This window comes from Bacillus cereus group sp. BfR-BA-01309 (assembly GCF_022664315.1).
In the GTDB taxonomy this organism is placed as follows: Bacteria; Bacillota; Bacilli; order Bacillales; family Bacillaceae_G; genus Bacillus_A; species Bacillus_A mobilis.
In genome coordinates, this window is sequence record NZ_JAKUHE010000006.1 from 115343 (window position 1) to 173013 (window position 57671).

Sequence of the window (57671 nt, forward strand, 5' to 3'; positions counted from 1 at the left end):
TGTAAGAGTCTCTCATTGTAGAGACTCTTTTTTAAAAAATACAAATAACCAAAAATTACCATGTATTTAAATTAAAATTTAACACAATTTATATATAAATAAGGAGGTGATTGGTAATGGCTAGAAATCGTAATTCTAATCAATTAGCATCACATGGAGCACAAGCAGCTTTAGATCAAATGAAATATGAAATTGCACAAGAGTTTGGTGTACAACTTGGAGCTGACACTTCTTCACGTGCAAACGGTTCTGTAGGCGGTGAAATTACAAAACGTCTAGTAGCGATGGCAGAACAACAACTTGGTGGCGGATATACTCGCTAATTGTAGAAGGTTATAGGAGAAAGGAAGGATTCTTCCTTTCTTTTTTTTTCAATTAATTGGTATGGATATATTGCGAACTGGATTCAAAGAATAGGAATAATACTATATTTTCCCCAATTTCTTTTGTTGTGAATGGGAAGTAGTAAAGATGTAATAGCCCTGGTGGAATGAAAAATTACGTTCCAGCAGGGCTATTATATGGTAAGAAATATACGATGAAAGGATTCCGAAGCCAACATGTTAAAAAAAGAAAACTGTTGTTTAATTGCGCTTGCATCAGTTCCACTTGTTATGACATTAGGGAATTCAATGCTCATTCCAATCCTACCGACTATCGAAAAGAAGTTACATATTTCATCATTTCAAGTATCCATGATTATTACAATTTACTCTATTGTAGCCATTTTACTTATACCGATTGCTGGTTATTTATCAGATAGATGGGGACGAAAGATGGTAATGGTTCCGAGTTTGCTGATTGCGGCTATAGGAGGAGCGATAACTGGTTGGGTATCTTGGAAAGTTGATAATCCCTACACTTGGATATTGATTGGTAGAGCGATTCAAGGTATTGGTGCTGCTGGTGCAATGCCAGTTGTTATACCGTGTGTTGGTGATTTATACAAAGATGAAAAACAAGTTAGTACAGGTTTAGGAATCATTGAAACATCCAATACATTTGGAAAAGTGCTGAGCCCTATTTTAGGATCTGCTCTTGCTGCCATTGTATGGTTCTTACCATTCTGGGCGATTCCAGTTCTATGTGTATTATCAATTGTTTTATTACTTGTTCTAGTAAAGGCAAAGAAACAAGAAGGAGAAGTACCACCACTTAAAGAGTTTATAAAATCTATTCTCTCTACGTTTCGAGAAAAGGGAAGATGGTTGATTGCCATTTTTGTATTAGGTGCAATTATTATGCTTATTTTATTCGGAATTCTCTTTTATTTGTCGACTATACTGGAATCAAAGTATGACATTCATGGTATATGGAAAGGGTGTGTACTCGCTATCCCGTTACTTGTACTCTCACTTAGTTCATATATGGCCGGTAAAAAAATTGGAGATAATCAAAATGTGATGAAGAAGTGTATTTATATTGGATTTTTAATGGCTTCTGCTTCAGTCATTATTCCTTTATTTGTAAAAGGAATCTATTTACTAATTCTTTGTCTCGTTGTTATGGGAATCGGAATTGGTATGGCACTCCCATGTTTAGATGCTTTAATTACACAAGGGATTGAAAAGGAGCAAAGGGGGACAGTTACGTCATTTTATAGTTCCATGCGATTTATCGGTGTAGCAGCTGGACCACCTCTATACTCTTTTTTCATGAAAGGTGCTGACCATGAAGTGTTTTATTTAACCAGTATATTCGCTGGTATTGGTGCTGTTATAGCGATCATTTGGATTAAACCAGCAAAAGATGCAAAGAACGTAAAACAGGAACCGGAACCTACTTCATAATTTGTAAGAGAATTGCACGATGTTTTATAGATCATGCAATTCTCTTTCGTTCATTAAGAATAAATCACTTGCGTTAACATATAAAGTGCGACACCCCATATGATGAGACCCGAAAACTTATTTAATAATACGATTGTATTTCCAGTTGAGTCTATCCTTTTTAGAAATTTCCCCGCTAAAGCTAAGCTTATAAACCAAATCCAAGAAACGATAATAGTTGCCAGTGTGAAAGCCCATTTCTCACTTCCTATGTATTGAATAGAATTTGTTCCAATTACACCGATTGTATCTAAAATTGCATGTGGATTTAATAACGAAACCGATGCAGCGAAAAGGATTTGCTTTTTTAATGGCATACTGTTTTCTTGTTTTATATCGTTGGAAGGGTTACTTCTCCAAATAACAAAGCCCATATATAGGAGAAAGAAAAATCCAATTATATATAACGTGTTAGTTAGCCAAGAAAAAGTAAGGAGTACAAGGGAGACACCCTGCACCGCAATTAATATGAGTAACGTATCACATATAGAGGCAGTTAATACTACAGGAGCTGCTCTCCAAATGTTTGGTTGGCTCGCACCTTGGTTAAAGACGAAAACATTTTGGACACCTAATGGAATGATAAGGCCAAATGCAAGAATGATACCATGAATAATTGCTTCACTCATCATATTACCTCCTATTTTAATTTATTATGATAGTGTATATTGTATAGAAGAAATGAAAATTTGTATCCATCCATATGGTTGGGGAGGTTACCAACCAAAAAGAATATAAGGTGATATGATGGAAAGATTCGTTTGGAAACCGAATATATCTATAGCGACACCTCTGTATAAACAAATAGAAACGTATATAAAAGAAAGAATCGTTAATGGAGAATGGACTGTGGGAACGAAATTACCTTCACAAAGAGATTTGGCACATACATTTGGTGTGAACCGGAGTACAATTGTAATGGCTTTTGATGAGCTAGTGGCAAAGGGATACATTGAAGGGAATGGCAGGAAAGGAACAATTGTTGTAAATAATAATGTAAATACCTTAGCTTACGCCCCGCCGCCTAATTGGCAGTCTTACGTAGAAACAGGACTTCATTATCCGAACCTTCCTGCTATTCAAGAGATTAATCAAGCTGAATTTTATCCGCATGTAATTCGTTTAGGAACAGGTGAGCTCGCGCCAAGTCTTTTACCTGAAAAAAAGATGAAAGATATTATGAATAAGCTTTTAAAATCGAGCATGATACTTGGGTATGAAGAACCGAAAGGGAATTTCTATTTAAGGAAGAAAATTGCGGACTATTTAAAAGGACATGGTGTATATGTAACTCCTGATTCTATATTAATTGTTTCAGGAGCAATTCAAGCTTTGCAACTTATTTCTATGGGGCTTCTTCCAAAAGGGGCATCTATTTTATTAGAAAAACCATCTTATTTATATTCTCTTAATGTTTTTCAATCAGCAGGAATGCGCTTAATTGGTATACCGATGGATGAGAATGGTTTACATACATCATATATTACGAAATATAAGAAGCAATTTAATGCATCTATTTTATATACAATCCCGTCTTTTCATAATCCGACGAACTTTAGTATGAACGAAAAGAAACGAATAGAGGTTATGGAAATATGTAACGAAATTGGATTGCCTATTATAGAGGACGCGGTGTATCAAGACTTATGGTTTGATGAGCCTGTTTCAAAGCCTTTAAAAGCATATGATAAAAACGGAATTGTACTACATATCGGGAGTATGTCTAAAGTCATTAGTCCAGGATTAAGAATTGGATGGATTGTTGGATCTGAGCCAGTCATTCAAAGATTGGCAGACATAAAAATGCAAACAGATTATGGTTCAAGTTCTATATCCCAACAAATTGCAGCGGAATGGTTTGCAGATGGATTGTATGATGAACATTTACAGTTTGTAAGAACTAAGTTGAAAAAGCGCAGAGATTTTATGATACAAATGTTAGAGAAATATTGTCGTGATATAGCAACTTGGTATGAACCGTCAGGTGGTTTTTACATTTGGTTACATATGAATGTACCCGTTTCGAACCGTAGCTTATTTGACAAAGCATTGAAAGAAAAGATTTTATTAAATCCAGGTACTTTGTATGATAGAAGTGCAAACCAATTTTTGCGTCTATCCTATTCATACGCAACGTTAGAAGAAATTGAAATAGGTATAAAAAAACTTGCACAATTAATGAAAAAGTAAGAGGAGAAAGTAATGAAACAATATGTAATTTGCCAAATTATTAATGGAGAAAAATATTTAGCTGCTTATGCAGAAACGATGCAGGATGCAATTGAAAAAGCAGAATTGTTAGGATTGCGAACAGGAAATCGATACACTGTTATTACTGCGGAGGAAGCGGAAGGGTTAACGTATCCTTAAACAACGTATAATAATTATGTAGGAAGTAAATAAGCCTAGTAATATATGATATTACTAGGCTTATTTTTTTTGAAAGTGTTACGTGTTCTCATATGAAAATAATAGTATTATGAGTCAAGTTGACGGAAATACCGATTTGTTGCTCGGTCCTGATTTCCATTTCTATATGCATCAATATATTGTCTGAAGTTCCAAGATTGTAAAAACTTATTTGCGGCGTTATAACCAGAATTGTAAAGCCACTCTTTTTCTTCCTTTGTTAAATCGAAGTTTGTACTTGTAATGGACCCAGTCGGAATTGTAATTGTTCTTGCTTTTGATTCCTTATCTAGATGACGTAAATCATGGGCTTGCATCATTGTTTTAAATAGCCCTTTAAACATGGAGATAGGCTCGTTATAGTGGGCAGGATCAGCTTGAATCTCATCTTTTACGAAATGAAACCCAAAAGTTGGCCAGCGAGGAGAGGTAGGTGAGTCGAAAATCCAAATAGGATAATTACTTAAAATCCCTCCATCAACCATATAACAAGGTTGTTTCCATTTTGGGGTTCTCCATTTTACCGGTTCAAAGAAGAAGGGGATTGTACTACTCATTCTTACAGCTTTAGCAATAGAGAAGCGATAATTTAAAAATCCGTAGTTTGGCAAATCATCGGGGAAGACAACCATTTTACCATTACTTATATCAGAAGCGATAATTTTAAGTTTATTTAAATCAGGTAAATCAGTAAATAAGTGAACTCCTTTTTTTCGAAGTAATTCTTCAATCCATTCTTCTATAAAAACATTAGAGTAAATACCAAGAGTAGTCCATGCACTTAATCCTTTGCCGATAAACGGGATTCTGTCAATAAAGGTTTTTTTCGTAAATTTATTATAATCAATATCAGTTATAATTGTTTTTAACTCTGAACAAGAATATCCTGCTGCTAGGAGCGCTGCGATAATGGAACCAGCTGATGTTCCAGCTACACGCTCCCATTCATAGCCTTTTTCAGCTAACGCACAAATTGCCCCTACATGCGCAATTCCGCGTACACCGCCTCCTTCAAAAACACCATCAATTTTCATTAAACATACTTCCTTTCGAATAAAAGATTTAGAAATGGCAAAAAAGCACGTATTGTACGTGCTTTTTTACAATAGTTTTTAAATTTACTAGCAGCCTACAAAGCCGCCCCAACAGCTAGCTCCGATGATGATTAGAAGGATAAATAAAACGATTAATAAAGCGAAACCTCCATAACCACATCCACCACAACTACCGCCGTAACCGTAACCGCCGCAACTATATCCGTAACCCATGTGGAATTCCTCCTTAAATTAAAAATAAAAATGAGCGAGGGGAAAATGTACTGGAAGAAATAATGAACTATCGTGTTTGTAGGAACAATGTATACTATGCTTTTTTAAACTTGTTCGCGTATGATGGAAGAGCCCGTTTTTTGAAGGCTTGTCGTTTTTACAAAGAATGGAGTATAATCTTTGTGCGATGATACAAATAAGTATGTAAATGTAAGGAGAATTTATGAAAAATAAAATTGAAGTATTAATTGATAAATATGGGCTGACACATTTGAAAGAGGAACTTATTCATACTGTATTTTCTTGTGTGAAAGTTGTGCCAAAGCAGGCGGAAACAGTAGCGATAGGTAGTTCGAAAATGGGCGGTGTTCCTGATTTGCCAGATTCATTTGAATACCCAGTGCACAAAGGAAATCCATTACAATTTATCGCTCAATTTAATTTAAATGATTTACAAAATGTTGGTATGGATCATAATCTTCCTAAGACGGGGATGTTATATTTCTTTAGCATTGAAAATTACTTTGAAGAAGATGTGAACCCAACTGAAGCGGGACGTGTACTTTATTATGATGTTCCTGTAGAGCAATTACAAAGAGCAGATGGATTCCAAACGAATTATAGCCAGTGTGCAACTACTTTTGAACTGACATATAAATTGCCAGAGCTGTTCATTGAAGATGAGGCTGATTCAGATCGATTCTTACAATTGCTTGAAGAACTAATTCCAGACAACTACGATAACCATCAAATGTTTGGTGAGCCATTCTCTGTACAAGATGAAGTATTATATGGGACAGGAGAATATTTGGGAATAGACCCGCAGCAAATGACGCTTTTATTCCAAGTTGATTCAGATACTAAAAATTGTAATATGATGTGGGGAGATTTAGGGATGCTTTATTTCTGCATTGGAAATGAAGACTTGAAAAATCGACGTTTTGAAAATGCATGTTGTGTATTACAAACTTGTTAATGAAAAAGGTTGTTCTTGTAAAAAGAACAGCCTTTTTACAATGTTAAATATGCATAATCTCATATGACCTATACGAAAAAGTATTGTATACTCTGAAACTATACGATACTTTTTTCGTATAGTAATAGAATGTAAGGAGTGACGAGATGGGAAAGAGAAGTAAGTATGTGACAGCTACCCTGCTTTGTTCAACTATAGTAATGGGAGGCTTACACGCGTCAACGGTATCTTATGCAGCTACGAATCCGACTGTAGCGACAACGCAATCAGATACAAAGCTATTAAATGATTTTAGAAAAGAATTAAAAAAACAGGTTGATAATCGAGAAGAAAATATTACAATCATATATAAAACGAAAGATAGAAATGCTAGAAATGTTATGGATCAATTGTATGGCGAGTTTAATAAAATTGTAGATGCAGATGAGTATGTAAAATATAATGTAGCCTCTACTAAATATTCTATTAAAGGGTTACCAGGAAATTATACGTTTACACTGCAAGTGAAATACCGTGAATCAAAAGAGCAAACACAATATGTAAAATCTCAGGCAAAAGCAATTATCGGTTCAATTGTAAAACCTGGAATGGATGAGCATGAGAAAGTAAAAGCGATTCATGATTACGTTGTAAAACATGTATCTTATGATACGTCTTATAAAGCGTATACAGCATATGAAGCATTAGCGAATCGTTCTGCCGTTTGCCAAGGATATACGTTATTAACATATGAATTGCTAAAAGAAGCGGGTATCCAAAACCATATTGTAACAGGTACAGGAAATGGACAAGCTCACGCATGGAATATAGTGAACATTGAAAACAAATGGTATCATATTGATACGACATTCGATGATCCAGTACCGGATAAAGCTGGGCGCGTAACATATTCATATTTTAATATGTCTGATGAGCAATTAAGTAAAGATCACGAATGGGATCGTAGTAAATATCCAGCAGCAACTACAAGTTACTTTGGTGAATTAACAAACAAAATAAAAGCGGGTAGCTCAAAGACTGCTGCATATGAACAAATGTTAAAAGAAACAAACTTAAAATACTTATCTGCACAATACGGGGCAGACAATTACAGTGAATTTAAGCAAAAATTACAGCAACAATTCGCTTCTAAGCCAGAGAAGGTAGAAGTACGATATAAGCAATCTATGGATGGAACAATGCAAGATATAAAGAAAGTGTTAAATGAAATAAATTGGCCAAAAGGTGCAAAGCGTGTATCTTATCAAGTAGCACCTTATAGTGCGATGGCAGATTATTCATTAGCGACAATTATATTTACCTATTAATCAATGAAAAAGAGCATCTGTAAAAGGTGCTCTATTTATTATGTATTACTTCAAAAAACAGAATTGTGGGATAAAATATAAAAAGGAAGGATGTGGAATCTGAATGGATTTGTCCGAAAATAATATTTTTAAATTGATATATATACTTATTTAATAATTGGACTTATCGTTTTGTTTTTCTTATCATTTACTTTGTTTGTTAGAAGGTTATTGCAAAACAGCGCTGCAAAAAAACAACATATAATTCATATGAATAAGAAGCTAGAGCGAATTATTGAATTGCTTGAAAAAGATAAGAAATAATGATAGAAGATGTATGAAAAGGGGAAGATGATGGCTAATTATATAAAAGAATTACGTGAAAAAGTAGGACACGATTGTGTTCTCATAAACTTTGCGGGTGGTTGTGTGTTGAATGAATATGGAGAAGTTTTACTGCAAAAAAGAGGTGACTTTAATGCTTGGGGATTTCCTGGCGGTGCAATGGAAATCGGGGAATCTGCCGCAGAAACTGCGATTCGAGAAATAAAAGAAGAAACAGGCTATGATGTAAAAATAAATGAGCTTATCGGGGGGTATACAAAATATTTTCAAGCGTATCCAAATGGAGACAAAGCCCAGTCCATTTTAATATTCTTTTCATTTTCAATTACCGGAGGAGAGAAAAAAATAGACGGTGATGAAACGTTAGATTTGAAGTTTTTCCCGCTAAATAAAATGCCACCATTGTTTAATCAACAACATGAGGATTGTTTACAGGACTTACTAGAGAAAAGAGTAGGGGTGTATCGTTAACATAAAAAAGAAGCTAATGAGATTAGCTTCTTTTTTATGTTTTATTTCCACCAATCATCAAACATTGATGCTGGAACTTGTCTTTTATGTTCGCTTACTGCGTAACGTTTTTCAATTTTTTCTGCTACGTCAGCTGGAACTGCTTTACCTTCTAAATAATCATCTAGTTGATCATATGTAATACCTAACTCTGTTTCATCAGCTTGACCTGGTTTTTCATCTAATAAATCAGCTGTTGGCATTTTTAAATATAGTCGCTCGTCTGCACCTAATTCTTGTAATAGAGCGCGTCCTTGGCGTTTTGTTAATCCTGTTAATGGTAATAGGTCTGCACCACCATCTCCGAATTTTGTAAAGAATCCTGTAACAGCTTCTGCCGCGTGATCAGTTCCAATTACAAGTAGCCCTTGTTGCCCACCAATTGCGTACTGCGTAACCATACGGATACGTGCTTTCACGTTACCTTTATTGAAATCTGTTAATGATTCACCTAATACGTTTTCGTATTGATTTGAGAAAGTATCAACTGTTGACGCGATATCAAATGCAACAGATTGATCAGCTTGAATAAATTGTAATGCTAATTGCGCATCATCTTCGTCTTTTTGTACTTTATAAGGAAGGCGCACGGCGATAAACGTTGCGTTACCACCTTCATTACGAATTTCCTCCACTGCAAGCTGTGCTAAACGTCCAGCTAATGTAGAGTCTTGTCCGCCACTAATGCCAAGTACAAATCCTTTTGCACCTGTTTTTTTTACATAATCTTTTAAGAAATCTACACGTTTACGGATTTCTGCTTTCGGATCAATTACAGGCTGAACATGTAATGCTTTCATAATCTGTTCTTGTAATGTCATTATGTTTTCCTCCTATTCATATTAAAACGGTAATTAAGTTTATATGTATATTGGTACATACTTCTATCCTTTATTATTTCGCAAAACTAACGAATATACAATAGGATGCGTGTATGAATATGAATGTAGTCATTATAATGAAAGTGTTTCATTTAAGCAATTTTTTTGAAACCTTTCAATAATGTAAGGTTTTTGTCATTTGAATCGATGGAAGCTATTTCCGCATTTTACTAATATAAGAACATAGTTAGCAGAAGGGCGGAGAAGTAATATGAACATTAGAGAACTCGCATACCGGAATGTAACGCGAAATAGACGAACATACTCAGCATATTTTTTAAGTAGTGCATTTGCAATTATGGCCTTTTTTGTGTACTCATTTTTTGCGTTTCATCCGGCATTAAGCGCTGGAGAATTGGGACAGTATGTATTCGTAAGTATGTCTTTTGCACAGTCCATTATTTACTTATTTACGTTTTTCTTTATTTTATATTCGATGGGAATGTTTTTAAAAACGAGAAAGCGTGAATTAGGAATTTTAATGATGTTAGGTATGACGAAATATCAATTAAAGCGTCTTATCTTCTTTGAAAATATTATGATTGGGATAGGGGCAATTATTTTTGGAATACTTGCAGGAATGCTATTTTCCGGAATATTACTATTTGTAGCTCCGATGATATTAAAATTAGATATTACTTTAGCGTATTACATACCAATGAAAGCTATTGTTGTAACGAGTATTATGTTTTTCATATTATTTATGATTATTTCATTATTTAGTGCAGGAATGGTTCGTAAAAATAAAATTATGAAATTTTTTAGAGGATCAGCAGAAGCGAAGCCAGAACCGAAAGCATCTATTATTTCTTCTATATTAGCAGTCATATTGCTTAGTGCGGGATATGCAGGAGCGCTTCTGTCACATGGTGCAATGGTATTTGTCATGATGATTCCTGTTACAACGGTAGTCATTATTGGTACGTATTTGCTGTACAAGCAGTTAAGTGTCTTTACTATTAGACTATGTAAAAAAAGTAAACGTTTCTATTGGACACAGACAAATATTATTACGTTATCAGATTTAGCTTACCGCATGAGAGACAACGCAAGAATGTTCTTTATTGTAACTATTATTTCAACCGTAGCATTTTCAGCAATCGGCACATTAGTTGGTTTCGCATCAATGACGAAAGGAATTATGGAGAGACCAATTGCGTTTCAGTATCATTCTAAGCAAGGAAATAGTAATGAATCACAGCATTTGAAGATGATAGACGAAGGATTAAAGAAACATAATATAGCAGCTTCTAAAACAAACATTTCAACGAAAAAGACGGAGGAGCATTCGTTAAGAAGTGCTATTTTCATAAAAGAATCAGATTATGAGAAATATGCGAAGTTAACAGGCGAACCATTTCAAACTGTAGCAAATAAAGAAGCTTTATTTTTGGCGGTCGATATACCAGGACCACCGATGAAAGAAAGAAAAGAAATTACTTTACCACAATTGAATGAATCTTTAAAAGTGAGAAAAATTAATACTTCTTCGTTAAGTAAAATACTACGAGGTAACGTGTATGTAATCTCTAAAAATCAGTATGATACATTACAAGATGGCTTTAAAGAGGAAAAAGATTATGTGTATAAAACAGAAGGAATGAAAGATGAAATTGAAGTTGGTAAAGAACTTTCACATCAGATGAAGACTTATGAAGAACATGCAACGTTTAGTGCAGAAGAGTACGAACAAAACCAAAGTTTACAAATCGCAGGACCAATTTTATTTGTAGGCTTCTTCATTGGTATAGTATTTTTCGTATGTGCAGGAAGTTTCCTTTACTTCCGTTTGTTTTCAGATTTGGAGGATGATACTCGTTTGTTTGAAATGATTCGAAAAGTAGGCTTAACGAGCAGGGAATTATCGAAAGTAGTTACAATCAGATTGGCACTTTTATTCTTCGTTCCAATAGGTGTTGCAACATTACATGGGGCAGTAGCGTTAACGGCACTGGGACAGATGTTTGAGTACTCTTTATTTAAAGAAAATGCGATTGTATTAAGTATTTTCTTAGGAATTCAAGTTGTATATTTCTTACTGATACGATCTCGTTATTTAAAACAATTGAAAGAGAGATTACGTATTCGTTAATTGTGTTATTTTAACTTGAGTACAAAATTTTCTAAAAAGAGACAAGTATTACCAAAAAGTGATAAAATGGAAAGAGCGAGGTGGAAAAAATAATAGAAAGTAAGGGGGGAGTAATATGAAAGCAACAGGAATTATTCGAAAAGTAGACGAATTAGGACGAATTGTTATTCCTAAAGAGTTACGAGAAGTATTAGGAATACAAATCAAATCACCACTTGAAATTTTCGTAGAAGAAGAAAAAATCATTTTACAAAAATATCAACCTTACAATGCTTGTCAAATAACAGGTGATGTTTCAGATCAAAACATATCATTAGCAAATGGAAACATTACTGTTAGTATAGATGGAGCGAAACATTTAATAAAAGAAATAGAGAAGTTTTTAAATAAGAGTGAAGCTTAGTCTTAATTTATTTTATTTTTAAAATTTCATATCATTCTTTAAAAACTATAAAAGGACCATTAAATGGGTCCTTTTATTTTTGTTATTGGTGCCTAAAAATTACGAGATTAATAAAAGAGTAGTATAAAATTAGTAAGCCATATTGAGAAATATTTTTAAGGAAGGAAAATGAAACGAATAAAACGAATGTTACATTTAAACCTTTTCAAAAGTGGTCTGAAATGAAAATAATATATTTTCAGGAGGGATTACGATGAATAGTAGTACAGCGAATAAACAAAAAGGTATACAATTGATTCCTTTTACAGTAGATAAGGTGGTTGAACAAGTAAATGAAATTCCACCAGGTGTACAACTTATTCATGCTCCACAAGTATGGGAGAAGAGTGCGAAAGGAAAAGATATTGTTGTTGCCGTATTAGATACAGGTTGTGATGTGAATCATATAGATTTAAAGGATCGCATTATCGGTGGAAGAAATTTCACGAAAGATTACGAAGGGGATCCGAATATGTACCTTGATAATAACGGACACGGTACTCATGTAGCGGGGACAATTGCAGCGACTGAAAATGGTGTCGGTGTTTTAGGAGTCGCACCACTTGCTAAAATGCTAGTGTTAAAGGTTTTAGCGGGAGATGGTTCTGGAAGTTATGAGCAAATTATTGAGGCGATTCATTATGCTGTAAATTGGAGAGGACCTAATAAAGAAAGAGTTAGAGTCATTTCAATGTCACTTGGTGGTCCGCAAGACGTTTCAGAATTACATGAAGCAATTCAAAATGCGGTAAAGAAAGATGTTCTCGTCGTATGTGCTGCTGGGAATAATGGAGATTGTAATGATAAAACAGAGGAACTAGATTTCCCAGGTGCGTACGCAGAAGTAATTGAAGTCGGCGCTGTCAATTTAGAACGGAAAATCGCATGTTTTAGTAATTCAAATCAAGAAATTGATTTAGTGGCACCAGGCGATGAAATATTATCTACGTATCCTGAAGGGAAATATGCGGTATTAAGTGGTACTTCTATGGCGACACCGCATGTTGCTGGAGCGCTCGCATTGCTCATTAAGCAGTGTGAGAGGGAATATGGTAGAAAGTTATCAGAGCCAGAAATATATGCACAACTTATTAAAAGAACTGTACCTTTAGGATATGAACGTACATCTGAAGGGAATGGATTACTAGATTTATTAAAAGAATAGCAAAAACTAAAAAACATCCCATATTCATATGAGATGTTTTTTAGTATGGTTCTGTCGCATGTAATACGACGCTTAATAAACCGGGAAATCTAGCATGTAAGTCATCTTCACGAATTGAAATGAAGCGCTGTGTTCCTTCAAGGCGTGTATACATAACACCGGATTCACGTAAAACCTTGAAATGGTGAGATAAAGTTGATTTCGCAATTGGAATGTTTAACGCACCACAAGATTGTTCGTTTTTCTCTAATAGCATAATTACAATTTGTAAACGAATTTGATCGCTAAGTGCGTATAAGACAGAAGAGAATTGAATTTCTTCTCGGTTTGGATGATAGAGAGTACGCATTTTTTCACCTGCTTGTATAAGTTCATATAGTTTGCACTATAACATATAAAGTGGTATATTTCTATTGTTCGAATATATTCGAACAATAGAAATAAAGGGGGAGAAAAAATGAAGTATACAAAATTACAAAAGGCAGGACTACATATTTCAAAGTTGGGGTTAGGAACAAACGCTGTAGGGGGGCATAATTTATATGCTGATGTGAATGAGGAAGAAGGAAAACGATTAATAGAAGAAGCTATCCAGCAAGGGATTACATTTTTTGATACAGCAGATTCATACGGTTTCGGTAGATCAGAGGAATTGGTAGGAGAAGTATTGAAAGGAAAACGCCAAGAAGTTGTACTTGCTACAAAAGGTGGAATACAGCCGTTATTAAACGGAGAGGTTTATATTAATAATGAACGAAGCTATTTAAGAAATGCTGTGGAAAATAGCTTAAGAAGATTACAAACTGATTATATTGATTTATATTATTTGCATTTTACAAATCCAGAAACAAGTTACATAGATTCAATTGGAGAGCTTACTCGCTTAAAAGAAGAAGGGAAAATTCGTTCAATTGGAATATCCAACGTAAACGTAGAGCAATTAAAAGAAGCGAATCAGCACGGACAAATAGATGTTGTACAATCACCGTATAATATGTTGGATCGTGCTGCTGGGGAAGAACTTTTGCCATATTGTATAGAATCAGGTATTTCATTTATTCCATACGGACCTCTTGCCTTTGGAATACTAGGAGGGAAATATACTGAAGATTATAAATTGAGCGAAGGGGATTGGCGTCAAAGTGTAAATCTATTTGAAGAAAATACATATAAGAGTAACTTTAAAAAAGTTGAAAAGTTAAAAGGCTTAGCTAAAGAAATGAATCTTGAAGTATCGCATTTAGCTTTAGCATGGTTATTAAACAAAAAAGGAATTGATACTGTTATTCCTGGTGGGAAACGAGCGGAGCAAATAAGAGAAAGTGTAAGAGCGGTGGAAGTATCATTGAATGAGAAGGTTATGAAAGAGATTGAATCTATTTTAGAAGATTAGTTGAGAAGAGGGATACTTCCCTCCTTTTATATAAAAGGAGAAGAAATACATAAAGAAGTTTTTGAGTGCAGAGATTAAAGAAAGTAGACAAATAGTATAAAGGTCATGTAACAAAGTTATGAGGAATTCAAAAATAAAAAATCCCTATAAAGATAGGGATTTATATATCGGCATATAGTTCCTTGGAAAAGGATATACTTAGTTTAGCATATCGGACTACTTATATTTGTGAAATAGATGTGAAAGTAATGTGAAAAATAGCGTAATAAAAAGCACTGTTTTAGCTAATGAACTAAAACAGTGCTTTTTTCTTTGATTGAACAGTTGCAGCATTTTCATCGTGTATGCCTGCATCTTTAATAATTCGTTGTTTTGCTTTATTTAATAGATGGTTTACTGCTTCACCAAAATAGTTAGCTTCGCTTTTTGTGCGGGCTTCTCGTAAACATTTATAGTTTTCTAGCAGTTCCTCTTTTTCAGTGTTTGTTAAGAAATCTTCTATTTTCTTTTTTGTCATACGAAACACCCTTTCTTCTGACAAACGACGCAATAGAAAATATTTATTGTTTATTATAGCAATAATTTTTAAAGAAAGTATAGACTAACGTCGTAATAATTTGTCAATTTCTTGAATCTTCTCATCAGCTTTCCCAATCTGTGTATTTTTAGCTTGCTCACCACCAAGCGCTTGGTGCAGTAAGAAAGTCTGACCAGAAATAGCAGTCACAATGGATACTTTTATAATTTCTTTTATTAAGGTGACATCGAATAAAACGAGTCCAAGAAGTGCAGCTAGACTACCAGTGAGAATATCAGTCAAAAAACCAAAGTGAAAAAAAGTTTTCAAACGGCGTGGAAGCAATAACTTGCCTTGGTTATTGATAAGATGGGAAACGAAACCAGTAATGCCACCAACAAGAACAGCAGTTAGCCATTGATACATTTCCATCGAATCCACTCCTTTTAGTGAATAAGATTCGATTCTTTTATATTGATTCCTTTTAATATTTCATAGAAGCATATTGAGAAAGTTTGTTTGGGTTTATTATGTATTCAATTTAATTATAACAGAAAAATCTGATATATTTTAGTCTATTATATGAAGCGGTTATTCCTTAATATGAATGTAGAAAGGGGTGCGTGAGATGAATATAGATTATCGAATAAGAAGTGTGGATGGTTATACAAAAAATATAGGGGAATTAGTAAGCATGCTGGAGCATACGAGGGCTGTAACATTACAGGAAATAAAAGATCTATCAGTTGAGCAATTAGGTTTAATTATGCCGAGTGGAGGAAATTCCATTGGAGCGTTATTAAAACATATAGCAGCTATAGAAAAAGCTCATCAACTTATTTCATTTCAAGAGCGCGACTTTACAAAAGAAGAATTAGAAATATGGGAAGACGCACTGTATTTAGGGGAAGCAGGGAGAACAATCCGTGGTCATGACATACAGTATTATGTACAACTTCTGCAAAGTGTTCGAGAAGAATCTCTGAAGTATTTGATTGAACAAGATGATGAATGGCTTATGTCAGAAAGAAAGTGGCCTAGCGATGTAGCGTATAACCAGCACTATCTGTGGTTTCATGTGCTAGAAGATGAGATTAATCACCGTGGGCAAATTAGAATGATGAAAAATAAATTGTTTGAAAATTACGTTAAATAGAGTAGCTTTTTAAATAAATATTCCATATAATGAGAGTAATTAAAATGAGAACGGGGTGATGTATTATGGCGAAAATAACTTATATGAATAATAGACCAAATACAAAGGTGGATGGAAAGGGCGAGACTGTATAAGTTAGCGCACGATCCTTCCGCTTAGCTTAAACTAGGGAGGATATCAATTTGAATCAAAATATTTTAGAATCATTCGGCTGGGATTCTTTTTTTGAGGAACAAGCTGTAGAGAATTTTGAAGTAGGACGTATTTTACTTGAGCATAAGCATATATATCGAATTATTTGTAATGATGGTGAATATATGGCAGAGCTGTCTGGAAAGTTTCGGCATGAAGCAGTAACGAAGGGAGATTATCCAGCGGTTGGTGATTGGGTGTATATAAAGAAAATAGAGAATGAAAAGAAAGCAATTATTCATCGTATTTTTCCGAGAAGAAGTTCTTTTTCTAGACAAGAGGCTGGTACTCGAATGGAAGAACAAGTAATAGCAGCAAATGTAGATTATCTATTTTTAGTGAATGCACTTAATCATGATTTCAACGTAAGAAGAATGGAACGTTATTTACTATTAGCGTATGAAAGTGGTGCAATGCCTGTTATTGTTTTAACAAAGAGTAGCTTATGTGAAGATGTGGAACAGAAAATTGTAGAAACGGAAGCCGTGGCAATGGGTGTTCCGATCTTCATCGTTGATAGTTTAGAACATACTGGCATTGATTCGTTGCAGCAATTTGTTTCTTCAGGAAAAACAATTGCTCTAGTCGGATCATCCGGGGTTGGAAAATCGACTTTGCTAAATGCACTTATAGGAATTGAAGTAGCAAAAACGGGAGATATTCGTGAGGAAGATAGTAAAGGAAGGCATACGACAACTCATCGTGAATTGTTCCGATTACCGAGTGGTAGTTTAGTTATTGATACTCCGGGTATGAGGGAACTACAACTTTGGGAAGGTAGCGATGCAATTCAAACAACATTTTCTGATATTGAAGAATTAGCAAAAACGTGCCGTTTTAGGGACTGTAAGCATGAAAATGAGCCAGGATGTGCAGTGCATCATGCAATTGATAACGGAATTATTACGATAAATCGTTTGCAAAGCTATAAAAAACTACAAAAAGAACTGGCGTATTTTATGAGAAAACAAGATGCTGTTCTTGCAAGAGCAGAGCGTGATAAGTGGAAAAAGCTTTCTAAGCAGCATAAAAAAATGTAAAAAGCCAAAGGGTGGTTCCCTTTGGTTTTTTGCTTTTGTAAATTTTATAATAATATTATTTATATATATAGACAAAGAGAAGTTAATTGTTTAAACTGTACAAAGTATTCATCATAATAGGTTATGAAAATAATAATTCGGGAATGGGAAATATTTATAATTCACTAGATTTAACTTTTGAAATTGAAAAGCAGGAGGTTTGTAATGGGTAGACTATTAAATTGGTTTCGTGATATGAAAGTAGCAAAAAAACTACTAATTTCATTTTTTGTCATTTTAATTGCGGCTGTCTCTATTATCGGAGGCATGTCTTATCAAACGGCTAAAAAGAATTTTGAATCACAAATTACGAGCAGTGCTCACGACAATATAAAAATATTAGATAATTTAATCAATCAAATGATTGATGCAAAATTTAATGATGTGAATAATTTTGCACGGGTGATTCAAGGTAATATGTATCAAGGGGATAATCAAGATGAATTAAGAAAGATGTTATCTCAATATATCAATTTAAATAAAGATGTTGAACAAGTATACGTTGCTGGGAATGATAAGAAATTTGTGCAAGAACCAAATATACAAATGGCAGTAGACTACAATCCAACAGAACGTTCTTGGTATAAAGATGCAGTGGCAAAACAAGGTGGTATTGTAATTACTGAGCCGTATAAGGCACAAGGAAATGGACATATTGTCGTAACGATTGCAAAACAAACAGAAGATAAAAACGGTGTTGTAGCAGTAGATTTAAGTTTAGATAATTTATTAAAAACAACAAAGTTAATCAATATTGGTAAAAAAGGGTATGCTTTCATCTTAGATGGAAAACAAAAAATAATTGCACATCCTCAAGAAAAATCAGGAGAAAAAGCAGCTGATTCTTGGGCGAAGAAAATTTATGAAGATAATCATGGCGCTTTTTCATATACGTATGACGGTAGCGAAAAGCAAATGGTATTTGCTACAAATGTAAAAACAGGTTGGAAAATCGGTGGGACGATGTACTCGAATGAAGTAATTGAAGCTGCGCAGCCTGTATTTTATAATATGTTAATTGTAATGTTCATTTCATTAGTTATAGGCGGAGCACTTATTTATTTTGTGACACTTTCTATAACGAAGCCATTAAAAAGACTAGTTAACACTTCTAAAGAAATAAGTGAGGGAGATTTAACGCAAACAATCGAAATTCATTCTAATGATGAAATTGGCCAACTTGCAAAAGGATTCAATGAGATGACAGATGCATTGCGAACGTTAATTGGAAGAATTAATACTTCGGCTGGACATGTTGCAGCAGCATCAGAAGAGCTAACAGCAAGTGTAAGACAAGCGAGTGAAGCGACTGAGCAAATTACAATGGCCATGGATGAAATATCGAGCGGGGCAACGACGCAAACGACAAGTGTGGAAAATGGTGCAATGTTACTATTTGATGTAACAGAAGGAATTCAGCATGTAGCAAATAGTTCATCATCAATTAATACAGCTTCTGCTCATACTCGTGAAAAAGCAGAAGATGGCGGGAAACTAGTAGGGAAAACAGTAAATCAAATGCAGTCTATTGCAGAATCTGTTTCGCAATCAGATGAAGTTATACAGTTATTAAATAATAAATCAAAACAAATTGGTGACATACTAGAAGTAATTCAAAATATTGCAGATCAAACAAATCTTCTAGCTTTAAATGCGGCAATTGAAGCTGCAAGAGCAGGAGAGCATGGAAGAGGATTTGCAATCGTTGCAGATGAAGTACGTAAATTGGCAGAGAAGTCTAGCGTATCTTCTAGTGAAATTAGTAAATTAATATGTGAAATACAAGATGACATGAGTAAGACGGTAAAATCTATGGGTCATGTAAATGAAGAAGTTCAATCTGGACTTGTTATTGCGAATGAAACGAAGCAAAACTTTACTGAGATTTTACAATCTACAAATGAAATTGCAGATCAAATTAAAACGATGGTTGAAACGGCTAATGGGATGTCAAAAGGTGCAAATGAAGTATCTATTTCAGTAGGTCAAATTGCAATGACAGCACAGAATAATGCGACGAGTACTCAAAATGTTGCAGCATCAGCAGAAGAACAACTAGCGTCCATTGAGGAAATTAGTTCGGCGGCAGGTACATTATCTCAAATGGCTGAAGAGTTACAAGGATTAATTGAAAGGTTTAAAGTTTAACAGAGGACAGACTATCTCAAAATAGCAGTATGCTATTGGAGTAGTCTGTTTTTATTATGTAATATTAAATGAGATAAAGAGTATCTTTATAATATTTAAAGGTATATTTTGTATTAAATTTGTCGAAAAATAGAGGTATTTCTTAATTTTGTGTATAATTATAATCATATAGAATGCAAATAAAGGAGATTACTATGGGAGTTTATTGGGGTACCAAAAGACATTCTTGGCTTAGTTATGTCTCATTTTGGTTAAGTATTTCATTTTTTATTGTTTTTCTAATTGAAGTGTTTATTTTAAAAACACTTTCGAATAGTTCGGTGCAAATTGTTAAATATTTTTATTTTATACTTGTACCAGTAAATATCTTTCTTAGCTTAAAGTTACTCTTTAAGAAGAATGAAAAGAAAGCATTACCTATTTTTAGTTTCATCGTATCATTATTATTTACAATTTTAATACTAGTATTAGCGTTAGCAGCTACTGGGAAATTCTTTTAAGGAGAGTGTTATAAGTCACTCTTCTTTTTTTGTTATTGTAAGAAAATACTAAGTGAAAGATGGACAAAGAGTGCATTTCATTAAGTTTGATATGATTTCAATACTTTAGAAGAATAGTAAAAAATGAAATAAGAGACGATCCATATAATAATGAAGAGAATCAGGTGTTTTACATACAGTTATGAAGCAAATGAATACGGTAAGAACGGCGATATATGGTACAATACATATGGATAGTGATAGAGATAAAGGGTATATAAAATACTCATCGTTTTTTAGTAAGAGAGGGGTTATCTTATGCTATACGAGGATTTGATGACATTATTTCAAGCAGCTCCGAAAGAAGAAGGTAGAGGCAGCTGGAAATATATAATCCAGGAACGAAATGATAAATATGAAATTGTTGATGAAATGTTGAAAAATCAAATGAGTGTTGAATTGTATTTTAATGAATATGATGAGGTGAAAATCACTTTATATAAAGATGGAATGCCTATTTCTACTATGCAAAGAATTGCGATTTCAAAAGTGGAATTAGACGAAGAGGAAGAAGGGATTCAATTCGTTTTAGAACGTATGCCTAGTCGGATGATTCGCTTGCAATTAAAGCCATATTTAGCACTCGAATTGGGGCCATACTGGGAAGTGTGTGATGATTGTGAATGAACATAAAAGAAGCATCCAATAACATGGATGCTTTTTTTATGTTTTTTGAAGTTGTTTAAAAGCAATGATTGGAAGTAAAATGATGCTGACCCATCCAATTATAGGATATAGAATGTGGAGTAATTCACTGTAACCAATGTAACTAAAGCAATAACTAATTAGTAAAATAAAGAAAATAATATGGTTACTTTTCCAACTGGTGATGGATTGCATTTGTTTTGTCATTCCGAACACATTGCCAACTAAAGTTGTGAACACTTCACCGAAAATGATAAGAACAAAGAAAAAGTGAAAAGTTGTATTGAATTTTCTTATGACTTCAGCCATTGGGATATTATATTGATAAAATTGATCGACTGATAAGATAGCTAAATGGCTACATAATAAAATTAAAGATAGTCCTGCACCACCTAAAATACCGCCCCATAAAATGGCCTTTCGATCTTTTACTTCACTGGCTAACGGGACGAGAACGCTTTGGGCGAGCGAAAGATTTAAGGCGACATATGTAATAGGACTAGTAATCCACTTCATATTCCAGCTTTCTGCAGGGATAGTGCTACTAAGAGGAGTTGTACCGTGAAAAAAAGTTGTAATAGCAAGTCCGATAATAAAAATCATCATAATAGGTACGACAAGTGTATTAACTTCAAAAACCCCTTGTAATCCGCGACTACCTATAATGAGACAGGCGATCACTGTAATGAAAATACCGAGTTGTCTTGGTAAACGAAGTTGCTCTTCAAATACCGCTCCAGCTCCGGATAACATAACGCTTGTTACACCAAATAATACGAGTAATAATAGTGTATTTACAACATTTCCAACTATATCCCCAAATAAATATTTGTTAAATTCTTGCGCTGAAAATGCACCGATTTGTGATGAAAGTAACATCATCTTTGTGCCAAGCCAAATAAAAAAAAATCCACTTACACATATGCCAATTGTTCCATAAAATCCGTTCACTGTAAAAAATTCAACAATTTCTCGTCCAGTAGCAAATCCAGCTCCAACGACTGTTCCAATATAAGTAGCAGCGACTTTCTTTGCTACTTGCCATTGTTGATTGTCCATGTTATCCCTCTTTCTACTACGATGAGCTTGATTTACTATTATGCATATGTATGAGCTTGGACAATTAGACGTATGAAGTGTTTGAAAACATACATGAATTAAAAGATATTAGGGAAGTATTAAAGGTGTTAAAACTTTGTTACATATGAGCCAATCTTTCGAAAGGAAAGGAAATGTATGGTAACATGTAATTAGGTTATTAAAAGATAAACATTATGAAATGATAAGAGGAGTGGATTGTATGAGTACGAAAACAAATGTTGTTGAAGTATTAAACAAGCAGGTAGCAAACTGGAATGTGTTATATGTGAAATTACATAATTATCACTGGTATGTGACAGGACCACACTTCTTTACATTACATGAGAAATTTGAAGAATTTTACAATGAAGCTGGAACAAATATTGATGAATTAGCAGAACGTATTTTAGCGTTGGAAGGTAAACCGCTAGCGACAATGAAAGAATATCTTGCAACATCTAGTGTGAATGAAGGGACAAGCAAGGAGTCTGCAGAAGAAATGGTGCAAACATTAGTGAATGATTACTCTGCACTTATTCAAGAATTAAAAGAAGGTATGGAAGTTGCTGGTGAAGCTGGTGATGAAACATCAGCGGACATGCTATTAGCAATTCATACAACATTAGAACAACATGTATGGATGTTAAGTGCGTTCTTAAAATAAATATAAGTATATAAAGAAAAAAGTCATTGAAAAATTCTTTCAATGGCTTTTTTTGTAATTTTTCAGTTTTCTTTTATGCTATAATATAGTAAAAAGGAGGCGATGCGATGTTTCGCTTTTTCAGAACTGGAAAAGAAGAGCGTGAAATAACGAAAGATGAATTAGAACAAGCGATGGCTAAGTTTCTAGAAAAGAATGCTAATATCGTTTATACAGTATTAGTAAATGATGATTATACAGTAAATTATGATTTGTTAAAGCCGTATTTACTTGCATTTCCAACAAATAGTTTTCTTATTACGAAGGAAACGCTTGAGGTATTTGAACATACAGAAGAAAATCTAAACCTAGTTAAAGAAATTGATATCGTACAAAAAGCAGTAGATCAATACGTAACAGAAAAAGAAATGTTTCCAATTGTTGAAGGTAGTGAAGATCGCCTTATATGCGGGATGAAATTAGGACCGTATTTAAATCGTATATTAAAAAGAGATTTATATATTTCAGAAAAACATTATTTAGTTTCAAGTAAACCAGACAGAAAAAAACAAAAGAGTGGATAGAAGTATGGAAAACAACAATAAATATATTGTTGTCTTTTTTTGTTTTTTAAAATATTGATTTTTCTGATTATTAAACTTTATAATAGACTTATTGGACGAAGAGGAATAATGATTAAGTACTGTTAGTATGAGCTATATACAGTGATTACAAAATGGTATAAAGGTTTGAGAAATAAATATTATAAAAGATTACGGGGGAATGGGTGTATGAAAAATAGTATGACTTACATTCAATTATTAAATGAAACGTTACATTGTTACGCAAATAAAGGAAGTTTGGAAGCATACACTTATATAATAGAGCATGCGAAAGGCATAGTGGGAAATGAGGCGCAAATATATAATTTCAAATATGCACTAGCGGGTGCAGCAGGGCTTGAAGAAGAAGCGATGCATGTAATGAAGGAAGCCATTATAGAAAAGGGTTTTTGGTATGGAAATGAATATTTAATGACCGACGACGATTTAAAACCACTACATAAATTTGAAGAGTTTCATAAAATGGTTCAATTATGTAAAGAAAGAGAAGAATTAGCAAAGAAAACAGAACGAGCAGACGTGAAATTTATAGATGGTAAGAAAAAAGAAAAACTATTTATTGCCATGCACGGAGATCAAGAAAATATAGCAATAGTAGAACCATATTGGAAATCTGTTCTGGATCAAGATTATACGTTAGCTTTACCACAGTCTTCGCAAATTCAGTTTTCAGATGGGTTTGTTTGGGATGATATACATAGAGGGAAAGAAGAATTAAAAGAGCATTACGTTAATTTTAAAGAAAATCATACGGGAGAAAGTGTAATAATTGGTGGTTTTTCTGCTGGCGCAAGAGTAGCTTTGTATACGATTTTACAAAAAGATATAGAGGTAGATGGTTTTATTTTTGTAGCGCCGTGGCTTCCAGAGATTGAAGAATGGAATGAGTTGTTGGAAATGCTACAAGATAAGAATATAAATGGATATATAGTGTGCGGGGATCAAGATGAGGATTGTTTTGAATGTACGCAGCAATTTGTACAGTTATTAAGAGATAAGAATATAGAACATAAGTATAAAGTTGTACCCAATTTAAATCATGATTATCCTGAGGATTTTGAAGAGCTATTAAAAGAAGCTATTGCATATATAAATGACAAAAGCAATAAGTAGTAAGAAAGGGAGATGCATCATAATTGATGTATCTCCCTTTTATATTTATAAATTAAAAGCATTTGCTAGTAAGCGATAAGAATTTAATTTATCTTCAAATCGATGAGTAATTGTAACAATCATAAATTCATCAGTATTGTACGCTTTGCTTAAGTTTACGATTTGCTCTTTCACAGAAGATGGATCACCGACGATCATACGTTGACGATTTTCTTTTATACGGAATAAATCATAAGCGCTGTATGAATAATTTTGTGCAGTTTCGATAGAAGGAGTACCAGTTGTACGCTTGCCTTGCTCTAGTAATAAGATTGATAAATCTAAACTAGAAGCAATTTTTTCTGCCTCTTCATTTGTTTCCCCGCAAATAACAAAAATAGAGACGATTGATTTTGGTTTATCTCCTAAATAGGAAGGTTGGAATTGTTCCTGATAAGCTTTCATTACTTCAGGGCCACCGTATCCATTAATAAACTGTGCGAATGCAAAAGAAGCGCCTTGTTTTGCGGCAATCATTGCACTTTCTCCACTAGAACCGAGCAACCACATCTCAGGAGATGTTGGAATGACAGGGGTAGCCTTTAAATTTGCGTAATGATGGTTTTCTGGTACTTGATCATGTAAGTACATTGCAACATCTGCAATTTGTTCTGGATATTGATCAAGTGAGACCATTTTTCCTTCTTGTAGTGCGCGAGTTGCAATTGGCATACCACCAGGTGCTCTGCCGACACCAAGGTCAATACGATTTGGATAAAGAGCTTCTAAAACGCGGAAATTCTCGGCAACTTTATACGGGCTATAATGCGGTAACATAACACCACCTGAACCAACTCTCATACGATCCGTTTTTGCTGCAATATGAGAAATAAGTATTTCAGGACTTGAACCAGCAAGGCTAACGGAATTATGATGCTCAGATACCCAAAAACGTGTGAATCCTAGTTTTTCAACTTCTTGTGCAAGTGTAACTGTATGAGAAAAAGCTTGGGCTGCTGTACTACCATCTGAAATAGGTGATTGGTCTAATACACTTAATTTGATCATAGAATATACCTCTCAATCTTAATGTACATCCTATTATATATTTACTTACGAAAAATGCGTAATAAAATGCTCAAAATAAGAAGTGGATACATCCTATATCTACTTCTAACGAGAAAAGCCCCGTTCATAATGATTCATTTCGACTAAGTCTAAAATATATTCATAGTTATCAATCTCAAGATTTAATTGTTCACGCTCTTTTTTAGATAGATGCTTACTACTAAGTTTATTGCATAGTTGTTGTTTCTTTTCTTCTAAATACTTCTTTGTATCGTGGTAGTCGTAAGTTTGTTTCATTTTCAACCACTGCTACTAAAAATATAGACAAATGTATATTCTTAGAGTATTCCTGCTTCTACGTGCCCTGCCTCGCTAATCACTTGCTACTACAGTTTGCTGTGACACTCCACAGGCGTAAATTCCGATGTAGCCCACCGTACATATATACAATCTATTTACGTTAGTATTGTATATTTTTTTGCTTGTAAAAGGTTGATTGATGCATTTAAATCTCTGTCTATTACATTTCCACAATCACATGTATATACTCGGTCAGACAGCTTTAAATCTGACTTTTTTTGACCGCAACATGAACATGTTTTAGAAGATGGATAGAATCTGTCCACTTGCCGTAGTTCAATTCCATATTCTCTACATTTCGTTGATAACAATGTTTTAAAAGCATAAAAACATTGTTGCGCTACAGCTTTAGATAGATGTTTGTTCTTCATCATACCTTTCACATTCAAATTTTCTACTGTAATAAACGTTGGCTTGGTTTTCACCACATCATTTACAATAGACTTTACATACGCTAATCGAATATTTGCTAGCCTAGCATGTAGTTGTTGCACCCTAAGAATATTTTTGTTTATATTCGCTCTTTTATTAGTAACAGGTTGTTCACCTCTCTTCCTTATATTTTCAAATTTGCGTGATAAAGAGCGTTGTTCACGTTTTAACCGTTTTTCTATCTTTTTTACTTGTATTGTTTTATTTATATTTTTGTGAGTTTTTCCATCGCTACGTACAGCAAAATCCTTCAGCCCTAAATCAATCCCTAAACCTAATTTATTCAACATTGGTTTTACCCTTATTTCTGCTCTTTCACAAAGTACAGATACAAAATATCTTCCTGCTCTTTGATATACTGTGCCACTGTTTTCTTTTGTAGTTTAATCCGCTATCAATACCTTTGATAACTTCATCTACAATTATCCCTCGTGCATTTGCGAAACTCAACCTGATTTTCTAAATCATCTTTCTGACCTGGATTTGAATAACTACTTTGCCTACTTTATTTTCTTCTTGAATACCCATATATTCCTTATACTGTTCTTCTGTATAGTATCTTCTTCCTTTTTGGTTTCGGTAAGCAGGTAAAACACCTTGATTGTCCCACCTTTGCAATGTCTTAACAGAGTCATTAAGAATTTCTGAAAATTCTTTCGGTTTATATTGTTTCATAATTACTTTTCACTATATATGCCTACTTTTGTCTATGTTTTTGTTTACTGTTTCTTTCTCCTTTTTTGCAGTTGCTATATTATACGAAGCGTGAAGATATGTGAGAGCTATCTCTTATGTACTTTTAGTGAATATTCCACTTGCTATGTTGTTATGTTTATAGGAATTTATGAATAAAATGAACTAAACCACTAATGCCCATAAAAGCCCGATTGGTTCAACTAATAATCAGTAGGGGAAGAGCCCCCCACTGATTATAGTTTCACTTTATGAAGTAAGGGGTGGAATTGTGCAGAAAGATATAATGTATAACACTGAGATGGATGAAGTGTTGAAAGTTATAAATAAAGGATTAAAGAAGACGACGCGCCCGAAGCAAATTATTGTAGTAGGCGCAGGCATGGCTGGATTAGTTTCGGCATCTTTATTAAAAGCTGCAGGACATGAAGTAAAGATTTTTGAAGCAAACAACCGAGTAGGTGGCCGAATAGAGACGGTTAGAATGGAAGATACCGGATTATATTTGGATGTAGGGGCAATGAGAATTCCATATTCACACACATTAACGATGGCGTATATAAGAAAATTTAGGCTTCAGGTAAGCCCTTTTATTAATAGGAATGAGACGGATATTATTTATGTAAATGGCCGGAAAACGACATTAAAACAATATGAAAAAGACCCAAGTATATTAAAGTATCCTGTGGAAATGAATGAAGTCGGGAAAACGTCTGAGGAGCTATTATTGTTAGCGGTACAGCCAATTATAAATTTTATAAAAAAGAACCCAGAGAAAAATTGGGATATTGTAGTAAAGGATTTTGGGAGATACTCTACAGGTCAATTTTTAAAGTATCATCCTTATCAATATAATACTTACTTTTCGCCAGTAACAATTGAGATGATCGGTGTTTTATTAGATTTAGAAGGTTTTTTGGAAAGGTCATTTGTAGAGACGTTACGTTTTTTATATATTATGCAAGAGGAGAGCGGATTTTGTGAAATTGTAGGCGGGAATGATAGATTACCAAAGTCCTTTTTACCACAATTAGAAGAAAATATTATTTATAATCAAAAATTAATGAAGCTACATCAGCATGATAACGGTGTGACAGCTTTTTATCGAAACGAGGAAACCTTTGAATATAGTAGTATTACAGGGGATTTAGTTATTATTACAATTCCATTTTCGACAATGCGCTTTGTGGAAGTAGATCCATGTGATTCTATATCTCATGAAAAATGGAAAGCAATTCGTGAATTGCATTATATGCCAGCAACGAAAATAGGAATTCAATTTAAAAGTCGATTTTGGGAAGAACAAGGACAATTAGGTGGCAGGATTATAACGGATTTGCCAATTCGTTATGCCTATTATCCAAGTCACGGAATTGGAGAGAAAGGACCTGCTATGATGTTAGGCAGCTATACATGGTCTTATGATGCGTTGTTATGGGATGGGTTATCAAAGGGAGATCGTATTTATTACGCATTACACAATTTGGCAACGATATTAGGTGGTCAAGTATATGATGAATTCATGTCTGGAATATCAAAAAGTTGGACATTGGATCCATATGCACTTGGAGGATTTGCGCTATTCCAGGCAGGTCAAGAATCTGAACTACAACCAGCAATTATAAAACCAGAGGGGAGATTATATTTTGCAGGTGATCATACAACGTTATATCACGGATGGATACAAGGTGCAATTGAATCGGGCGTCCGTGTTGCGGTAGAGGTGAATGATTAAAATGTATAAAATTCAGAAATTTCTTTACTGAATAGTTTGAGATGGATATTATTATATATGAAAGAATTAAAAGGAGTGTTGAAAGTGAATCCGTTATTATTCGATTTTCCTTCTGAATTTTATACTGAAAGGCTATTTATTCGAATGCCGAAACCAGGTGACGGTAAAGCTGTATACGATGCAATTGGAGCTTCTATGCAAGAATTAAAACCATGGATGGTTTTTGCACAAAAAGAGCAAACAGAAGAAGAAGTAGAAGTGAGTATTAGAAAATCACATATTCAATTTTTACAGCGTGAGGATTTAAGATTACTAGTTTTTTCGAAAGAAACAGGTGAATTTATTGCATCCGCTGGATTACATCGTATTAATTGGGATATACCTCAATTTGAAATTGGGTATTGGATTGATTCAAGGTTTAGTGGAAAAGGCTATATGGTAGAGGCTGCAAAGGGGATAACGGATTATGCTTTTTCTGAGCTAAAAGCAAATCGCGTAGAAATTCGATGTGATTCTTTAAATAAGAAGAGTAGGGCTATACCTGAGAAATTAGGATTTAAGTTAGAGGGTACATTGGAAAGTGCGAGTGTAGCGGTAGAGGGAAATGGATTAAGGGATATGTGTGTATTTGCCATGACTAGAAATACATATGAAAAAGAAGAGCTGTAAAGAAACAGCTCTTCTTTTTGTGTATTATGGTACAGGATGTCCATTAGAGCTTTCGAAAATTGTAAACCATTGTTGACGATCTAAATTGACTTTTGTAGAAAGAGCGGCTGTTTTAACACGATCTAATTTACCAGATCCAATGATTGGCATCATATTAGCTGGATGAGCAAGTAGCCATGCATACATAACTGTATCGATGCTAGTAACACCTAGTTCAGTAGCAACCTTCTGTAAAGTTTCACGTACACGTACGGCACGTTCTGATTGACCGGTAAAGATTTCTCCGCCAGCAAGAGGCGACCAAATCATAGGATTGATTCGTTTTTCTTGGCATAAATCAATTGTTCCTTTTTTGAAATGCTCAAGATGCATCGCAGATACTTCAATTTGATTTGTAAGGAGCGGGAAATCTAAATAGGAACTTAACATATTAAACTGTGAAGGTAAAAAGTTAGATACACCAAAGTGGCGGACTTTTCCTTCTTGTTTTAAACGCGAGAACGCTTCTGCTACTTCATTTGGATCCATAAATGGATCAGGGCGATGAATGAGCAATACATCAATATAATCTGTATGTAAGTTTTTTAATGAGTCTTCCGCGCTTTTTATTATATGTTCAGCACTCGTATTGTAGTGAGCAACATATCGCTCTGGAAATTTCGGTGATGGGGGAGCGATTCCACATTTTGTGACAATTTGCATGTCTTCACGTAAGGAAGGCTTGAGTTGTAACGCTTCTCCAAATAATCCTTCACACGTATAGCCTCCATAAATATCAGCGTGATCGAAAGTAGTAATTCCCATCTCCATACAAGCTTCAATGAAAGAAAGTAACTCTTGCTTTGTCATATTCCATTCTGCTAAACGCCAAAAACCTTGAATAATACGAGAAAATTCTAGTGTTTCGGCTATTTGAACTCGTTCCATTATAAGTACCCCCTTGAGGAATAAATAATTTTTTGAAAAGGCTTTCTTGCTATGTATTATTATATAGTTACAGTGTCGTACATACAATAAATATGTTTTGCTACAAAAACGATTTTCTCTGTATGCTATAATGTAGAAACATATAGCTATAAGGAGATGTAATGGATGATTCCAGTAACAATATTAACGGGTTTTCTAGGGTCAGGGAAAACGACATTATTAAATCGTATTTTATCAGAGAATCACGGTCAGAAATTAGCAGTGATTGTAAATGAAATAGGGCAAATTGGTATTGATAATCAGTTGATTATGAATGTCGAAGAAGAGATTATGGAGATGACGAATGGGTGTTTATGTTGTACTGTACGTGAAGATTTACTCGTCGCTTTAAAACAATTACTGGACGTAAAAGCAGAAGGGAAAATGGATTTTGATGGATTAGTAATTGAAACGACTGGTCTTGCAAATCCAGGTCCGATTATTCAAACATTCTTTTTAGATCCTGTTATTCAATCCGCATACCAAATTAACGGTGTTGTAACAGTAGTAGATAGTTATCATATACATAAACATTTTGAAAAAGGACTAGAAGCAAAGGAACAAATTGCATTTGCTGATGTCGTTTTAGTAAATAAATTAGATTTAGTGGATGAAAGTGAAAAGGAAAATCTCTTGCAGGAACTACAAGGTATTAACCCAACTGCAAAGTTAATTGAGGCGACTAACTGTGATGTGGATATTCAATCGTTACTACAAATTCAGACGTTTAAAACGAAAGATACGTTACAAATTTATCCTCATACAGAGCATAATCATCTAGAAGGTGTAAAGTCGTTTGTACTACGTGAAGAACGTCCGTTAGATTTACAAAAATTAAATGAATGGATGTCAGCTGTCGTTCAAGAACTAGGTGAATATTTATATCGCTACAAAGGAATTTTATCGATTGATGGAGTAGATAAACGTATCGTTTTCCAAGGTGTGCATACACTGTTTGCTGCATCATACGATAGAGAGTGGCAAGAGGGCGAAGAACGAGTAAGTGAAGTCGTGTTTATCGGAAAAGATATTAATAAAGAATGGTTCCAAGAACATTTTGAGGAGTGTGTGAAATAAGTCTGCATATATTGCAGGCTTATTTTTTATGCTTAACTAAGTACTTTATGGAAAAATGCTAGATTGCAAAAAATGAAGGATAATAAAAAGCCTGTTTTCACAGGCTTATATGTTCATCTAATAGTAACTCCATTACAACACCTACTACTGGGCCTTCGTCATCAATATCGCCATTTAAGCGGAAGCCAAATGACTCGTATAATCCCATTGCGAGTTTGTTGTCTGGATGTAAACTTAAATAAATTATTTTACATTCAAATTTATCTTGTAAGAATTGAATGAGTATGTGAAAGAAACGTTTTGCGTATCCTTTTCCTTGATATTGCTCGTCAATCATAAAGCGATCTAACCATACGCTTTTACGTTTTTCCCAATACCATCCGTACATTGCATATCCTACAAGTGTTTCTCCATCATATAAACCTACTGACGTTCCGTTTCCTTCAAATAATGATTCTGCTAGAGAAAACGCATTACTTTCAATAAATTGCTGCTGGTCTTTTGCGACGTTTAAAGCAGCTACCGAACGCCAATTTTTTTCTGTTACTTCACAAATGTGAAGAGTCATAATTCCAACTCACCTTCTAAATTAATATAGCTTAAAAGCTAATATGGATAATTTTACTTGTTATTTTGGTCAAGTCAAGTAAGGACAAAAAAAGAAGCTGCATGACATATGCAGCTTCTTTAAAAAAGTTGATTAGTTAGTAGCTTCTTTCAATGTGTTTACGTTTTCTTCCATTAAAGTGAAGTAATCTTTATTGTTCTTCGCATCATCTTCAGAAATAGTAGCAAGATGATTTAAGCGTAAAATTTTTGTACCCGTTTCTTTTTGAATGACAGATGCTACTTTTGGAGTAGAGAAAGTTTCAAATAAAATATATTGTAGATTATGTTCTTTTACTGTTTTTGTAATTTCAGCAAGTTGTTTTTGAGATGGTTCATCAGAAGCTGAAATACCCGCGATAGCAATTTGTTTTAGGCCATAGCGTTGTTCCCAGTAACCATAAGCCGCATGAGAAACTAAAATATCTTTCGTTTTTGCATTTGCAACAGCTGCTTTAAATTGATCATCTAGATCAGTAAATTTTGTTTGAAGTGCTGCGAAGTTTTTTTCGAACTCTTGCTTATGGTCAGGTTGTAATTCTACAAGTGCATTTTTAATTTTTTCTGCCTGTTTCATTGCTAAAGTAGGATCTAACCAAATGTGCGGGTCTTTATCGTGATGATGTTCATCCTCTTTATGGCCGTCTCCGTGATCATGATGCTCTTCTTCTATAGAAGTACGCAGTTCAATACCTTTTGATGCATTTACAATTTTGACATTTTCTTTTTGTAATGCTTTTTCCATTTTTTCAGCAAATGGTTCTAATTCAGCACCGTTATAAACGAATAAATCGGCCTTGGCAACTTGTACGGTTTGTTTTTGACTAGGTTCAAATGTATGAGAATCTGCACCAGGCGGGTAAATCGCTTCAACAGTTACATAGTCGCCACCAATTTTTTTTGCGAAATCAGCAAGAGGAAAAATAGTTGTATAAACAGTTAATTTTCCATCTTTCTTGGCCTTACCTTCTTTTTTATTTGAGCAGCCAGTAAAAATTAAAGTGAAAATAAGTAAGAATGAAAATATAGTCAATCTTTTAGGCATGAAGTTCTCCTCTTTTCTTTTTTTACGGATATATTTTCCCCAATTATAGAAGAAAAATATCATTTTAATACAAAACGGAATAATTACGTTTTAGTTTGCGAACTTAGTATAATACATCTTTTATAAAGTTGCAATAAATAATAATCATTCCGATTTGATTTTGTTATAAAGTTGTCAAATATAGAGGTGTTATTTTTGCGAATACATGCATATGTGACAACGCTGTGTTCATATATATGAAAGGAGGGTGTAGAGGGGGATGAGTGTTTGGGTTACTTAATGGAAGCTATTTTATTGATATTAGCGGTAGTATTCCCATTAGCCTTAGTCTTAATTTTTTTAAGAAGATTAATAAGTAATTTAGGAGATGCATCAACAGTCACAAAATTACGAGAGAACGATGAGAAAAAAGAGTGAGTAAAGCACTATGCGTACGCATAGTGCTTTACTTGTGGTAAAATGAGAGAAGGAAACTCCTAAAAGTTGTATTTTACTGAAGGAGAGAAAAGTAAAATAAGAGGTATATGCATATATGAATAAGCGAACAGCGTTAGTACTTGGTGCAAGTGGTTTAGTTGGACAAGAGATAACGCGTCTATTACTTGAATCAGATTACTACGATTCGGTTACTATTTTTGTAAGAGAACCAATGCAATGGCAACATGAAAAGTTACAGCAAAAGCAAGTAGATTTTTCAATGTTAGAGGAATATAAAGAGTTTTTTGCTGTAGATGACGTATTTAGTTGTCTAGGAACAACGATCAAAAAAGCAAAAACAAAGGCAAATTTCAAAAAGGTAGATTATGAATATACGTTACGAGCTGCTTGTTTAGCTGAAAAACAAGGGGTGCAAAATTTCCTAGTTGTGTCCTCGATGGGAGCAAATCCTAAATCATTTTTCTTTTATTCGCAAGTTAAAGGGAAAATGGAAGAGGAATTACAAAAATTAGTGATTGGTGGTATTCACATTTTTAGGCCGTCATTATTAGTAGGAAATCGACAAGAATTTCGTTTTGGAGAACGAATGGCTGAAAAGTTATCTCGTATGATTCCATTTATATTTAAAGGGGCTTTCAAAAAGTATAAACCAATTTCAGCGAAAGATGTGGCGAAAGGGATGTATATCACTGCATTGCGAGAAGAAACAGGTATATATTTTTATAACTCAAATGAAATTACAACGATAGAATAACAAACGAGAAGAATGATATGTACTAGTCCATACTTTTTGAGGGTTTGCAAAAGGAGGATATACGAATGAGTAAAAAAGAAATGTTGCAAAATGGAATTCAGCAAGTTTTTTACGAAGAAGCATGGTATCCACCTATATCAGACGCGTTAAAGGATCTTACCGCTGCACAAGCGTGTTGGCAACCAGAAGGAAGGGTTAGTAATACAATTTGGGAAAATGTAAACCATTTACTTACTTTTAAAGAACGCCTGCTTGCCCGCTTACACGAAGATGAAACATTTGTTGCACCACAAAATAATGATGAAACGTTTGTCCAAGGAGGATGTAATGATGAAGATGCTTGGCAACAAACAGTGTTGCGAACAATTCAAGTGCATGATGCTTTACAATCTGTATTAGTATCCCTTCAAGAAGCAGAACTAGATCGACTTACCCCTTCTCTTCCGATTTGGCAACAATATCAGAACATTCTTTTGCACGATGCTTATCATACAGGACAAATTGTACAAATTCGCAAGCTTCAAGGTTCATGGCCAGCGCATCGTTCCTATTTATAAACGAAACAAACGAATTTAAAACAGTATACTATTATAATAAAAAACAATTTCCTACTTAATTTGAGAAATTGTTTTTTTGTTACTTCAGTTGTGATCCATATTATTGAATGTGGATTGAAACCTTGTCGCATATTTAGAGTGTGACTATGCTTGTTTTGTTCATTAAAGTTTAATTGTTTTTATATAACGTTATTTAAATGTATAGCTGCATGTAGTGAGAATAAGGAGATAAAAAATAGGCGTATCAAGCAAAATGTTGATACACCTTAAAATGATATTATAAAATAACATACATTGTCTTGTAGTATACTTTTAATTTCTCTGTAAGTAGTCGTACATAATATTCTCGGTTTTATCCCGCGTTAATGGGCAGTAAGACCCCCAACTCAACATTCAGCGAAAGCAAAGAAGTTAGGTGGGGGTCGGGCTGCCCATAAAAGTCCGATTGGTGAGAGCTAATAATCAGTGGGGGATGAAGAAAAAAACCCCCACTGATTAAAGTTTCACTTTATTTATTCGTTTGGATTTTCCCTGGTGCTCGCTTGTATTGGTATGGTTCTTGTAACTCAAAGCCAAGTTCATTGGCGGCTATTCTTGGGAAGTAAGGATTGCGAAGTAACTCACGTCCGATAAAAATTAAATCTGCTTCATTATTATTTAAAATTTGTTCTGCCTGTGCCCCGGTCGTAATTAATCCAACAGCACCAGTTGCAATGTTAGCATGCTCTTTAATATGTTTTGCGTATTGTACTTGATACCCGGGATATACATCGATGTGTGCCGGTACAACAGCCCCAGAACTACAGTCGATTACATCTACCCCTTGTTCTTTCATCCATTTTGTATACTGAACGTAATCTTGAACCGTTAACCCATCAGGATGATAGTCATTTGCTGAAATACGAACGAATAACGGTCCGTTCCAAACTTCATTTATTGAGTCAATAATTTCACGTAAGAAACGATAGCGATTTTCAGGTGAGCCCCCATATTCATCAGTCCGCTTATTAGAAAGTGGAGAAAGAAATTCATTAATAAGATAACCGTGAGCACCATGTATTTCAATAACGTCAAATCCAGCTTGTTTTGATCGTATTGTAGCCTGCTGAAAAGCTAATATAGTATTTTTTATTTGCTGTATATTCATTTCTACTGGTATTTTCATTGTTTCATTAAACGGAATTGCTGATGGAGCGAGAGCATCCGTTTCTAATTCTGCTTTTCTTCCGGCATGAGCGAGTTGAATGGCAGCTTTTGCACCGTTATCATGTATAAAAGTTGTCGTTTTATGTAAGCCTTCAATTAGGCTGTCATCCCATATACCTAGGTCTTTATTAGAAATTCTCCCTTCCGGTAACACGGCTGTCGCTTCAATCATAACTAAACCAACTTGACCGGCAGCTCTTGTTCCGTAATGAACGAGATGGAAATTAGTTACTTGCCCATCCTCGTTTTCTGATGAATACATGCACATAGGTGACATAACGATACGGTTTTTTAATGTAACGTCCTTAATTGTATAAGATGAAAAAAGTTCGGAATTCATCCAATAGCCTCCTAGATTGAATTTTCTTACATTGTATCATTCTCTTTTTTGTTTTCCCTAATAAAACGCTTATACGAAAAATTTTGTATATTCGTGTTACAATAATTAATATGAATTGAATTGGAGGATGACATATGTACCAGGCTTATTATGAAAGTGAATTAGGTTTGCTGGAAATTACAGCGAACGATAAAGGAATTACGTCTGTTATATTTGTTGATGAGAGACAAGAAGAACATAAAAATGAAACGATAGATCGATGTATAAATGAGCTAGATGAATATTTTAAGGGGAAAAGAAAAGAGTTCACGGTCCCGTTGTCTGCTGAGGGAACATCATTTCAAAAAAATGTATGGGATGCGCTCTATATTATTCCTTATGGCGTAAGTGCTTCATATTTAGATATTGCAGAGAAGGTTGGAAATACGAAAGCTGTACGAGCGATAGGAGGAGCGAATAGTCGTAATCCAATTTCAATTATCGTTCCGTGTCATCGTGTAATAGGAAAGAGCGGGAAGCTTGTTGGGTATGCTGGTGGTTTATGGAGGAAAGAGTGGTTATTAAAACACGAAGGTATTTTGAAATGACGTATGGATGAGAAGAGGGATTGTTTTGAAGTGTATAAATTGTGGGCAACCTTGCAAGGGAAATCAGTTGAATTGTGAAAGTTGCCAGCGGACCTTGCATAATGAACAAGGTGAAGGAAGCTCGCTAATAGACAAAGAATTAGGAGTATATGTAGGGAGACAATATCCATATTACCAAAGGAAATGGGAGCTTGAGGAAAAGCGGATTGCTAGATGGAGCTGGAATGGTTGGGCAGCTATTTTCAATGTAGGTTGGCTTGGATATCGTAAGTATTATTTGCCTGCAGCTTTATTTATATTGTTATTATTAGCATGCGATGCGTTTTCTTATTATATGGGATTCAACGTAGCACTGCCGATCATTAATATAGTGCCTCTTACGTTTTTATTACTCGTTTTTATTTTATTTGGAATGGCGATTTTTGCGAATGGATTATATTATCAATTTGCAGAAAGGCGTATATATCGAATAAAAGCACGAGAAATTCAAGATGAATCGGTTGAGAAGTATCTCATCCGTGATAGCGGTGGAACGAGTAAAATGGGAGCAACAATTGTTACGATTTTAGCAGTTGCTAGTATCTTTTTCAGCCATTTCTTTTTCCCGACTGATCGAGATATTATACAAAAGGTTCGTGCAGGCTCACTATATGAATATCCGTTCTTTTCCATTGGTGAATCGTTTGAAAATTATTTTAGAAATCCAGGTTGGGTATATTATCGTGGCACCGAAGGATTAGAATTGGTAGAGTTCCAAGGAGAAAGTCCTGATATGCCAAGGAAAAAGGTGAAGATCCAATTTGTTGTTGATTATAAATTGGGCGAGATTGAGCCGTACTCCTTGACGATTAATGGAGAATCTAAAAATGAGGAAGAGTTTTTGAAGATAATGGACGAAATATTTAAAGTTCAAAATCCATTTGACATAGAGGATGGATTACAAGTAAAAGGAATAGAAAAAGAAGCGGATAGAAGGGCGTTCTAGCCGCTTCTTTTTTTTACTGTACAAAAAATAATATTTGAAATAATCTGAATCTTTTGTATAATGGTATGTATTATACTACTTTCATTTATACATATAGATTGGGGGAAGGAAGAATGAAGAGAAAGGTAACAACGATTGCTGCAGTTGCATTATCGACAAGTGTATTAGTTGCAGGTTGCGGAAATGGGGAGAAGGCATCTACAACGAAGAAAGAAGCAGGTAAGGGAGCAGCAGATAAGCAAGTATTAAACTTATTAGAAGCAGCAGAAATTCCTTCAATGGATACGTCAAAATCAACAGACTCTGTATCATTCCGTGCCTTTGTCAATGCAATGGAAGGGTTATATCGTTTAGATAAGGACAATAAACCAACTCCGGGTATGGCAAAAGATGTGAAGATTAGTGAAGATAAAACGACATATACATTTGAATTACGAGATGCAAAGTGGTCTAATGGCGATCCAGTTCGAGCGCAAGATTTTGTATTTGCATGGCAACGCGCATTAGATAAAGCAACGGCAGCTGAGTATGCATTTATTTTATTTGATGTGAAAAATGCACAGAAAGTAAATAAGGGAGAATTACCGCTAGATCAATTAGGAGTAAAAGCAAAGGATGATAAAACGTTAGTAGTAGAATTAGAACAACCAGCACCATATTTCCTTGAGCTTACTTCATTCCCAACGTTTTTCCCTTTAAATGAAAAATATGTGAAAGAACAAGGGGATAAATATGCATTAGAAGCAGATAAACTATTATATAATGGACCATTTACGATGAGTGAATGGAAACATGAACGAAGCTATCAGCTAAAGAAAAACCCTAATTATTGGGATAAAGATACTGTGAAGTTAGAAGAAATTAATGTAAATATTGTGAAGGAAACGAGCACAGGAGTAAATTTATATGATAGTGATCAAGCGGATCGAGTTATTTTAAGTTCTGAATTCGTTGATAAATATAAAAAGAATAAGCCAGATGAATTTAAAACGAAGTTAGATCCACGTATGTATTTCTTACGCTTTAACCAAAAAAATGCAACGTTTAAAAACCAAAAAGTTCGTGAAGCGATTGATCTGGCATACGATAAAAAAGGAATTGCCAATGTTATTTTAAATGACGGATCATTACCAGCATATTTCTTAGTACCTGAGAAATTTACGACAGGACCAGATGGAAAAGATTTCCGTACTGTAAATAAAAATTTCCGTGATAGCAAAGATAATGCAGAAAAAGCAAAAAAATTATGGGAAGAAGCGAAGAAAGAGCTTGGCCAAGATACAATTACAGTAGAATTTCTAAATGATGATAATGGTAGCCGTAAAAAAGTGGGCGACTTTATTAAAGAAGAGTTAGAGAAAAATTTACCTGGTATTAAAGTGAATTTGAAACAACAACCATATAAGCAGAAGCTAGAGTTAGAAAAGAAATTTGAATATGAATTCTCATTATCTGCATGGAGTCCGGACTATCCGGATCCAATGACTTATATTGACATGTTTGTTACTGGAAGCTCATTTAATGAAATGGATTATTCTAATCCGAAGTATGATGATTTAGTAGCGAAATCAAAAGGAGAGCTATTAAAAGATGATAAAGCACGCTGGAGTGCTCTTGCAGAAGCTGAAAAAATCTTAATTGGTCAAGATGCTGCTATTTCTCCTGCGTACCAACAAAGTACGGCATATTTAGAAAAACCATACGTGAAAGGTATTGCGAATCATACGTTTGGTGGGGACTTCAGTTATAAATGGGCATATATTACAAAGAAATAGTATAATAAAAGATGAGTGAATTTTCGCTCATCTTTTATTTGTATAGGAGGAATTAGAGTTGTTAAAAGGAATCAATCATCTTTGTTTTTCAGTATCTAATTTAAAAGATTCTATTACATTTTATGAAAAAGTATTGGAAGGGGAATTATTAGTTAAAGGGAGAAAACTCGCATATTTCAATATATGCGGGGTATGGGTAGCGCTTAATGAAGAAACACATATTCCGAGAAATGAGATTCATAAATCTTATACGCATATTGCGTTTTCAGTTGAACAGAAAGACTTTGAACGCCTACTGCAGCGATTAGAAGAAAACGATGTTCATATTTTACGAGGAAGAGAACGGAATGTAAGGGACTGTGAGTCTATATATTTTGTTGATCCTGACGGCCATAAGTTTGAATTTCATTCAGGGACATTGCAAGACCGACTTAATTATTATAGAGAAGATAAACCTCATATTACATTTTATTAAGGGAGGAAAAAAGTTGCATGCGCTAGTAATTGGCGGGACAGGAATGCTAAAGAGAGTCTCTATGTGGCTTTGGGAGAAAGGATTTCATGTTTCTATTATTGGACGAGATGAAGTGAAATTAGAAAATGTTAAGTGAGAGAGTGCTGCGCCAGAAAGGATCACATGTCTATCATTAGATTATCATAATAATGACGATGTAAAGCTAGCTATTAAAAGTACAATTGAGAGGAATGGTCCAATAACAGTAGTTGTCGCATGGATACACGCAAGTGCGAAGGATACGTTATCACTCATTTGTAGAGAATTAGAGTTGTGGTCTGAAACATACAACGTTTTTCATATTTTTGGTAGTAAAGCGTCGCGTATGCCCGCACAAAAAATAGGAGGTACGCGGTGTAGCTACTATAGAATAATATTAGGTTTTATATTAAAAGATACATACGGGAGATGGCTTACCCATGAAGAAATATCGGATGGGGTAACAAAAGGAATTGAGAGTAAGTGTGATGAATGGATTGTAGGACGAGTAGAACCATGGGAATTGCGGCCAATATGGTAAGGGGGAATGAGAAATGAAGACAACTGTATATGTAACAAGGCACGGTGAAACGGAATGGAATGTAGCGAAGCGAATGCAAGGACGGAAAAATTCTGCTTTAACTGAAAATGGTATGCTACAAGCTAAACAATTAGGAGATCGAATGAAAGATTTATCTATCCATGCGATCTATAGTAGTCCGAGTGAAAGAACCCTACATACTGCAGAGTTAATAAAGGGCGAACGTGATATACCGATAATCGCGGATGAGCATTTCTATGAAATTAACATGGGTATATGGGAAGGACAGACAGTCGATGATATAGAAAGGCAATACCCAGACGAAATACAATTGTTTTGGTATGAGCCACATCTTTTTCAGTCAAAATCAGGAGAAAATTTTGAGTCTGTTTATAAAAGGGTAATTGAGGGGATACAGCTTCTTCTAGAAAAGCATAAAGGAGAAAGTATATTAATTGTTTCCCATGCGGCAGCGGCAAAATTACTTGTAGGACATTTTGCCGGTATTGAAATAGAAAATGTATGGGGTGACCCATTTATGCATAGTGCTAGTCTAAGTATAATAGAATTTGAAGACGGTAAAGGTGAAGTGAAGCAATTTGCAGATATAAGTCATTTTCAGTAAACGTAAAAAAGGCCGCAAGACGGCCTTTTTTGTAGGCATAAAAACTAGCAATTACGTTTTTTATACCAGAAGTGATCGAATTTCTTGTTTTTGCAAGATGGGAATTTATGACCACCATCGTGACAGTCCTTACGATGATCACATGAATCGTCGCAAGAGTGACCATGTCCGTTCGGGAAGAATTCACATTTTTTACAGAAACATCGTTTCGTCCAGAAAAATTTCTTTTCAAAGCGTATGCACTTTGTAACGAATGTACAATGCTTTCTGCGAGTACGTTTTGTAACTAAAACGCATTCTTTTCTACGTGTTACTTTCGTAACGAACGTCCATTTTTGAACGCGAACACGAGTACATTTCGTAACAAATGTCCATTTTTTAACGTGGGTACATTTTGTAACGAACGTACAATGTTTTACGCGAGTACATCTTGTTCTTGGGCATTTACAATCTTCGCTACAATCTATTTTTGTCGTGCAATCATCATCGCACTCAAATGTGCTTGGATCTTGGTGTAAGAAATCCTCCATCCCCGCACTTTTGATTTCCTCAACAGCTTTTCTAATATCACGTTTCATAGAAATCCTCCTTATCATGTATTCAAGTGAAAAGGTATTCTTTTTCCTTAACATGATATGAGATATGACGTCTTTCTGAACAGGACAAGAGTGTAATTTTATATAAATAGATGATAGCGGATGTATGGACAAGACAAGGCGCATACATTGAATGAAGAGAACTGAGAAGGGATGAGAAAACATGCTGCCTTCATATGATTTTTTTATTCATCCAATGTACGTAGTGGAATTGAAGAAAGACATTTGGTCAGACAGTCCAGTGCCAGCAAAATTAACTTATGGAAAAAAGAAATATGACATTGATATCGTATACCGAGGTGCTCATATTCGTGAATTTGAGAAAAAGTCTTATCATGTTATATTTTATAAACCGAAAAAATTTCAAGGTGCGAAAGAGTTTCATTTAAATTCGGAGTTTATGGATCCGTCTCTCATACGAAATAAATTATCTTTAGATTTTTTTCACGATATTGGTGTGCTTTCACCAAAATCACAACATGTATTTATAAAAATTAATGGTCAAATTCAAGGTGTATATTTACAGTTAGAATCAGTTGATGAAAACTTTTTGAAAAATAGAGGATTACCAAATGGTTCTATTTATTATGCGATAGATGATGATGCGAACTTTTCTTTAATGAGCGAGAGAGATAAAGATGTTAAGACAGAGCTTTTTGCGGGATATGAATTTAAATGTTCGAATGAAAATAGCGAAGAACAGCTGAGTGAATTTGTATTTCAAGCGAATACTTTGAAGAGGGAAGCTTATGAAAAAGAAATTGGAAAGTTTTTGCATGTAGACAAATATTTAAGATGGTTAGCTGGCGTCATTTTTACGCAAAACTTTGATGGTTTTGTTCATAACTATGCGCTATATCATAACGATGAAACAAATTTATTTGAAGTGATACCGTGGGATTATGATGCGACTTGGGGGCGTGATGTACAAGGAAGGCCACTAAATCATGAGTATATTCGTATTCAAGGCTATAACACGTTAAGTGCAAGATTGTTAGATATACCTGTTTTTAGAAAACAATACCGAAGTATTTTGGAAGAAATATTAGAAGAACAATTTACCGTTTCATTTATGATGCCGAAAGTTGAAGGGTTGTGTGAATCGATTCGTCCATATTTACTTCAAGATCCATATATGAAAGACAAATTAGAAACATTTGATCAAGAAGCTGATATGATTTATGAATATATAAATAAGCGAAGGAAGTATATACATGACCACCTACATGAATTGGATTAATTTTGAAAGAGATTGGAACATTATCAATCTCTTTTTTTGTATAATAAAGATGTATCAGTAAAACTAACTTAATATTCAATTAAAAGAGGATGGGAGATTTGGAAACATGACGGTAAAGTGGATTGATTGGGTAAAACAAATACAAGCTATAGCCCAAGCGGGTTTAACGTATTCTAAAGATGTGTATGATATAGAGCGTTTCCAACAATTACGGGATATTTCCATTTCGATGATGTCACATTACACAAAGACAGATTGGGAAGTTGTAGAGAAGTTATTTGCAAATGAGACAGGTTATCAAACACCAAAAGTTGATATAAGAGCAGTCGTTTTTCAAAATGAAAAGTTATTATTTGTGAAAGAAAAAAGTGATGGGAAATGGGCATTGCCAGGTGGATGGGCTGATATCGGCTATACGCCAACAGAAGTAGCAGCGAAAGAAGTTATAGAGGAGACGGGTTATGAAGTAGATGATTTTAAACTACTCGCTATATTTGATAAAGAAAAACATCAACCATCGCCTTCAGCAACACATGTATATAAAATTTTTATTGGTTGTAAGATTATTGGTGGCGAAAAAAAAACGAGTATTGAAACAGAAGATGTGGAGTTCTTTGGCGAGAATGAATTGCCTAATTTATCGATTGCTAGAAATACCGAAGAACAAATTAAAGAAATGTTTGCCTACATGAAAGAATCTCAGAAAGAAATATTAATAGATTAATCATGCTTATGCCGATCAAATTGTTGGAATGAAGATATTGGCAGAATGCAACCTTTATGTAATAATGGAATGGTATGTGAAGAAAAAAGGAGATAGAAAATAAAATGTTAGCAAACATAATAGATCAGTTATTGCAATTTTTTGCAAGCTTAGGTTACTTTGGAGTAGCGCTAGCTTTAATGATTGAAATTATCCCGAGTGAAATTGTACTATCGTATGCGGGCTTTTTAGTTGCAGATGGTAAAATTAGCTTTGTCGGTGCAGTTATTGCTGGAACAATCGGTGGTACGTTAGCTCAAATATTTTTATATTGGCTTGGATACTATGGAGGACGTCCAGTTGTAGAGAAATACGGGAAATATCTACTTATTAATAAACACCATTTAGACATAGCGGAAGGTTGGTTTAAGCGTTACGGAGCAGGAGTAATCTTTTCTGCGCGCTTTATCCCAGTCGTACGTCACGCAATCTCTATTCCAGCAGGATTAGCTAAAATGCCGTTAAAACTATTTACACTGTATACTGTAGTTGCGATTATTCCATGGTCAATACTATTTATATATTTAGGTGAAAAGCTTGGTGGAAATTGGAGACACATTAAAGAGTATGCATCTGATTACACACATTACATAATTATAGGAGCTGTTCTCTTTGTTGCTTTATACTTTGGTTTAAAGTATTTCAAAAAGAAAAAAGCAGCGCGTTAAAGTCAATGATTTTTCATTGGCTTTTTTATTTGTTTCGGCAAGAAGACTCCATCTGATTTGTGTTACGGGTGAAATCCAACAATTCAGGGGTTGGTGACTTGTTTCGGTTCTAAAAAAACAGAGTTGTCCATAATGTATAATAATAAAGCGTAGCGGAGGAATGTGATGAAAGGGTCACCGTTTATACGTGGAACGATATTTTTAACGATGGCAACGATGATATCTAAAATGTTAGGGTTTATATATGTTATACCATTTACAGCCATGGTTGGTACGAGTGGGTACGTTTTATACACATATGCATATCGTCCATATACGATTATGCTCAGCATTGCAACGATGGGACTACCACTGGCAGTTTCGAAAATGGTATCAAAATATGATCAACTGAATGATTATCATACGGTTAAGAGAGTGCTAAAGAGCGGTATCTTTTTTATGTTAATAATGGGAGTAATCTCATGTTTAACCCTATATATATTAGCTCCACATTTAGCTAAACTTGTAATCGATGGAAATGATCAAACAGGGAATAGTGTAGCGGCGGTCACAACTAATATTCAAATTGTAAGTTCTGCGTTAATACTTGTACCGGTAATGAGTTTATTAAGGGGATTCTTTCAAGGATTCCAATCGATGGGGCCTTCTGCTTTAAGTGTAGTGGTAGAGCAATTTTTTCGGGTCTTAACCATTTTGATAGGAAGCTTTGTCGTGTTATATATTTTAAAAGCTTCTGTCTCGCTAGCGGTTGGTATTTCAACGTTCGGTGCCTTTATGGGAGCGATAGGTGGACTGACTGTATTAAGTGCATATTACATAAGGAGGAGAAAGCACTTAAAGAAAAAAGAAATGGCAAGTATACCGCAAACAACGAAATCATTTTTCTCGCTATATAAGGAGCTCTTTACATATTCAATACCGTTTGTTGTCGTTGGCTTAGCAATTCCGCTGTATCAGACGATTGACACATTTACAATTAATAAACTACTTATACAAATAGGATATATGCAAGGAGAAGCGGAGAAGATTAATGCAATAATTGGTCTTGTTCAGATGGTTGTACTTATCCCAGTTTCTGTTGCAACTGCTTTTAGTATGTCTCTCGTACCTGAGATGACAAAAGCCTATACAGCGGGAAATGTGAAGTTACTGTACAAACATTTTACGAGGACGAATGTATTAGTAGTAGGTATTACGGTACCAGCAGCAATTGGAATGATGTTGCTAGCAAAACCAGTATATACTCTTTTATTTGGTGCTGGTAATGACCCGGAGATGGGGAGAGTTATTTTGCAGTATTATGCTCCTGCCTGTATACTATTTTCGCTATTTACAGTAACAGCTGCGATGTTACAAGGAATTAATCAACAACAGAAAACAGTACTAGGATTAGTGATTGGCATTATTGTGAAAATAGTTTTAAATATTGTGTTGCTTCCGTATTTCGATTATGTAAGCTTTATCATTTCAACATACGCTGGTTATACGATTTCGGTGGGCTTTAACTTGTGGATGCTTTCTAAATATGTTATAAAGGCAACATAAGCTTTTTAAGGCAGAGAGCACTCTGTCTTTTTCTTTGTTTATAATATTTTTCTTATAAAAACGTTTTCAAAATAATTTTTCTATTGAAATTTAAACGTATGTTTCATATGCTGAGAATGGCGGTTCAAAAACTGTTGTGTAAGAAAGGTAGATTCCTACATGTAAATAGAATCGGGGTGATAGTATGTTAAATATTTATTTAACAGACCGAAACGGAAAACTACAAGAGGTTGAGGAAATACAAAAGGGTTGCTGGATTAATGTACTTCATCCAACGGAAGAAGAAATTCAATATCTAGTACAAACTTTAAATGTAGACTTAGATTTCATTAAAGACCCTTTAGATGACGAAGAACGCTCTCGTATTGAAAAGGAAGACAATAATACTTTAATAATCGTGGATATTCCAACAGTTAGACATGATGAAGAAGGAAATTCAATTTATGACACGATTCCAATTGGTATGATTGTCATGCCAGATTGTTTTGTGACAATTTGTTTAGAAGAAAACCCAATTTTTGAACGTTTTATTAATCAACGTATTAAAGAATTTTATACGTTTAAAAAGACGCGTTTTGCACTTCAGCTCTTATATACGATTTCTACTTATTATTTAAGATACTTAAAGCAAATAAATCGAAAAACAATCGATTTAGAGCATCAATTAAATCAGTCGATGAAAAATAAAGAGATTTTCACATTGTTAGGCCTTGAAAAAAGTTTAGTATACTTTACGACATCATTAAAGGCGAATAAAATTGTAATTCAAAAATTAATGCGTAACAGTACATTTTTAAAAATGTATGAAGACGATCAAGATTTATTAGAAGATGTATTAATCGAAAATAAACAGGCTATTGAAATGGCGGAAATATATAGTCACATTTTAAGTGGAATGATGAATACTTTTAGCTCTGTTATATCGAATAATTTAAACAGTGTTATGAAGCTGTTAACGTCCATTACAATCATTTTATCATTACCAACAATGGTCTCTAGTTTCTTTGGAATGAACGTAAAGGTTCCGTTTGAAGGTGAGGCTCAAGGTTTTGTAATTGTACTTATAATATGTTTAACATTATCTTGCGCTTTAGCATTTGTATTTTGGAAGAAACGTTACTTTTAACGATAAGAAAGCTGCTCTAGCATAGTTGTATAACTGCGCTAGAGCAGCTTTTTTGCTATGAAATCCAAAGTTTTGAATAGAATATAACTTATAAAATGTAATGTATATGAAGGGAGTGTATTCCGTATAAGTCTTGTCCAATTCATAAAATGGGGTTAAAATTACATATTGTTAATGAAAAGTTGGAGGAAATACATCATGGAATTGTTTCAATTACCGAAAGCATTCCTGCAAATGAATACAATCTTTATCTCCATATTGATCGAGGCACTTCCTTTTGTGCTCATTGGTGTATTTATTTCAGGATTCATTCAAATGTTTGTGACAGAGGATATGGTAGCAAAATGGATGCCGAAAAACCGTTTTCTGTCTGTTTTAATGGCTACTTTTTTAGGTATGATGTTTCCAGGTTGTGAATGTGGAATTGTTCCGATCGTAAGACGATTAATCGGAAAAGGGGTTCCGCCATATGCTGGGATTGCATTTATGTTAACTGGGCCAATTATTAATCCGGTCGTATTATTTGCAACATATGTTGCCTTTGGAAGTAGTATGCACATGGTATGGTATCGTTCTATTGTAGCGATTATCGTAGCAATTATCGTTGGAATTATATTATCATTTAAGTTTAAAGAACATCAATTAAGAGATGATCACTTCCCAGAAGTGAATCATAAGCGTCCATTACGTAAAAAAATGTGGGATGTATGTACGCATGCTGTTGAGGAATTTTTCTCGATGGGAAAATATTTAGTATTAGGTGCGTTAATTGCAGCTGCAGTTCAAACGTTCGTACAAACTTCAACACTGCTTGCTATAGGACAAGGGCCGTTTTCTTCACCAGCTGTTATGATGGGACTTGCTTACATTTTATCACTTTGTTCAGAAGCGGATGCATTTATTGCTTCGTCATTCCAAAGTACATTTTCAACAGCATCACTTGTCGCGTTCCTCGTATACGGACCGATGGTGGATATTAAAAATATGTTTATGATGCTTGCAACATTTAAAACGAAATTTGTAATTGTCGTTACAGTTACAGTTACACTTGTTGTTTATGCAAGCTCACTACTCATTTATGCGATGGGGTGGTAGGTTATGTTTCGAGCATATATATTATTAGGTTTTACAATCTTAATCGCGCAGCTTCATATTTCAGGTAATATTACGAAGTATATCAATATGAAGTATGCCTATTTATCAAAAACAGCAGCTATTATTTTAGGTTTTTTAACGGTCGTTCAAATTATTATCGTTTTCCAAAAAGAACATCAAAAAGAAAAAGAAAGAGAAAAAGAACAGCACAATTGTGGTTGCGATCATAGCCATTGTGGGCATGATCATTCAAAAGATGAGAATACATGGTGGAAAAAAGCATTTTCGTACACATTGTTTTGTTTTCCGATAGTCTCAGGATTGTTTTTCCCAATTGCAACGTTAGATTCAGATATTGTTAAGGCGAAAGGGTTTCATTTTCCAGTAGCACAAGCAGAAAGTAAAGATCCATTTATGACAAGGCAATTTCTAAGACCTGATACGAGCATTTATTACGGGAAAGAAGGATACCGTGGTGTAATGGAAAAAGGGAAAAAAGAATTCGTTACGAAAGATAGTATTACTTTAAAAGATGAAGATTTCCTAAAAGGGATGGAAACAATTTATAATTATCCTGGCGAGTTTACTGGGAAAAAATTATCTTTTAAAGGGTTTGTTTTCAAAGATGATTCTTCTAAAAAAGAACAATATTTCTTATTCCGTTTCGGTATTATACATTGTGTAGCGGACTCTGGTGTATATGGTATGTTAGTGAAAAAACCAGAAGGGATAGAATGGAACAATGATGATTGGATTCAAGTTGAAGGAGAAATATCAACGGAATTTTATCAACCATTCCATGCGAACATTCCGGTTTTAGAAGTAACGAAATGGAATAAAGTTGAACAGCCGAAAGAACAATATGTATTTAGAGGAGCCGATTGATTACATCGGTTCTTTTTTGTGGACTAAGAGTTCTGAATGTTGTTAATATTAAACGTGTAGTGATAGTAAGTTCACACTGTTCTAATGTTAATGGGAAATGGAACTCTTACCGAACTTCTTTGCTCCAGCCGAATTTTGTGGTGGGTAGTTCACTTTCTGCAAATAGTGGATTAAATAATCAAAGAGGTGATAACAATGACTGAAGTAAAGGGAAAAACAGCTAATGAATCCAGAGTGTTTAAAACGAGCCGAGTATTTCCAACAGATTTAAATGATCATAATACGCTATTTGGTGGGAAAATATTAGCCGAGATGGATATGGTTGCTTCTATCTCAGCAACAAGGCATGCAAGAAAAGAATGTGTCACAGCATCTATGGATTGGGTAGATTTCTTACATCCTGTTCGCTCTTCAGATTGTGTTAGTTATGAATCTTTTGTAATTTGGACGGGTAGAACTTCTATGGAAGTATTTGTGAAGGTAGTAGCAGAAGATCTAATTTCAGGTGAGAAACGTATAGCAGCAACATCATTTGTTACATTCGTTGCACTTAGTAAGGAGAATAACCCGGTTCCAGTTCCTCGAGTAATCCCTGAAACAGAAGAAGAGAAAGAATTACATCGCATTGCTGTGTTGCGTGCAGAACAACGCCATATACGTAAGGCAGAGAGTAAGAAAGTAGCTACATTACTAACTTTTTGAATTGAATATGTAGTTGTTAAAGGTATTATAACGGACTGAAATGTTTTTCATATGAAAAGCGGACACCTAAAAATAGGTGTCCGCTTTTATAGTTTTTTCATCCACATATCATACGAAGATAACTACTTAGCAGAAGCAAGCAGCACCGACGATGATCAAGAGGATAAATAATACGACTAATAGCGCGAATCCATTACCTTGTGCGAAGCCCATTGTTATTTCCTCCTTTTATTTTAAGATACAACATACAATATGCAAATGAGCTATCGTTTGATATGGACATATATCATGGAATGACATATTTTCTTGAATGATAATGTATTAAAAAAGGGAAGATATAGAAATAACAGTAAGTGGAGAAAGGAAAATATCCATGAAACACTTTTTCGCTGTACTCCTTTTTTTAGTAGGTGTATTCATTTGGATGAACATCGATGTGGAAATGGGGAAAAAAATGGCTAGTGAATATGAATTAGGACAAGTTCGATTAGGTGACTTTCAACTATATACGAACGGCGAAGAGTTATATAAGAATTTATTTGAGGATATACGTAATGCAGAAAAGTACATATATATCCATTTTTATATTGTAGGTAAAGATGAAATAAGCCAAGAATTTTTGCAGTTGCTCGAGAAAAAGGCATCGAGCGGAGTAGAAGTAAAATTGTCAGTCGATCGAATAGGTGGATATAAGCTGAAGAAAAAGATACTTCGTCAATTAAAAAGAAACGGTGTCCAGTTTACGTTTAGTAAAAAGCTTAAACTGAAACATGTATTCTATTCATTGCATCAACGGAATCATAGACGCATTGTTACGATAGATGGGAAGATATCATACGTCGGCGGTTTTAATATTGGAAAGGAGTACCTTGGACAAGATCCAAAATTTGGTCCGTGGCGTGATTATCATGTACGAGTCAATGGGAATGGTGCTACCGATATGGAAAGAAAATTTTCTGCTGACTGGGAAGAAGATACAGGAGAAACAATTCCTGTACATGAAAGTTTACCTGCGATAGGGAATGTAAAGTATCAATATTTATTTTCAGATGGAAAAGGTTTATGGGAGAAATATGGAGCGCTTTTAAAGCAGGCTAAAAAGTCTTTAATTATTGCTACGCCATATTTTGTACCAAGTAAAGAAATGATGAATGAGTTAAAAGATGCATTACATCGCGGTGTCAATGTGAAAATTCTCGTACCATTTAAAAGTGATGCGGTATTGTTAAAACAAGCGGCTTATCCATATTTGAAAGATATGAACGATGCTGGAGCAGAAATTTATCAATATCGGAATGGTTTTTTTCACGGGAAAGTAACGATCATTGATGGAGAAATTGTCGATATAGGTACAGCGAATTTTGATAATAGAAGTTTTTATTTAAATTGTGAATCTAATTGTCTCATATATGATAAAAAAGTTGTTGCTGACGTATGGAACCGATTAAAAGTAGATTTTCATAAATCAAAAAAATTTTCGAAAGAAGATTTTGAGAAAATTAGTAAATGGGATTGGTTTTTAGCAAGAATAGCAAATGTTATAGCATCATATTTATAGTGTATATACAAAAGAGAAGGGAGGTACTTTCATGGATTGTATGAAAGAATTAATGAGGTATAGTTATATGCTTATATATAAGGTTGGGGAGTATACAGGAAAGGTAAGAGATGAAGAATTAAAGGAGCTATTACAGCAGCATTTACCTTATATGTTGCAAGCATATAATGAACAAGTGAATTTTCAAGAAGGAGAGAATGTACAGCATATAACTTGTGAACCAATTTCATTTCATTTTCATGAAATGGAAAAGGAAACTGATAGTAAATATACAGGGGATGTCCATATTGCAACTTGTTATATTTCGCATTTAAAACGGTTATCACTAAAGTTCGCTCAAGTGGCAGTTGAAGTTGCGAATCCGGAATTCCGCTCTTTTTTAGAAAATTGCTTCCTGAAAATGAACCGTTATGCCTATAGTGTATGGCAATATGTTGTGAAGAAAGAATATAAGATTAAACATGTATATGAAAATGAAAAGTTTGCATAAGAAACTAAGGCGGAAAGATAGGCGCCTTAGTTTTTTACTTTTCATGGAGAAAAAAGAATAGGAGTCTATATCTATTATCGGAAAATTTACAAAAGTTTACCGTTTATTTACTATTTTTCAATCTTTCCTTTAAAAATAGAGAGTAATATGGGGTTGTACATATTCTATCTAAAGGAGGAAACGCAAATGAACAAATGGGTTAAATCATTAACTGCTATGGCACTTGCAAGTTCTTTATTAATGGTAGGTTGTAGTAAAGGTGAGGACAAGAAGAAAGAAGACGATACAACAACACAACAAGAGGGCAAAAAGGATAAAGAAACAAGTGGAACTGAGAAGTCTACGGATTCTAAAGAAAAGAAATAAAATAATAATAATAGAGCTTCCTCCTAAATATGAGGAAGCTTTTTTGTTGTAAATTGAGTGAGATTATTGAAAAATAGAGAAAGAATGAAAAGGGGGAAAACAAATGAAAGTATGTATATTGGGAGCAACTGGGCGAGTAGGTTCAAACATAATAAAATTAGCATTAAAGGATTCAGCCGAAGTGACTGCATTAGCGCGTGATGTAAATAGAATGGAAATACATCATGAAAGGTTACGAGTCATAGAAGGTAATGTATGGAATGAAAATGATATAAAGAAAGCGATAGAAGGAAGCGATATAGTAATTAGTGCACTTGGTACGGATCAAAATGGGACATTAGCGAAGAGTATGCCACAAATTATAAAGCAAATGAAAGAAGAAGGAGTTCATAAAATCATTACAATAGGAACAGCTGGTATTTTACAAGCGAGAACAAATTTAAATTTATATCGTTTTCAATCAACTGAATCAAAAAGGAAAACGACAACAGCAGCAGAAGATCATTTAGCTGCATATAAGATACTTAGTCGTAGTAATTTATGTTGGACGGTCGTTTGTCCGACGCATTTAATAGACGGTGATGCGACAGGGGTATATCGAACTGGAAAAGATGTATTACCAGAAGATGGAGCGAAAATAACAGTTGGTGATACAGCGCAATTTACGTGGAATCTATGTAGTGAAAACAAATATGAGAATAGTCGAGTCGGAATTTCCTATTAAAAAACCATCCCGAAATTGGGATGGTTAAAAGATGATATAACATACAAATATGATAATCATAATGATTTGGAGAATGGCTTTTGCTACTGTACTGCTTAAAAAACCAACTACAGTAGCAACTCCTACTAGAAAGGCGTCTTTTGGCGCTTTTTTATGCATGAGTTCTGTCATAAATACCGATAAGAACGGTATGATAATTAAACCGAATGGTGGGAAGAAAAAAGAGCCGACAATGATAGAAATCATACCGACACGTTCGCCCCATTTAGAACTCCCGTATTTCTTTAGGAAATATCCATTTGCGATAAAATCAGCAACGAAAATAAAAAGTGTGAAAATGACTTGAATAATCCAAAAGGAAGTTGTTAGTTCTCCGCCATTTATACCAAAATGGTAAATGAAATATCCAGCCCATACAGCAAGGATGCCTGGAATGATAGGGTAAATAAAGGCGAGAAATGAAACAATGAAACAGGCAATGATACAGATTGTTAATAATGCTGTCACTTTATAACTCCTTCTTCGTGTCTAATTTATGTACCGCAATTTTTTTCACTTGATGTCCATCAAGTTCTAGTGCTTTAAATTGAAAACCGGCAAATTCAATGAAATAACCAGCCTCAATATTTAAGTCCACTGCTTGAGAGAGGAACCAGCCGCCAATTGTATCTAAATCGCTATCATCAATATGTAGGCCAAACATATCATTTACTTCAGAAATGAGCACCTTTCCGTCTAAAACAGTAAGCTTAGGCGTACGTTTTTCAATCATAGGTGATTCATCTGCATCAAACTCATCTTGAATTTCTCCAATGATTTCTTCAAGAATATCTTCCATTGTTAAAAGTCCAGCAGTACCACCATATTCATCCATAACGATTGCCATCTGAACACGATTCTTTTGTAAATGTACGAGTGTTTTGCGAATTGGAACAGTTTCAAATACAGTTAGTACTGGATGTATGTAAGATTCAAGTGGCTTATGAATGCCTTTCGTTTGATCGTGAAATACTTCTTTCGTATTGATCATACCGATAATATCATCTTTATCTTTTTCGATGATAGGATAGCGTGTAAACTTTTCAGTTGCGACGATATTCATATTTTCTTCTAACGTATTTTCAGTAGATAAGCAAATCATTTCTGTACGAGGGACCATAATTTCTTTTGCAACTCGGTCGTCAAATTCAAAAATATTATTCACATATTTATATTCGGTTTGGTTTATTTCACCGCTTTTAAAACTTTCACCTAAAATGAGGCGTAGTTCCTCTTCAGAATGGGCAAGTTCATTTTCTTTCGCAGGCTCTAATCCGAGTAATTTTGTGAAAAAGATAGCTGCACTATTAAGTAACCAAATGAATGGATACATAATTTTATCAAATAAAATAAGTGGTCGTGCAAACTTAAGTGTGATTGCTTCTGCTTTTTGAATTGCGAAAGACTTTGGAACTAATTCACCTAATACAACATGGAAAAATGTAATAAAACTAAAAGCAATAATAAAGGATAAAGTATTCGCCATTGTTCCAGTAATATTAATCTTTTCAAAGAGCGGTCGTAGTAAATGTTCCACAGTTGGTTCACCAAGCCAACCAAGCCCTAAAGAAGTAATCGTAATCCCGAGCTGACAAGCTGATAAATAAACATCTAAATTAGATAGGACACTTCTTGCAGCTAAAGCTTGTTTATTGCCTTCATTTGCAAGCTGGTCAATTCGACTTTTTCGTACTTTTACAACAGCGAATTCTGATGCAACGAAAAAGCCTGAAATAAGGATAAGTATAAAGATGAGAAAAATATTTAATATGTCCAAGTGTGTTCTCTATTCCGTAGTTTGGAATAAAGATGTCACCTCCTGCAATTATGTTATACTTTTATAATAAATCCAAACGAAAAGAATAGTCAAAGAAAAAGGGTAAATATTGGTATGTTTCTGCACTAGCTTTTGAATTTGCTGTTATTTTGTCCGCTATACAAAAGGAATAACCCTCCACTTTCAGATTCTAGAGGGTTATTTCAAATTAAGGTTTTGGAATACTTCTCGTTAAAGCGTATGATTGTTGTTTAACGTGATTTGTCGTCCATAGCGTTTGAAGGAAAGAGAGTATGCAATACGGGATATACAAAAGTAGTAAGCTTATTGTAACAATTACAGGTGCATTTCCGCCGAATTGAACGATAAATTGTAATAATCCGCTTGCGTGAAAAACGCATTCCATAAAAATGAATGAGAGAATAATGGAACCTAGAATGGATTTATGATTTGAAGTAAGCGCCAAAAACAATGTATCTACAAGGAAAGAAGATTGTTTTATTTCATATTCATTTCTATTACTTAAGAAAGGAACCCACTTTTTTATTGCTTGCATAACGATAATCATGGAAGTACTACAAACGATGATGAAAGATGAGTAGTAGGGAAGTTTTATAAATTTTGCGATGTATAGGAGTAGAAATAAGACTGAGCATTGTAATAATACGGTACAAAAAGAGTACGGTATCCATCTTAATAAAGAAGTGAACTTCTTAACCGAATGAGGTGCTTTAAAAAATAAATGACCGATCCCTAAACTGATGAAGAATCCGATCGCAAGAGTAAAGGTAAAACGAACAATCGATACAAAATATATTTCCCATATGTAAGGGAATAACGGTGTTGAATGATTCGAAGTATGAACCATCTGATTTGCTGAGAAAAAGATAGATTCGTGCATCCAATCAATCTTTGGAATTGTCATAGAAGAAAGTTGTGCGAAGTTATGAAAAATGCTTATAAAGCCAGTTATGTATGAGTATTTATGTGTAATGAATAAAGCAGGAATAGGACTAATGATAAAAATAATGAGAACACCGACGATAAATTTACATATATGTGAGCGCAATAAAGACATGTAATCACCTACTCTTAGAATATTCAGAAAATTCTTATTCTTATTTTAGCTTTTTTCTGTGTAAGTTACAATATATTTTTCTTAAAGAAGTTTAGTATTGTAGAGGATATAAGTGAATGAAACGTGAATAAATTATGACAAGAAAATGAATAATTTTCAGAAAAGTAAAATAAATCATTTATTTTTTTCTGAAAATATAATATAGTTATGGCACAGAAAGTATTTTAACATAAGGAGGCTGTTTATGAGGATTAAAGGGAATTATGTGCCGAAAAGGGAAGTTCTATTTTGTTCAAGTTCAATTACAATAGGGGAAGCGCTGAAGCATTTAAATAAAACTGGCTATCGTTGTGTACCAGTTTTAGATGAAAAAAAAGAGAAATATTTAGGGAATATATATAAAGTAGATATTTTAGAATATAAAGGTTCGCTGGAAGAGAGTGTAGTACAATTATTAAACGATAAAGAAGGATATGTCAGAGAAGATTCTTCGTTCTTTAAAGTATTTTTTACAATAAAAAAATTACCTTATTTATCAGTGGTTGATGAAAAAGGAGTATTTCTTGGAATTTTAACGCATAAAAAAGTTTTTGAGTTGTTAGAAGATGCTTGGGGCGTTCATTCTAGTAAATATTCTGTCATGATTGGAACACAAGATTATAATGGGGCCATTCAAAAATTATCGACAGTATTAAAAAAATATACAGGTATCCAAAGTTTAATGACTTTTGATAATGATGCCTTATTAGTTCGTAGAATTATGTTTACATTAGGAGAAGAGTTTAACGACGGTGAATTAGAGACGTTATTGAAAGATTTAGAAGATCACGGATTTAGAGTTGTGTATGTGGAAGAGATGAAAAATCCACGTGAAGTTGAAACGATAGAGTAACATGCAAAAGCCATCTAATTATGTTGGATGGCTTTTGCTATGTTACGTGCATAAAGTTATTTGAAAATAATGATAGGGTAAAAGGTGAGATTGTAACAATATTTGTGTAAAAGAATAAAAAATGTAGATAATTTCGATTTTCAAAAAAATCAATTTGAAAATATGTTTTTATTTTTCAACTAAATATGTTACTATATGTGTGATAAAAACAAAGAGGTCTGACAACTATACTCCACGCAATACCACTCTAATGAGTTAAATATTCAAAAAAATCAAAAATTAATAGTTAGAGTAAGAATAAGGGGAATGGAGAAATTATGGAGAAGACACTGCTTTGTAAGGGGCATATTTTATCATCTTGAGCAGAGAGGAGGATGCATAGCATATTGTGAAAATAGAGATAAACAATGAAAAAGTGCTATGCAAATGAAAAGTATGAAGGGACGTTTAAGGCCAGGTGATACGGTAGCAATTGGTTTAATGTTATTTGCACTATTTTTAGGAGCAGGAAATTTAATTTTTCCACCAGTTTTAGGGCAACAAGCTGGAGAGAATGTTTGGATTGCTACAATTGGATTCCTTGTAACGGGAGTCGGATTACCCCTATTAGCTGTAACAGCTGTCGCGTTTGTAGAGGGGGACTTGAAAGCGCTATCTTCGAGAGTTCACCCTATATTTGCGTTTATTTTCCCATTAATTAGTTATTTAGCGATTGGACCATTTTTCGCGATTCCGCGTACGGGAGCCGTTTCATTTGAAATGGGTATGAAGCCATTTCTATCAGAGGCATTGGTTTCAGAATGGTACATGCTGTTTCTATTCACGATAGTTTTCTTCGGAATAACGTGGTATTTATCATTAAATC

At 34.3% G+C, this 57671-nt stretch carries 65 protein-coding genes and 4 pseudogenes (1 of these 69 cut by a window edge); 48 read left to right on the forward strand and 21 right to left on the reverse strand.

Annotated elements, in window-relative coordinates; genetic code table 11:
* Positions 1-116: 116 nt before the first annotated feature.
* The gene (locus tag MR115_RS13330) at positions 117-323 is read left to right on the forward strand and encodes an alpha/beta-type small acid-soluble spore protein (RefSeq protein ID WP_000113545.1); all 207 of its coding nucleotides are present in this window, start codon (positions 117-119) and stop codon (positions 321-323) included.
* Between the two features lie 237 nt (positions 324-560).
* Complete coding sequence (locus MR115_RS13335; protein WP_242241617.1) at positions 561-1790, forward strand: bacillibactin exporter BcbE; 1230 nt, start codon at positions 561-563, stop codon at positions 1788-1790.
* A gap of 53 nt (positions 1791-1843) precedes the next feature.
* On the opposite strand, the gene MR115_RS13340 is transcribed toward MR115_RS13335, so the two are convergent.
* Complete coding sequence (locus MR115_RS13340) at positions 1844-2458, reverse strand: LysE/ArgO family amino acid transporter (protein WP_242241618.1); 615 nt, start codon at positions 2456-2458, stop codon at positions 1844-1846.
* A gap of 118 nt (positions 2459-2576) precedes the next feature.
* Here MR115_RS13340 and MR115_RS13345 point away from each other — a divergent pair, with 118 nt between their 5' ends.
* Together MR115_RS13345 and MR115_RS13350 are read left to right on the forward strand one after the other, a co-directional pair.
* Entirely contained in the window at positions 2577-4019 is a 1443-nt protein-coding gene (locus MR115_RS13345) for an aminotransferase-like domain-containing protein (protein ID WP_242241619.1), read from the forward strand.
* Positions 4020-4031: 12 nt separating this feature from the next.
* The gene (locus MR115_RS13350; protein WP_061676491.1) at positions 4032-4199 is read left to right on the forward strand and encodes a DUF3933 family protein; all 168 of its coding nucleotides are present in this window, start codon (positions 4032-4034) and stop codon (positions 4197-4199) included.
* Between the two features lie 107 nt (positions 4200-4306).
* Here MR115_RS13350 and MR115_RS13355 read toward each other — a convergent pair whose 3' ends face one another.
* Together MR115_RS13355 and MR115_RS13360 are read right to left on the reverse strand one after the other, a co-directional pair.
* The gene (locus MR115_RS13355) at positions 4307-5272 is read right to left on the reverse strand and encodes a patatin-like phospholipase family protein (protein WP_061676490.1); all 966 of its coding nucleotides are present in this window, start codon (positions 5270-5272) and stop codon (positions 4307-4309) included.
* A gap of 87 nt (positions 5273-5359) precedes the next feature.
* On the reverse strand, positions 5360-5506 hold the full coding sequence (locus tag MR115_RS13360) for a YjcZ family sporulation protein (protein ID WP_000540425.1): 147 nt from the start codon (positions 5504-5506) through the stop codon (positions 5360-5362).
* Between the two features lie 223 nt (positions 5507-5729).
* On the opposite strand from MR115_RS13360, the gene MR115_RS13365 reads away from it, so the two are divergent.
* The 4 genes and pseudogenes from MR115_RS13365 (at position 5730) to MR115_RS13380 (ending at position 8584) form a co-directional block, all read left to right on the forward strand.
* Entirely contained in the window at positions 5730-6482 is a 753-nt protein-coding gene (locus MR115_RS13365) for a YwqG family protein (protein WP_242241620.1), read from the forward strand.
* A gap of 146 nt (positions 6483-6628) precedes the next feature.
* Positions 6629-7789, forward strand: a complete 1161-nt coding sequence (locus MR115_RS13370; RefSeq protein WP_242241621.1) for a transglutaminase domain-containing protein — start codon at positions 6629-6631, stop codon at positions 7787-7789.
* Positions 7790-7892: 103 nt separating this feature from the next.
* A pseudogene (locus MR115_RS13375) lies at positions 7893-8092 on the forward strand (DUF4083 domain-containing protein).
* 30 nt (positions 8093-8122) lie between these two features.
* Entirely contained in the window at positions 8123-8584 is a 462-nt protein-coding gene (locus tag MR115_RS13380) for an NUDIX hydrolase (protein WP_242241622.1), read from the forward strand.
* Between the two features lie 41 nt (positions 8585-8625).
* Here MR115_RS13380 and nadE read toward each other — a convergent pair whose 3' ends face one another.
* A complete protein-coding gene (nadE, locus tag MR115_RS13385; RefSeq protein ID WP_242241623.1) occupies positions 8626-9444 on the reverse strand; it encodes an ammonia-dependent NAD(+) synthetase in 819 nt (272 codons plus the stop codon).
* A gap of 271 nt (positions 9445-9715) precedes the next feature.
* Here nadE and MR115_RS13390 point away from each other — a divergent pair, with 271 nt between their 5' ends.
* The 3 genes from MR115_RS13390 to MR115_RS13400 all read left to right on the forward strand — a co-directional run bounded on the left by MR115_RS13390 (position 9716) and on the right by MR115_RS13400 (position 13203).
* A complete protein-coding gene (locus MR115_RS13390; RefSeq protein WP_242241624.1) occupies positions 9716-11596 on the forward strand; it encodes an FtsX-like permease family protein in 1881 nt (626 codons plus the stop codon).
* A 115-nt stretch (positions 11597-11711) separates the two neighbouring features.
* Positions 11712-11999 (forward strand): AbrB/MazE/SpoVT family DNA-binding domain-containing protein, encoded by a 288-nt coding sequence (locus tag MR115_RS13395; RefSeq protein ID WP_000648284.1) that lies wholly within the window; start codon positions 11712-11714, stop codon positions 11997-11999.
* Between the two features lie 253 nt (positions 12000-12252).
* Positions 12253-13203 (forward strand): serine protease, encoded by a 951-nt coding sequence (locus MR115_RS13400; protein WP_242241625.1) that lies wholly within the window; start codon positions 12253-12255, stop codon positions 13201-13203.
* A gap of 40 nt (positions 13204-13243) precedes the next feature.
* On the opposite strand, the gene MR115_RS13405 is transcribed toward MR115_RS13400, so the two are convergent.
* Positions 13244-13552: an ArsR/SmtB family transcription factor gene (locus tag MR115_RS13405; RefSeq protein WP_242241626.1), complete on the reverse strand. Its 309-nt coding sequence runs from the start codon at positions 13550-13552 to the stop codon at positions 13244-13246.
* A 108-nt stretch (positions 13553-13660) separates the two neighbouring features.
* On the opposite strand from MR115_RS13405, the gene MR115_RS13410 reads away from it, so the two are divergent.
* Together MR115_RS13410 and MR115_RS30235 are read left to right on the forward strand one after the other, a co-directional pair.
* A complete protein-coding gene (locus tag MR115_RS13410; RefSeq protein ID WP_242241627.1) occupies positions 13661-14596 on the forward strand; it encodes an aldo/keto reductase in 936 nt (311 codons plus the stop codon).
* 61 nt (positions 14597-14657) lie between these two features.
* Positions 14658-14850, forward strand: a pseudogene (locus tag MR115_RS30235) (hypothetical protein).
* Positions 14851-14888: 38 nt separating this feature from the next.
* Here the strand turns inward: MR115_RS30235 and MR115_RS13415 are convergent.
* Both MR115_RS13415 and MR115_RS13420 read right to left on the reverse strand, forming a co-directional pair.
* Entirely contained in the window at positions 14889-15113 is a 225-nt protein-coding gene (locus tag MR115_RS13415; protein ID WP_142286529.1) for a hypothetical protein, read from the reverse strand.
* 84 nt (positions 15114-15197) lie between these two features.
* Complete coding sequence (locus tag MR115_RS13420) at positions 15198-15545, reverse strand: DUF4257 domain-containing protein (protein ID WP_061676465.1); 348 nt, start codon at positions 15543-15545, stop codon at positions 15198-15200.
* A 196-nt stretch (positions 15546-15741) separates the two neighbouring features.
* Here MR115_RS13420 and MR115_RS13425 point away from each other — a divergent pair, with 196 nt between their 5' ends.
* The 5 genes from MR115_RS13425 to MR115_RS13445 all read left to right on the forward strand — a co-directional run bounded on the left by MR115_RS13425 (position 15742) and on the right by MR115_RS13445 (position 20854).
* Positions 15742-16269, forward strand: coding sequence for a DinB family protein (locus MR115_RS13425; protein WP_242241628.1), 528 nt, complete (start codon positions 15742-15744; stop codon positions 16267-16269).
* Between the two features lie 182 nt (positions 16270-16451).
* Complete coding sequence (gene rsgA, locus MR115_RS13430) at positions 16452-17501, forward strand: ribosome small subunit-dependent GTPase A (protein WP_242241629.1); 1050 nt, start codon at positions 16452-16454, stop codon at positions 17499-17501.
* Positions 17502-17705: 204 nt separating this feature from the next.
* Positions 17706-19688, forward strand: a complete 1983-nt coding sequence (locus tag MR115_RS13435; RefSeq protein ID WP_242241630.1) for a methyl-accepting chemotaxis protein — start codon at positions 17706-17708, stop codon at positions 19686-19688.
* Between the two features lie 194 nt (positions 19689-19882).
* Positions 19883-20188: a hypothetical protein gene (locus tag MR115_RS13440; protein WP_060490078.1), complete on the forward strand. Its 306-nt coding sequence runs from the start codon at positions 19883-19885 to the stop codon at positions 20186-20188.
* A 297-nt stretch (positions 20189-20485) separates the two neighbouring features.
* On the forward strand, positions 20486-20854 hold the full coding sequence (locus MR115_RS13445) for a DUF3979 family protein (protein ID WP_242241631.1): 369 nt from the start codon (positions 20486-20488) through the stop codon (positions 20852-20854).
* Positions 20855-20890: 36 nt separating this feature from the next.
* On the opposite strand, the gene MR115_RS13450 is transcribed toward MR115_RS13445, so the two are convergent.
* Positions 20891-21931 (reverse strand): YkvI family membrane protein, encoded by a 1041-nt coding sequence (locus MR115_RS13450; protein ID WP_242241632.1) that lies wholly within the window; start codon positions 21929-21931, stop codon positions 20891-20893.
* A gap of 241 nt (positions 21932-22172) precedes the next feature.
* On the opposite strand from MR115_RS13450, the gene MR115_RS13455 reads away from it, so the two are divergent.
* The 3 genes from MR115_RS13455 to MR115_RS13465 all read left to right on the forward strand — a co-directional run bounded on the left by MR115_RS13455 (position 22173) and on the right by MR115_RS13465 (position 24331).
* Entirely contained in the window at positions 22173-22616 is a 444-nt protein-coding gene (locus MR115_RS13455; RefSeq protein ID WP_000105194.1) for a Dps family protein, read from the forward strand.
* A gap of 107 nt (positions 22617-22723) precedes the next feature.
* Positions 22724-23179, forward strand: coding sequence for a DUF3939 domain-containing protein (locus tag MR115_RS13460; protein WP_048543159.1), 456 nt, complete (start codon positions 22724-22726; stop codon positions 23177-23179).
* A 207-nt stretch (positions 23180-23386) separates the two neighbouring features.
* A complete protein-coding gene (locus MR115_RS13465; protein ID WP_242241633.1) occupies positions 23387-24331 on the forward strand; it encodes an alpha/beta hydrolase in 945 nt (314 codons plus the stop codon).
* A 45-nt stretch (positions 24332-24376) separates the two neighbouring features.
* Here the strand turns inward: MR115_RS13465 and MR115_RS13470 are convergent, their stop codons facing one another.
* The 4 genes and pseudogenes from MR115_RS13470 to MR115_RS13485 all read right to left on the reverse strand — a co-directional run.
* Positions 24377-25378 carry an LLM class flavin-dependent oxidoreductase gene (locus MR115_RS13470; protein ID WP_073518611.1) on the reverse strand — a complete coding sequence of 334 codons (1002 nt, stop codon included), beginning with the start codon at positions 25376-25378 and terminating at the stop codon, positions 24377-24379.
* Positions 25379-25483: 105 nt separating this feature from the next.
* Positions 25484-25675, reverse strand: coding sequence for a DUF3896 family protein (locus MR115_RS13475; protein WP_097817535.1), 192 nt, complete (start codon positions 25673-25675; stop codon positions 25484-25486).
* 158 nt (positions 25676-25833) lie between these two features.
* A pseudogene (locus MR115_RS13480) lies at positions 25834-26550 on the reverse strand (RNA-guided endonuclease InsQ/TnpB family protein); the annotation flags it as partial.
* A pseudogene (locus MR115_RS13485) lies at positions 26525-26845 on the reverse strand (MerR family transcriptional regulator); the annotation flags it as partial. The pseudogenes MR115_RS13485 and MR115_RS13480, both read right to left, overlap by 26 nt.
* Positions 26846-27134: 289 nt before the next feature.
* Between MR115_RS13485 and MR115_RS13490 the strand changes: the two are divergent.
* Both MR115_RS13490 and MR115_RS13495 read left to right on the forward strand, forming a co-directional pair.
* Positions 27135-28598, forward strand: a complete 1464-nt coding sequence (locus MR115_RS13490) for a flavin monoamine oxidase family protein (RefSeq protein WP_242241635.1) — start codon at positions 27135-27137, stop codon at positions 28596-28598.
* 84 nt (positions 28599-28682) lie between these two features.
* Positions 28683-29267 (forward strand): GNAT family N-acetyltransferase, encoded by a 585-nt coding sequence (locus MR115_RS13495; RefSeq protein WP_242241759.1) that lies wholly within the window; start codon positions 28683-28685, stop codon positions 29265-29267.
* Positions 29268-29291: 24 nt separating this feature from the next.
* Here the strand turns inward: MR115_RS13495 and MR115_RS13500 are convergent, their stop codons facing one another.
* The gene (locus MR115_RS13500; protein WP_242241636.1) at positions 29292-30194 is read right to left on the reverse strand and encodes an aldo/keto reductase; all 903 of its coding nucleotides are present in this window, start codon (positions 30192-30194) and stop codon (positions 29292-29294) included.
* A 165-nt stretch (positions 30195-30359) separates the two neighbouring features.
* Here MR115_RS13500 and MR115_RS13505 point away from each other — a divergent pair, with 165 nt between their 5' ends.
* The gene (locus MR115_RS13505; RefSeq protein ID WP_000613441.1) at positions 30360-31310 is read left to right on the forward strand and encodes a CobW family GTP-binding protein; all 951 of its coding nucleotides are present in this window, start codon (positions 30360-30362) and stop codon (positions 31308-31310) included.
* A 97-nt stretch (positions 31311-31407) separates the two neighbouring features.
* Here MR115_RS13505 and MR115_RS13510 read toward each other — a convergent pair whose 3' ends face one another.
* Entirely contained in the window at positions 31408-31878 is a 471-nt protein-coding gene (locus MR115_RS13510) for a GNAT family N-acetyltransferase (RefSeq protein ID WP_242241637.1), read from the reverse strand.
* 132 nt (positions 31879-32010) lie between these two features.
* Positions 32011-32961: a metal ABC transporter substrate-binding protein gene (locus MR115_RS13515; RefSeq protein WP_242241638.1), complete on the reverse strand. Its 951-nt coding sequence runs from the start codon at positions 32959-32961 to the stop codon at positions 32011-32013.
* Between the two features lie 267 nt (positions 32962-33228).
* Between MR115_RS13515 and MR115_RS13520 the strand changes: the two genes are divergently transcribed.
* From MR115_RS13520 to MR115_RS13530, 3 genes are all read left to right on the forward strand, one after another.
* Positions 33229-33378 (forward strand): hypothetical protein, encoded by a 150-nt coding sequence (locus MR115_RS13520; RefSeq protein WP_168216100.1) that lies wholly within the window; start codon positions 33229-33231, stop codon positions 33376-33378.
* 115 nt (positions 33379-33493) lie between these two features.
* On the forward strand, positions 33494-34153 hold the full coding sequence (locus MR115_RS13525; RefSeq protein WP_097864419.1) for an oxidoreductase: 660 nt from the start codon (positions 33494-33496) through the stop codon (positions 34151-34153).
* A 65-nt stretch (positions 34154-34218) separates the two neighbouring features.
* Positions 34219-34710 (forward strand): DinB family protein, encoded by a 492-nt coding sequence (locus tag MR115_RS13530; protein WP_242241639.1) that lies wholly within the window; start codon positions 34219-34221, stop codon positions 34708-34710.
* A 508-nt stretch (positions 34711-35218) separates the two neighbouring features.
* Here the strand turns inward: MR115_RS13530 and namA are convergent.
* Positions 35219-36256 (reverse strand): NADPH dehydrogenase NamA, encoded by a 1038-nt coding sequence (namA, locus tag MR115_RS13535; protein WP_242241640.1) that lies wholly within the window; start codon positions 36254-36256, stop codon positions 35219-35221.
* 134 nt (positions 36257-36390) lie between these two features.
* Here namA and MR115_RS13540 point away from each other — a divergent pair, with 134 nt between their 5' ends.
* The 7 genes from MR115_RS13540 to MR115_RS13565 all read left to right on the forward strand — a co-directional run bounded on the left by MR115_RS13540 (position 36391) and on the right by MR115_RS13565 (position 41262).
* On the forward strand, positions 36391-36843 hold the full coding sequence (locus tag MR115_RS13540) for a methylated-DNA--[protein]-cysteine S-methyltransferase (RefSeq protein ID WP_242241641.1): 453 nt from the start codon (positions 36391-36393) through the stop codon (positions 36841-36843).
* Between the two features lie 7 nt (positions 36844-36850).
* A complete protein-coding gene (locus MR115_RS13545; RefSeq protein WP_242241642.1) occupies positions 36851-37828 on the forward strand; it encodes a DUF2628 domain-containing protein in 978 nt (325 codons plus the stop codon).
* Between the two features lie 113 nt (positions 37829-37941).
* On the forward strand, positions 37942-39603 hold the full coding sequence (locus tag MR115_RS13550; RefSeq protein WP_061676447.1) for a peptide ABC transporter substrate-binding protein: 1662 nt from the start codon (positions 37942-37944) through the stop codon (positions 39601-39603).
* A gap of 58 nt (positions 39604-39661) precedes the next feature.
* Positions 39662-40078, forward strand: coding sequence for a FosBx1 family fosfomycin resistance bacillithiol transferase (fosB, locus tag MR115_RS13555; RefSeq protein WP_242241643.1), 417 nt, complete (start codon positions 39662-39664; stop codon positions 40076-40078).
* Positions 40079-40091: 13 nt separating this feature from the next.
* The gene (locus tag MR115_RS30050) at positions 40092-40214 is read left to right on the forward strand and encodes a Rossmann-fold NAD(P)-binding domain-containing protein (protein WP_309243101.1); all 123 of its coding nucleotides are present in this window, start codon (positions 40092-40094) and stop codon (positions 40212-40214) included.
* A 21-nt stretch (positions 40215-40235) separates the two neighbouring features.
* A complete protein-coding gene (locus MR115_RS13560) occupies positions 40236-40637 on the forward strand; it encodes a short-chain dehydrogenase (RefSeq protein ID WP_242241760.1) in 402 nt (133 codons plus the stop codon).
* 13 nt (positions 40638-40650) lie between these two features.
* On the forward strand, positions 40651-41262 hold the full coding sequence (locus tag MR115_RS13565; RefSeq protein ID WP_242241644.1) for a phosphoserine phosphatase 1: 612 nt from the start codon (positions 40651-40653) through the stop codon (positions 41260-41262).
* A gap of 44 nt (positions 41263-41306) precedes the next feature.
* Here MR115_RS13565 and exsB read toward each other — a convergent pair whose 3' ends face one another.
* The gene (exsB, locus tag MR115_RS13570) at positions 41307-41840 is read right to left on the reverse strand and encodes an exosporium protein ExsB (RefSeq protein ID WP_061676443.1); all 534 of its coding nucleotides are present in this window, start codon (positions 41838-41840) and stop codon (positions 41307-41309) included.
* Positions 41841-42021: 181 nt separating this feature from the next.
* Here exsB and cotH point away from each other — a divergent pair, with 181 nt between their 5' ends.
* The 8 genes from cotH (at position 42022) to MR115_RS13610 (ending at position 49882) form a co-directional block, all read left to right on the forward strand.
* Positions 42022-43098: a spore coat protein CotH gene (gene cotH, locus MR115_RS13575; protein WP_242241645.1), complete on the forward strand. Its 1077-nt coding sequence runs from the start codon at positions 42022-42024 to the stop codon at positions 43096-43098.
* Between the two features lie 106 nt (positions 43099-43204).
* Positions 43205-43822: an NUDIX hydrolase N-terminal domain-containing protein gene (locus tag MR115_RS13580; protein ID WP_242241646.1), complete on the forward strand. Its 618-nt coding sequence runs from the start codon at positions 43205-43207 to the stop codon at positions 43820-43822.
* A gap of 104 nt (positions 43823-43926) precedes the next feature.
* Positions 43927-44529: an undecaprenyl phosphate transporter UptA gene (gene uptA, locus MR115_RS13585; RefSeq protein ID WP_242241647.1), complete on the forward strand. Its 603-nt coding sequence runs from the start codon at positions 43927-43929 to the stop codon at positions 44527-44529.
* 165 nt (positions 44530-44694) lie between these two features.
* The gene (locus MR115_RS13590; RefSeq protein WP_242241648.1) at positions 44695-46074 is read left to right on the forward strand and encodes a putative polysaccharide biosynthesis protein; all 1380 of its coding nucleotides are present in this window, start codon (positions 44695-44697) and stop codon (positions 46072-46074) included.
* A gap of 184 nt (positions 46075-46258) precedes the next feature.
* Positions 46259-47200 carry a magnesium transporter CorA family protein gene (locus MR115_RS13595; protein ID WP_242241649.1) on the forward strand — a complete coding sequence of 314 codons (942 nt, stop codon included), beginning with the start codon at positions 46259-46261 and terminating at the stop codon, positions 47198-47200.
* A gap of 198 nt (positions 47201-47398) precedes the next feature.
* On the forward strand, positions 47399-48295 hold the full coding sequence (locus MR115_RS13600) for a permease (protein ID WP_061676438.1): 897 nt from the start codon (positions 47399-47401) through the stop codon (positions 48293-48295).
* Between the two features lie 3 nt (positions 48296-48298).
* Positions 48299-49180 carry a TIGR03943 family putative permease subunit gene (locus tag MR115_RS13605; protein WP_242241650.1) on the forward strand — a complete coding sequence of 294 codons (882 nt, stop codon included), beginning with the start codon at positions 48299-48301 and terminating at the stop codon, positions 49178-49180.
* Between the two features lie 195 nt (positions 49181-49375).
* A complete protein-coding gene (locus MR115_RS13610) occupies positions 49376-49882 on the forward strand; it encodes an acyl-CoA thioesterase (protein ID WP_000141167.1) in 507 nt (168 codons plus the stop codon).
* Between the two features lie 126 nt (positions 49883-50008).
* On the opposite strand, the gene MR115_RS13615 is transcribed toward MR115_RS13610, so the two are convergent.
* Positions 50009-50095, reverse strand: coding sequence for a YjcZ family sporulation protein (locus MR115_RS13615; RefSeq protein ID WP_071721689.1), 87 nt, complete (start codon positions 50093-50095; stop codon positions 50009-50011).
* Between the two features lie 160 nt (positions 50096-50255).
* Here MR115_RS13615 and cls point away from each other — a divergent pair, with 160 nt between their 5' ends.
* From cls to MR115_RS13635, 4 genes are all read left to right on the forward strand, one after another.
* Positions 50256-51440, forward strand: coding sequence for a cardiolipin synthase (gene cls, locus MR115_RS13620; RefSeq protein WP_242241651.1), 1185 nt, complete (start codon positions 50256-50258; stop codon positions 51438-51440).
* 31 nt (positions 51441-51471) lie between these two features.
* On the forward strand, positions 51472-51930 hold the full coding sequence (locus tag MR115_RS13625) for a spore coat protein (protein ID WP_063261342.1): 459 nt from the start codon (positions 51472-51474) through the stop codon (positions 51928-51930).
* Positions 51931-52116: 186 nt separating this feature from the next.
* Positions 52117-52296, forward strand: coding sequence for a hypothetical protein (locus tag MR115_RS13630; RefSeq protein ID WP_242241652.1), 180 nt, complete (start codon positions 52117-52119; stop codon positions 52294-52296).
* Between the two features lie 103 nt (positions 52297-52399).
* Entirely contained in the window at positions 52400-53020 is a 621-nt protein-coding gene (locus tag MR115_RS13635) for an NAD(P)-dependent oxidoreductase (protein ID WP_242241653.1), read from the forward strand.
* Between the two features lie 24 nt (positions 53021-53044).
* Here the strand turns inward: MR115_RS13635 and MR115_RS13640 are convergent, their stop codons facing one another.
* The 3 genes from MR115_RS13640 to MR115_RS13650 form a co-directional block, all read right to left on the reverse strand.
* A complete protein-coding gene (locus MR115_RS13640) occupies positions 53045-53527 on the reverse strand; it encodes a DUF456 domain-containing protein (protein ID WP_098586080.1) in 483 nt (160 codons plus the stop codon).
* Between the two features lies 1 nt (position 53528).
* On the reverse strand, positions 53529-54836 hold the full coding sequence (locus MR115_RS13645) for a hemolysin family protein (protein WP_061676432.1): 1308 nt from the start codon (positions 54834-54836) through the stop codon (positions 53529-53531).
* A gap of 208 nt (positions 54837-55044) precedes the next feature.
* Positions 55045-55914, reverse strand: coding sequence for a hypothetical protein (locus MR115_RS13650; protein WP_242241654.1), 870 nt, complete (start codon positions 55912-55914; stop codon positions 55045-55047).
* Positions 55915-56158: 244 nt separating this feature from the next.
* On the opposite strand from MR115_RS13650, the gene cbpA reads away from it, so the two are divergent.
* On the forward strand, positions 56159-56806 hold the full coding sequence (cbpA, locus tag MR115_RS13655; protein WP_242241655.1) for a cyclic di-AMP binding protein CbpA: 648 nt from the start codon (positions 56159-56161) through the stop codon (positions 56804-56806).
* Between the two features lie 435 nt (positions 56807-57241).
* Positions 57242-57671, forward strand: the 5' portion of a protein-coding gene (gene brnQ4, locus MR115_RS13660; protein WP_396133800.1) for a branched-chain amino acid transport system II carrier protein BrnQ4. Its footprint extends 908 nt past the window's final position; the window shows 430 of its 1338 coding nt (coding positions 1-430); it begins with the start codon at positions 57242-57244; the stop codon falls past the right edge of the window.

Coding starts and splice junctions, on each gene's coding strand:
- cbpA (WP_242241655.1), top strand. CDS start 56,159: ATGAGGATTAAAGGGAATTATGTGCCGAAAAGGGAAGTTCTATTTTGT.
- MR115_RS13340 (WP_242241618.1), bottom strand. CDS start 2,458: ATGAGTGAAGCAATTATTCATGGTATCATTCTTGCATTTGGCCTTATC.
- MR115_RS13500 (WP_242241636.1), bottom strand. CDS start 30,194: ATGGAACGAGTTCAAATAGCCGAAACACTAGAATTTTCTCGTATTATT.
- MR115_RS13370 (WP_242241621.1), top strand. CDS start 6,629: ATGGGAAAGAGAAGTAAGTATGTGACAGCTACCCTGCTTTGTTCAACT.
- MR115_RS13335 (WP_242241617.1), top strand. CDS start 561: ATGTTAAAAAAAGAAAACTGTTGTTTAATTGCGCTTGCATCAGTTCCA.
- MR115_RS13400 (WP_242241625.1), top strand. CDS start 12,253: ATGAATAGTAGTACAGCGAATAAACAAAAAGGTATACAATTGATTCCT.
- MR115_RS13460 (WP_048543159.1), top strand. CDS start 22,724: ATGTTTCGCTTTTTCAGAACTGGAAAAGAAGAGCGTGAAATAACGAAA.
- exsB (WP_061676443.1), bottom strand. CDS start 41,840: ATGAAACGTGATATTAGAAAAGCTGTTGAGGAAATCAAAAGTGCGGGG.
- MR115_RS13445 (WP_242241631.1), top strand. CDS start 20,486: ATGCTATACGAGGATTTGATGACATTATTTCAAGCAGCTCCGAAAGAA.
- MR115_RS13625 (WP_063261342.1), top strand. CDS start 51,472: ATGGATTGTATGAAAGAATTAATGAGGTATAGTTATATGCTTATATAT.
- MR115_RS13395 (WP_000648284.1), top strand. CDS start 11,712: ATGAAAGCAACAGGAATTATTCGAAAAGTAGACGAATTAGGACGAATT.
- MR115_RS13465 (WP_242241633.1), top strand. CDS start 23,387: ATGAAAAATAGTATGACTTACATTCAATTATTAAATGAAACGTTACAT.
- MR115_RS13540 (WP_242241641.1), top strand. CDS start 36,391: ATGTACCAGGCTTATTATGAAAGTGAATTAGGTTTGCTGGAAATTACA.
- MR115_RS13350 (WP_061676491.1), top strand. CDS start 4,032: ATGAAACAATATGTAATTTGCCAAATTATTAATGGAGAAAAATATTTA.
- MR115_RS13450 (WP_242241632.1), bottom strand. CDS start 21,931: ATGGACAATCAACAATGGCAAGTAGCAAAGAAAGTCGCTGCTACTTAT.
- MR115_RS13545 (WP_242241642.1), top strand. CDS start 36,851: ATGAGAAGAGGGATTGTTTTGAAGTGTATAAATTGTGGGCAACCTTGC.
- MR115_RS13330 (WP_000113545.1), top strand. CDS start 117: ATGGCTAGAAATCGTAATTCTAATCAATTAGCATCACATGGAGCACAA.
- MR115_RS13525 (WP_097864419.1), top strand. CDS start 33,494: ATGAATAAGCGAACAGCGTTAGTACTTGGTGCAAGTGGTTTAGTTGGA.
- MR115_RS13470 (WP_073518611.1), bottom strand. CDS start 25,378: ATGATCAAATTAAGTGTATTAGACCAATCACCTATTTCAGATGGTAGT.
- cls (WP_242241651.1), top strand. CDS start 50,256: ATGAAACACTTTTTCGCTGTACTCCTTTTTTTAGTAGGTGTATTCATT.
- MR115_RS13615 (WP_071721689.1), bottom strand. CDS start 50,095: ATGGGCTTCGCACAAGGTAATGGATTCGCGCTATTAGTCGTATTATTT.
- MR115_RS13580 (WP_242241646.1), top strand. CDS start 43,205: ATGACGGTAAAGTGGATTGATTGGGTAAAACAAATACAAGCTATAGCC.
- MR115_RS13455 (WP_000105194.1), top strand. CDS start 22,173: ATGAGTACGAAAACAAATGTTGTTGAAGTATTAAACAAGCAGGTAGCA.
- MR115_RS13380 (WP_242241622.1), top strand. CDS start 8,123: ATGGCTAATTATATAAAAGAATTACGTGAAAAAGTAGGACACGATTGT.
- MR115_RS13440 (WP_060490078.1), top strand. CDS start 19,883: ATGGGAGTTTATTGGGGTACCAAAAGACATTCTTGGCTTAGTTATGTC.
- namA (WP_242241640.1), bottom strand. CDS start 36,256: ATGAATTCCGAACTTTTTTCATCTTATACAATTAAGGACGTTACATTA.
- MR115_RS13530 (WP_242241639.1), top strand. CDS start 34,219: ATGAGTAAAAAAGAAATGTTGCAAAATGGAATTCAGCAAGTTTTTTAC.
- cotH (WP_242241645.1), top strand. CDS start 42,022: ATGCTGCCTTCATATGATTTTTTTATTCATCCAATGTACGTAGTGGAA.
- MR115_RS13360 (WP_000540425.1), bottom strand. CDS start 5,506: ATGGGTTACGGATATAGTTGCGGCGGTTACGGTTACGGCGGTAGTTGT.
- MR115_RS13595 (WP_242241649.1), top strand. CDS start 46,259: ATGTTAAATATTTATTTAACAGACCGAAACGGAAAACTACAAGAGGTT.
- MR115_RS13650 (WP_242241654.1), bottom strand. CDS start 55,914: ATGTCTTTATTGCGCTCACATATATGTAAATTTATCGTCGGTGTTCTC.
- MR115_RS13405 (WP_242241626.1), bottom strand. CDS start 13,552: ATGCGTACTCTCTATCATCCAAACCGAGAAGAAATTCAATTCTCTTCT.
- MR115_RS13515 (WP_242241638.1), bottom strand. CDS start 32,961: ATGCCTAAAAGATTGACTATATTTTCATTCTTACTTATTTTCACTTTA.
- MR115_RS13420 (WP_061676465.1), bottom strand. CDS start 15,545: ATGGAAATGTATCAATGGCTAACTGCTGTTCTTGTTGGTGGCATTACT.
- MR115_RS13590 (WP_242241648.1), top strand. CDS start 44,695: ATGAAAGGGTCACCGTTTATACGTGGAACGATATTTTTAACGATGGCA.
- MR115_RS13550 (WP_061676447.1), top strand. CDS start 37,942: ATGAAGAGAAAGGTAACAACGATTGCTGCAGTTGCATTATCGACAAGT.
- MR115_RS13475 (WP_097817535.1), bottom strand. CDS start 25,675: ATGAAACAAACTTACGACTACCACGATACAAAGAAGTATTTAGAAGAA.
- MR115_RS13510 (WP_242241637.1), bottom strand. CDS start 31,878: ATGACTCTTCACATTTGTGAAGTAACAGAAAAAAATTGGCGTTCGGTA.
- MR115_RS13605 (WP_242241650.1), top strand. CDS start 48,299: ATGTTTCGAGCATATATATTATTAGGTTTTACAATCTTAATCGCGCAG.
- nadE (WP_242241623.1), bottom strand. CDS start 9,444: ATGACATTACAAGAACAGATTATGAAAGCATTACATGTTCAGCCTGTA.
- MR115_RS13435 (WP_242241630.1), top strand. CDS start 17,706: ATGGGTAGACTATTAAATTGGTTTCGTGATATGAAAGTAGCAAAAAAA.
- MR115_RS13635 (WP_242241653.1), top strand. CDS start 52,400: ATGAAAGTATGTATATTGGGAGCAACTGGGCGAGTAGGTTCAAACATA.
- MR115_RS13345 (WP_242241619.1), top strand. CDS start 2,577: ATGGAAAGATTCGTTTGGAAACCGAATATATCTATAGCGACACCTCTG.
- MR115_RS13630 (WP_242241652.1), top strand. CDS start 52,117: ATGAACAAATGGGTTAAATCATTAACTGCTATGGCACTTGCAAGTTCT.
- MR115_RS13600 (WP_061676438.1), top strand. CDS start 47,399: ATGGAATTGTTTCAATTACCGAAAGCATTCCTGCAAATGAATACAATC.
- MR115_RS13390 (WP_242241624.1), top strand. CDS start 9,716: ATGAACATTAGAGAACTCGCATACCGGAATGTAACGCGAAATAGACGA.
- MR115_RS13505 (WP_000613441.1), top strand. CDS start 30,360: ATGATTCCAGTAACAATATTAACGGGTTTTCTAGGGTCAGGGAAAACG.
- MR115_RS13415 (WP_142286529.1), bottom strand. CDS start 15,113: ATGACAAAAAAGAAAATAGAAGATTTCTTAACAAACACTGAAAAAGAG.
- MR115_RS13610 (WP_000141167.1), top strand. CDS start 49,376: ATGACTGAAGTAAAGGGAAAAACAGCTAATGAATCCAGAGTGTTTAAA.
- uptA (WP_242241647.1), top strand. CDS start 43,927: ATGTTAGCAAACATAATAGATCAGTTATTGCAATTTTTTGCAAGCTTA.
- MR115_RS13425 (WP_242241628.1), top strand. CDS start 15,742: ATGAATATAGATTATCGAATAAGAAGTGTGGATGGTTATACAAAAAAT.
- MR115_RS13410 (WP_242241627.1), top strand. CDS start 13,661: ATGAAGTATACAAAATTACAAAAGGCAGGACTACATATTTCAAAGTTG.
- MR115_RS13365 (WP_242241620.1), top strand. CDS start 5,730: ATGAAAAATAAAATTGAAGTATTAATTGATAAATATGGGCTGACACAT.
- MR115_RS13355 (WP_061676490.1), bottom strand. CDS start 5,272: ATGAAAATTGATGGTGTTTTTGAAGGAGGCGGTGTACGCGGAATTGCG.
- MR115_RS13565 (WP_242241644.1), top strand. CDS start 40,651: ATGAAGACAACTGTATATGTAACAAGGCACGGTGAAACGGAATGGAAT.